This window comes from Pseudomonas lalkuanensis (genome assembly GCF_008807375.1).
Classification (GTDB): domain Bacteria; phylum Pseudomonadota; class Gammaproteobacteria; order Pseudomonadales; family Pseudomonadaceae; genus Metapseudomonas; species Metapseudomonas lalkuanensis.
In genome coordinates this window covers 1896109-1953779 of record NZ_CP043311.1, presented here as the reverse complement: position 1 = coordinate 1953779, position 57671 = coordinate 1896109, and the positions used below count along the sequence as shown (strand labels likewise).

Annotated in this window: 52 protein-coding genes and 1 tRNA gene (2 of these 53 only partly in view); 25 read left to right on the top strand and 28 right to left on the bottom strand. The window is 60.7% G+C overall.

Annotated features, from left to right (window positions below; translation table 11 throughout):
• Positions 1 to 693: the end of an MDR family MFS transporter gene (locus FXN65_RS09195; RefSeq protein WP_151132793.1), read on the top strand. 867 nt of this gene lie to the left of the window's left edge; 693 of the gene's 1560 nt are visible here — the last part of the coding sequence; the start codon falls outside the window, past its left edge; the stop codon is at positions 691 to 693.
• 41 nt (positions 694 to 734) lie between these two features.
• The gene (locus FXN65_RS09190; protein ID WP_151132792.1) at positions 735 to 1634 is read left to right on the top strand and encodes an EamA family transporter; all 900 of its coding nucleotides are present in this window, start codon (positions 735 to 737) and stop codon (positions 1632 to 1634) included.
• 36 nt (positions 1635 to 1670) lie between these two features.
• On the opposite strand, the gene uvrB is transcribed toward FXN65_RS09190, so the two are convergent.
• Entirely contained in the window at positions 1671 to 3686 is a 2016-nt protein-coding gene (gene uvrB / locus FXN65_RS09185; protein WP_151132790.1) for an excinuclease ABC subunit UvrB, read from the bottom strand.
• 183 nt (positions 3687 to 3869) lie between these two features.
• On the opposite strand from uvrB, the gene FXN65_RS09180 reads away from it, so the two are divergent.
• Together FXN65_RS09180 and FXN65_RS09175 are read left to right on the top strand one after the other, a co-directional pair.
• Positions 3870 to 5066, top strand: a complete 1197-nt coding sequence (locus FXN65_RS09180; RefSeq protein WP_151132788.1) for an amino acid aminotransferase — start codon at positions 3870 to 3872, stop codon at positions 5064 to 5066.
• 70 nt (positions 5067 to 5136) lie between these two features.
• Positions 5137 to 5212: transfer RNA gene (locus FXN65_RS09175), tRNA-Asn, on the top strand.
• A gap of 306 nt (positions 5213 to 5518) precedes the next feature.
• On the opposite strand, the gene FXN65_RS09170 is transcribed toward FXN65_RS09175, so the two are convergent.
• The 20 genes from FXN65_RS09170 to FXN65_RS09075 form a co-directional block, all read right to left on the bottom strand.
• Positions 5519 to 5845, bottom strand: coding sequence for a ComEA family DNA-binding protein (locus FXN65_RS09170; RefSeq protein ID WP_394351283.1), 327 nt, complete (start codon positions 5843 to 5845; stop codon positions 5519 to 5521).
• A gap of 59 nt (positions 5846 to 5904) precedes the next feature.
• Positions 5905 to 7917: a polysaccharide biosynthesis protein gene (locus FXN65_RS09165; protein ID WP_151132786.1), complete on the bottom strand. Its 2013-nt coding sequence runs from the start codon at positions 7915 to 7917 to the stop codon at positions 5905 to 5907.
• A 252-nt stretch (positions 7918 to 8169) separates the two neighbouring features.
• Positions 8170 to 9180 carry an MraY family glycosyltransferase gene (locus tag FXN65_RS09160; protein ID WP_151132785.1) on the bottom strand — a complete coding sequence of 337 codons (1011 nt, stop codon included), beginning with the start codon at positions 9178 to 9180 and terminating at the stop codon, positions 8170 to 8172.
• On the bottom strand, positions 9177 to 10139 hold the full coding sequence (locus FXN65_RS09155) for a UDP-glucose 4-epimerase family protein (protein ID WP_151132783.1): 963 nt from the start codon (positions 10137 to 10139) through the stop codon (positions 9177 to 9179). The genes FXN65_RS09160 and FXN65_RS09155 overlap by 4 nt, the downstream gene beginning before the upstream one ends.
• Before the next feature lie 19 nt (positions 10140 to 10158).
• Positions 10159 to 11286, bottom strand: a complete 1128-nt coding sequence (gene wecB, locus FXN65_RS09150) for a non-hydrolyzing UDP-N-acetylglucosamine 2-epimerase (RefSeq protein WP_151132781.1) — start codon at positions 11284 to 11286, stop codon at positions 10159 to 10161.
• Positions 11279 to 12289: a polysaccharide biosynthesis protein gene (locus tag FXN65_RS09145; protein ID WP_151132779.1), complete on the bottom strand. Its 1011-nt coding sequence runs from the start codon at positions 12287 to 12289 to the stop codon at positions 11279 to 11281. The genes wecB and FXN65_RS09145 overlap by 8 nt, the downstream gene beginning before the upstream one ends.
• Positions 12290 to 12304: 15 nt before the next feature.
• Positions 12305 to 13162: a dTDP-4-dehydrorhamnose reductase family protein gene (locus tag FXN65_RS09140; protein WP_151132778.1), complete on the bottom strand. Its 858-nt coding sequence runs from the start codon at positions 13160 to 13162 to the stop codon at positions 12305 to 12307.
• Between the two features lie 6 nt (positions 13163 to 13168).
• A complete protein-coding gene (locus FXN65_RS09135) occupies positions 13169 to 14398 on the bottom strand; it encodes a glycosyltransferase family 4 protein (RefSeq protein WP_151132777.1) in 1230 nt (409 codons plus the stop codon).
• 156 nt (positions 14399 to 14554) lie between these two features.
• Positions 14555 to 15682 carry a glycosyltransferase gene (locus FXN65_RS09130; protein WP_342212757.1) on the bottom strand — a complete coding sequence of 376 codons (1128 nt, stop codon included), beginning with the start codon at positions 15680 to 15682 and terminating at the stop codon, positions 14555 to 14557.
• Positions 15679 to 17175, bottom strand: a complete 1497-nt coding sequence (locus FXN65_RS09125; RefSeq protein ID WP_151132773.1) for an MATE family efflux transporter — start codon at positions 17173 to 17175, stop codon at positions 15679 to 15681. Before FXN65_RS09125 ends, FXN65_RS09130 begins: the two co-directional genes overlap by 4 nt.
• Positions 17172 to 18365, bottom strand: coding sequence for an O-antigen ligase family protein (locus FXN65_RS09120; RefSeq protein ID WP_151132771.1), 1194 nt, complete (start codon positions 18363 to 18365; stop codon positions 17172 to 17174). The genes FXN65_RS09125 and FXN65_RS09120 overlap by 4 nt, the downstream gene beginning before the upstream one ends.
• 8 nt (positions 18366 to 18373) lie before the next feature.
• Positions 18374 to 19549: a glycosyltransferase family 2 protein gene (locus FXN65_RS09115; protein WP_151132770.1), complete on the bottom strand. Its 1176-nt coding sequence runs from the start codon at positions 19547 to 19549 to the stop codon at positions 18374 to 18376.
• The gene (locus FXN65_RS09110; RefSeq protein WP_151132768.1) at positions 19549 to 20565 is read right to left on the bottom strand and encodes a Wzz/FepE/Etk N-terminal domain-containing protein; all 1017 of its coding nucleotides are present in this window, start codon (positions 20563 to 20565) and stop codon (positions 19549 to 19551) included. The genes FXN65_RS09115 and FXN65_RS09110 overlap by 1 nt, the downstream gene beginning before the upstream one ends.
• 249 nt (positions 20566 to 20814) lie before the next feature.
• A complete protein-coding gene (gene ihfB, locus FXN65_RS09105) occupies positions 20815 to 21099 on the bottom strand; it encodes an integration host factor subunit beta (protein ID WP_120651811.1) in 285 nt (94 codons plus the stop codon).
• Positions 21100 to 21247: 148 nt separating this feature from the next.
• A complete protein-coding gene (gene rpsA / locus FXN65_RS09100) occupies positions 21248 to 22927 on the bottom strand; it encodes a 30S ribosomal protein S1 (RefSeq protein ID WP_151132766.1) in 1680 nt (559 codons plus the stop codon).
• 279 nt (positions 22928 to 23206) lie between these two features.
• Positions 23207 to 24379, bottom strand: a complete 1173-nt coding sequence (argE, locus tag FXN65_RS09095) for an acetylornithine deacetylase (protein ID WP_151132764.1) — start codon at positions 24377 to 24379, stop codon at positions 23207 to 23209.
• Positions 24372 to 25049, bottom strand: a complete 678-nt coding sequence (locus FXN65_RS09090) for a DUF1028 domain-containing protein (RefSeq protein WP_151132763.1) — start codon at positions 25047 to 25049, stop codon at positions 24372 to 24374. Before FXN65_RS09090 ends, argE begins: the two co-directional genes overlap by 8 nt.
• An 11-nt stretch (positions 25050 to 25060) precedes the next feature.
• Positions 25061 to 25492, bottom strand: coding sequence for a RidA family protein (locus FXN65_RS09085; protein WP_151132762.1), 432 nt, complete (start codon positions 25490 to 25492; stop codon positions 25061 to 25063).
• Positions 25493 to 25561: 69 nt separating this feature from the next.
• Positions 25562 to 26881 carry a flavin-containing monooxygenase gene (locus tag FXN65_RS09080; RefSeq protein WP_151132760.1) on the bottom strand — a complete coding sequence of 440 codons (1320 nt, stop codon included), beginning with the start codon at positions 26879 to 26881 and terminating at the stop codon, positions 25562 to 25564.
• 257 nt (positions 26882 to 27138) lie between these two features.
• Complete coding sequence (locus FXN65_RS09075) at positions 27139 to 27633, bottom strand: DMT family transporter (protein ID WP_151132759.1); 495 nt, start codon at positions 27631 to 27633, stop codon at positions 27139 to 27141.
• 79 nt (positions 27634 to 27712) lie between these two features.
• On the opposite strand from FXN65_RS09075, the gene FXN65_RS09070 reads away from it, so the two are divergent.
• The 3 genes from FXN65_RS09070 (at position 27713) to FXN65_RS09060 (ending at position 32586) form a co-directional block, all read left to right on the top strand.
• On the top strand, positions 27713 to 28615 hold the full coding sequence (locus FXN65_RS09070) for a LysR family transcriptional regulator (RefSeq protein ID WP_151132757.1): 903 nt from the start codon (positions 27713 to 27715) through the stop codon (positions 28613 to 28615).
• A gap of 87 nt (positions 28616 to 28702) precedes the next feature.
• The gene (locus FXN65_RS09065; protein WP_151132755.1) at positions 28703 to 30334 is read left to right on the top strand and encodes a VRR-NUC domain-containing protein; all 1632 of its coding nucleotides are present in this window, start codon (positions 28703 to 28705) and stop codon (positions 30332 to 30334) included.
• A gap of 2 nt (positions 30335 to 30336) precedes the next feature.
• The gene (locus FXN65_RS09060) at positions 30337 to 32586 is read left to right on the top strand and encodes an ATP-dependent DNA helicase (protein WP_151132754.1); all 2250 of its coding nucleotides are present in this window, start codon (positions 30337 to 30339) and stop codon (positions 32584 to 32586) included.
• 239 nt (positions 32587 to 32825) lie between these two features.
• On the opposite strand, the gene FXN65_RS09055 is transcribed toward FXN65_RS09060, so the two are convergent.
• Positions 32826 to 33533 carry a TetR family transcriptional regulator gene (locus FXN65_RS09055; protein ID WP_151132752.1) on the bottom strand — a complete coding sequence of 236 codons (708 nt, stop codon included), beginning with the start codon at positions 33531 to 33533 and terminating at the stop codon, positions 32826 to 32828.
• 115 nt (positions 33534 to 33648) lie between these two features.
• Between FXN65_RS09055 and FXN65_RS09050 the strand changes: the two genes are divergently transcribed.
• The 10 genes from FXN65_RS09050 (at position 33649) to FXN65_RS09005 (ending at position 45329) form a co-directional block, all read left to right on the top strand.
• The gene (locus FXN65_RS09050; protein ID WP_151132751.1) at positions 33649 to 35193 is read left to right on the top strand and encodes a flavin-containing monooxygenase; all 1545 of its coding nucleotides are present in this window, start codon (positions 33649 to 33651) and stop codon (positions 35191 to 35193) included.
• Positions 35190 to 36074, top strand: a complete 885-nt coding sequence (locus tag FXN65_RS09045) for an SDR family NAD(P)-dependent oxidoreductase (protein WP_151132750.1) — start codon at positions 35190 to 35192, stop codon at positions 36072 to 36074. The genes FXN65_RS09050 and FXN65_RS09045 overlap by 4 nt, the downstream gene beginning before the upstream one ends.
• A gap of 342 nt (positions 36075 to 36416) precedes the next feature.
• Positions 36417 to 37325, top strand: coding sequence for a glutamate/aspartate ABC transporter substrate-binding protein (locus FXN65_RS09040; protein WP_151132749.1), 909 nt, complete (start codon positions 36417 to 36419; stop codon positions 37323 to 37325).
• Between the two features lie 165 nt (positions 37326 to 37490).
• Positions 37491 to 38237, top strand: coding sequence for an amino acid ABC transporter permease (locus FXN65_RS09035; RefSeq protein WP_151132748.1), 747 nt, complete (start codon positions 37491 to 37493; stop codon positions 38235 to 38237).
• Complete coding sequence (locus tag FXN65_RS09030; RefSeq protein ID WP_178119292.1) at positions 38234 to 38902, top strand: amino acid ABC transporter permease; 669 nt, start codon at positions 38234 to 38236, stop codon at positions 38900 to 38902. Before FXN65_RS09035 ends, FXN65_RS09030 begins: the two co-directional genes overlap by 4 nt.
• Entirely contained in the window at positions 38899 to 39633 is a 735-nt protein-coding gene (locus tag FXN65_RS09025) for an amino acid ABC transporter ATP-binding protein (RefSeq protein ID WP_151132746.1), read from the top strand. The genes FXN65_RS09030 and FXN65_RS09025 overlap by 4 nt, the downstream gene beginning before the upstream one ends.
• A gap of 63 nt (positions 39634 to 39696) precedes the next feature.
• Positions 39697 to 41607, top strand: a complete 1911-nt coding sequence (locus FXN65_RS09020; protein WP_151138713.1) for a sensor histidine kinase — start codon at positions 39697 to 39699, stop codon at positions 41605 to 41607.
• Positions 41604 to 42926: a two-component response regulator AauR gene (locus FXN65_RS09015; RefSeq protein ID WP_151132745.1), complete on the top strand. Its 1323-nt coding sequence runs from the start codon at positions 41604 to 41606 to the stop codon at positions 42924 to 42926. The genes FXN65_RS09020 and FXN65_RS09015 overlap by 4 nt, the downstream gene beginning before the upstream one ends.
• A gap of 190 nt (positions 42927 to 43116) precedes the next feature.
• A complete protein-coding gene (locus FXN65_RS09010; protein WP_151132744.1) occupies positions 43117 to 44409 on the top strand; it encodes an NTP/NDP exchange transporter in 1293 nt (430 codons plus the stop codon).
• The gene (locus FXN65_RS09005) at positions 44406 to 45329 is read left to right on the top strand and encodes an aldo/keto reductase (RefSeq protein WP_151132743.1); all 924 of its coding nucleotides are present in this window, start codon (positions 44406 to 44408) and stop codon (positions 45327 to 45329) included. Before FXN65_RS09010 ends, FXN65_RS09005 begins: the two co-directional genes overlap by 4 nt.
• A gap of 127 nt (positions 45330 to 45456) precedes the next feature.
• On the opposite strand, the gene FXN65_RS09000 is transcribed toward FXN65_RS09005, so the two are convergent.
• Positions 45457 to 46206 carry a 3-oxoacyl-ACP reductase family protein gene (locus tag FXN65_RS09000; RefSeq protein WP_151132742.1) on the bottom strand — a complete coding sequence of 250 codons (750 nt, stop codon included), beginning with the start codon at positions 46204 to 46206 and terminating at the stop codon, positions 45457 to 45459.
• Positions 46207 to 46325: 119 nt separating this feature from the next.
• Here FXN65_RS09000 and FXN65_RS08995 point away from each other — a divergent pair, with 119 nt between their 5' ends.
• Positions 46326 to 47258, top strand: coding sequence for a LysR family transcriptional regulator (locus FXN65_RS08995; protein ID WP_151132741.1), 933 nt, complete (start codon positions 46326 to 46328; stop codon positions 47256 to 47258).
• Positions 47259 to 47305: 47 nt separating this feature from the next.
• Here FXN65_RS08995 and FXN65_RS08990 read toward each other — a convergent pair whose 3' ends face one another.
• Together FXN65_RS08990 and FXN65_RS08985 are read right to left on the bottom strand one after the other, a co-directional pair.
• Positions 47306 to 48580 (bottom strand): CynX/NimT family MFS transporter, encoded by a 1275-nt coding sequence (locus FXN65_RS08990; RefSeq protein WP_151132740.1) that lies wholly within the window; start codon positions 48578 to 48580, stop codon positions 47306 to 47308.
• Positions 48581 to 48608: 28 nt separating this feature from the next.
• Entirely contained in the window at positions 48609 to 49259 is a 651-nt protein-coding gene (locus FXN65_RS08985; RefSeq protein ID WP_151132739.1) for a FadR/GntR family transcriptional regulator, read from the bottom strand.
• 179 nt (positions 49260 to 49438) lie between these two features.
• Between FXN65_RS08985 and FXN65_RS08980 the strand changes: the two genes are divergently transcribed.
• Entirely contained in the window at positions 49439 to 49681 is a 243-nt protein-coding gene (locus FXN65_RS08980) for a hypothetical protein (RefSeq protein WP_151132738.1), read from the top strand.
• Between the two features lie 99 nt (positions 49682 to 49780).
• Here FXN65_RS08980 and dmeF read toward each other — a convergent pair whose 3' ends face one another.
• Both dmeF and FXN65_RS08970 read right to left on the bottom strand, forming a co-directional pair.
• Positions 49781 to 50737, bottom strand: coding sequence for a CDF family Co(II)/Ni(II) efflux transporter DmeF (dmeF, locus tag FXN65_RS08975; RefSeq protein ID WP_151132737.1), 957 nt, complete (start codon positions 50735 to 50737; stop codon positions 49781 to 49783).
• Between the two features lie 191 nt (positions 50738 to 50928).
• A complete protein-coding gene (locus tag FXN65_RS08970; RefSeq protein ID WP_151132736.1) occupies positions 50929 to 51561 on the bottom strand; it encodes a class I SAM-dependent methyltransferase in 633 nt (210 codons plus the stop codon).
• A 113-nt stretch (positions 51562 to 51674) separates the two neighbouring features.
• Between FXN65_RS08970 and potE the strand changes: the two genes are divergently transcribed.
• From potE to FXN65_RS08945, 5 genes are all read left to right on the top strand, one after another.
• Positions 51675 to 53024 (top strand): putrescine-ornithine antiporter, encoded by a 1350-nt coding sequence (gene potE, locus FXN65_RS08965; RefSeq protein ID WP_151132735.1) that lies wholly within the window; start codon positions 51675 to 51677, stop codon positions 53022 to 53024.
• Complete coding sequence (locus FXN65_RS08960) at positions 53021 to 53917, top strand: amino acid ABC transporter substrate-binding protein (RefSeq protein ID WP_151132734.1); 897 nt, start codon at positions 53021 to 53023, stop codon at positions 53915 to 53917. The genes potE and FXN65_RS08960 overlap by 4 nt, the downstream gene beginning before the upstream one ends.
• 88 nt (positions 53918 to 54005) lie before the next feature.
• Complete coding sequence (locus FXN65_RS08955; RefSeq protein WP_151132733.1) at positions 54006 to 54704, top strand: 2OG-Fe(II) oxygenase; 699 nt, start codon at positions 54006 to 54008, stop codon at positions 54702 to 54704.
• An 85-nt stretch (positions 54705 to 54789) separates the two neighbouring features.
• Positions 54790 to 55854 (top strand): bifunctional DNA-binding transcriptional regulator/O6-methylguanine-DNA methyltransferase Ada, encoded by a 1065-nt coding sequence (ada, locus tag FXN65_RS08950; protein ID WP_151132732.1) that lies wholly within the window; start codon positions 54790 to 54792, stop codon positions 55852 to 55854.
• Positions 55851 to 56108 carry an Ada metal-binding domain-containing protein gene (locus FXN65_RS08945; RefSeq protein WP_151132731.1) on the top strand — a complete coding sequence of 86 codons (258 nt, stop codon included), beginning with the start codon at positions 55851 to 55853 and terminating at the stop codon, positions 56106 to 56108. Before ada ends, FXN65_RS08945 begins: the two co-directional genes overlap by 4 nt.
• Before the next feature lie 72 nt (positions 56109 to 56180).
• Here FXN65_RS08945 and FXN65_RS08940 read toward each other — a convergent pair whose 3' ends face one another.
• Positions 56181 to 57230 (bottom strand): Gfo/Idh/MocA family protein, encoded by a 1050-nt coding sequence (locus FXN65_RS08940; RefSeq protein WP_151132730.1) that lies wholly within the window; start codon positions 57228 to 57230, stop codon positions 56181 to 56183.
• 75 nt (positions 57231 to 57305) lie between these two features.
• Here FXN65_RS08940 and FXN65_RS08935 point away from each other — a divergent pair, with 75 nt between their 5' ends.
• On the top strand, positions 57306 to 57671 hold the beginning of the coding sequence (locus tag FXN65_RS08935; protein ID WP_151132729.1) for a LysR family transcriptional regulator. Its footprint extends 579 nt past the window's final position; 366 of the gene's 945 nt are visible here — the first part of the coding sequence; its start codon is at positions 57306 to 57308; its stop codon lies off the right edge, out of view.

Sequence of the window (57671 nt, the reverse complement as noted above, 5' to 3'; positions counted from 1 at the left end):
CTGTACGGCTCCATCTATGTGCTGCCGCTGTACCTGGCACAAATCCAGGGCTACAACGCGCTGCAGATCGGCGAAGTGATCATGTGGATGGGCGTTCCGCAGCTGTTCCTGATTCCGCTGGTACCCAAGCTGATGAAGGTGATTCCGCCCAAGTTCCTCTGTGCGCTGGGCTTCGGTCTGTTCGGCTATGCCAGTTTCGCCTCGGGCATTCTCAACCCGGACTTCGCCGGACCACAGTTCAACCAGATCCAGATCATCCGCGCTCTCGGCCAGCCGCTGGTGATGGTAACGGTGTCGCTGATCGCCACCGCCTACATCCAGCCCCAGGACGCAGGCTCGGCCTCCAGCCTGTTCAACATCCTGCGCAACCTCGGCGGCGCCATCGGCATCGCCCTGCTCGCCACCCTGCTGGATGCACGCGCCAAGGTCTACTTCGACTACCTGCGCGAATCCCTGGTCCCAAGCAACCCGCAAGTCGCCGAGCGCCTGGCTCTGCTGAGCGAGAAGCTTGGCAGCGAACAGGCAGCCCTCGGCAAGCTCAGCGAGATCGCCCACCAGCAGGCCAGCATCATGGCCTACAATGACGCCTTCCATTTCATCGGCATCGCCCTCGGCGTCAGCATGCTGGCCGTGCTGCTCACCCGCGCCCTGCCCGCCGGTTCTACCGGCGACACCAGCGCCGCCGCCCACTAATCCCGCGCCGGACAACCGGCGCGATTCGTTTCAGGCTGTACATGTCTTCCCACGCCTCGACCCGCCGCACCCTTCTGCTGATCGGTGCCTTCGCCATGATTTACATCGGCTGGGGCACCACCTACCTGGCCAACCATTTCCTCCTCCGCGAACTGCCGCCCTTCGTCATCGCCACCCTGCGCTTCCTGTTCGCCGGCATCCTGGCCCTGGGCTGGGTGCTCGCCAGCGGCAAGGCCCAGGTCCAGCGCAGTGACCTGGGCGGCGCGCTGATCGGCGGCGTAATGCTGATTGCCGTGGGACAGGGAGCGCTGATCTACGCCAACCAATTCCTGCCGACCGGCATGCTGGCCATGCTCTACACCACGCTGCCCCTCTGGAGCGTCGCCCTGGAATGGCTACTGGATCAACGCCCACCGCTGTGGATCCTCTGCGGCCTGGCCCTGGCGAGCGGCGGCATCGTGATGCTGATGGGAAATGGCCTTGGCAGCGACGCCGGCTTCGAGCAATGGTTCGCCGGCGGCCTGGTCGTGCTGGCCACCCTGCTCTGGGCGATCGGCGCCTGGCTGCTGCGCCAGCGCCCCCCCTTCCGCTCCAGTTGGATGGGCCTCAGCCTGCAGATGCTGACCGGCACAGTGATCCTGGCAATCTTCGGCCTCTGGCGCGGAGATTGGCACGGCGTTGAGCTCGCCAACGTAAGCTTCGACGCCTGGCTGTGGATGGCCTACCTGGTGATTCCCGTCAGCCTGGGCGTCTACCCCGCGTACTTCTGGCTGTTGCGCGAAGTGAAGCCGAGCCTGGTGTCCACTTTCGCCTTCGTGAACCCTGTCGTGGCACTTCTGCTGGGGTTCCTGATCCTGGGCGAACGGCTGGAGGTCGCCGCCCTGCTGGCCTGTCTGGCGACCCTCATAGGGGTGGTGATGATCATTTTCGGCAGACGCTGAAGCCCCATGAAAAAGGCGCCCTCCGGCGCCTTTTTCTTAGAGATTTATCAGCCGCTCGCGCAGCTTCTGGATCTCGTCGCGCATTTGCGCCGCGGCTTCGAACTCCAGGTCGCGAGCCAGTTGGAACATTTTCTCTTCCATCTGGCGAATGCGCTTGGTGATCTCGCTGGGCGAACGCAACTCGGCCTCGTAGCGCGCACTCTCCTCGGCCGCCTTGGCCATGGCCTTGCGCTTGTTGCTGCGCGAGCCGGGCACGGTGGCACCTTCGAGGATGTCCTGGATATCCTTCTTCACGCCCTTCGGCACGATGCCATGGGCTTCGTTGAAGGCCATCTGCTTGTTACGCCGCCGCTCGGTCTCACCCAGGGCACGCTGCATGGAGCCAGTGACGTTATCCGCGTAGAGGATCGCCTTGCCATTCAGGTTTCGCGCCGCCCGGCCAATGGTCTGGATCAGCGAGCGCTCGGAACGCAGGAAGCCTTCCTTGTCGGCGTCCAGAATGGCGACCAGCGACACCTCCGGCATGTCCAGGCCTTCACGGAGCAGGTTGATACCGACCAGCACGTCGAACGTGCCAATACGCAGGTCACGAATGATCTCCACGCGCTCCACGGTATCGATGTCCGAGTGCAGGTAACGCACCCTGACGTCGTGATCGGCCAGGTAGTCGGTGAGGTCCTCGGCCATGCGCTTGGTCAGGGTGGTGACCAGCACCCGCTCCTCGACTGCCACGCGCTTGCGGATTTCCGAGAGCAGATCATCGACCTGGGTAGTGGCCGGGCGCACTTCGACTTCCGGATCCACCAGGCCGGTGGGCCGCACCACCTGCTCGATCACCCGGCCAGAGTGCTCGCCTTCGTAAGGGCCGGGCGTTGCCGACACGAAGATGGTCTGCGGACTGATCGCCTCCCACTCGTCAAAACGCAACGGACGGTTATCCAGCGCCGACGGCAGGCGGAAGCCGTATTCCACCAGGGTTTCCTTGCGCGAGCGGTCCCCCTTGAACATGGCGCCAACCTGGGGAACGGTGACGTGGGATTCGTCGATGACCAGCAGGGCATTGGCCGGCAGGTAATCGTAGAGCGTCGGCGGTGCCTCGCCCGGCGCGCGACCAGAAAGATAGCGGGAATAGTTCTCGATGCCGTTGCAGTAACCCAGCTCGAGGATCATCTCCAGGTCGAAACGCGTGCGCTGCTCAAGGCGCTGCGCCTCCACCAGCTTGTTGGCGGATCGCAGCTGCTCCAGGCGCTCCTTCAGCTCCTCCTTGATCTGATCCACCGCACCCAGCAGGACCTCGCGGGGCGTCACGTAGTGGCTCTTCGGGTAGAAGGTGAAGCGCGGCAACTTGCGAATCACTTCGCCGGTCAGCGGATCGAAGGCCGCCAGGCTTTCCACCTCATCATCGAACAGCTCGACGCGAATGGCCTCCAGATCGGATTCCGCCGGAAAGATATCGATGACATCGCCCCGAACACGGAAAGTGGCACGGGCGAAATCCATGTCATTGCGGGTGTACTGCAGTTCAGCCAGGCGCCGCAGCAGGGTGCGTTGGTCGATGCGGTCGCCGCGATCGATGTGCAACACCATCTTCAGGTAGGACGCGGGATCGCCCAGGCCGTAGATGGAGGAAACGGTGGCAACGATGATGGCATCGGGCCGCTCCAGCAGGGCCTTGGTAGCCGACAAGCGCATCTGTTCGATGTGGTCGTTGATTGAGGCGTCCTTCTCGATATAGGTATCGGAGGACGGCACGTAGGCTTCCGGCTGGTAGTAGTCGTAGTACGAAACGAAATACTCGACCGAGTTGTTCGGGAAGAAGGCTCGGAACTCGCCGTAAAGCTGGGCAGCCAATGTCTTGTTGGGCGCCAGGACCAGCGTGGGACGCTGAACCTGGGAAATGACGTTGGCGATGCTGAAGGTCTTCCCCGACCCCGTCACACCCAGCAGGGTCTGGTGCGAAAGGCCAGCTTCCAGCCCTTCCACCATCTGGCGAATGGCCTCCGGCTGGTCGCCGGCGGGCTTGAAGCGGGTGACAAGCTGGAACTCCGACATGCTGACCTCGACTTTTGATGTGACACCTGCGCAGAACGGGCGTCATACCTGGCGGAAAGCTTGCGAGCGATGTCGCCGCAAGCCGTCTGGGCCGCTATAATACCGGCCCGATTGCGCAACCCCTAGCGCACATCGTTCGGGGTTACGTCCCATCCTCACCTTCCTCCTCCGAGCTGCCGCATCATGAGTCTGTTTTCTGCCGTCGAAATGGCTCCGCGCGACCCCATCCTGGGTCTCAACGAAGCGTTCAACGCCGACACCCGTGCCAACAAGGTCAATCTGGGCGTGGGCGTTTACTACAACGAGCAAGGTCGTATCCCGCTCCTGCGCGCTGTAGCTGAAGCGGAAAAGGCCCGCATCGAAGCGCACGCCCCGCGCGGTTACCTGCCGATCGAAGGCATCGCCGCCTACGATCAGGCCGTGCAGAAGCTGCTGTTCGGTGCCGATTCCGAACTGCTGGCCCAGGGCCGTGTGGTAACTACCCAGGCCGTAGGTGGCACCGGCGCCCTGAAGACCGGCGCCGACTTCCTCAAGCGCCTGCTGCCCAACGCAGTGGTCGCCATCAGCGACCCGAGCTGGGAAAACCATCGCGCCTTGTTCGAATCCGCCGGCTTCCCGGTGCAGAACTACCGTTACTACGATGCCGCCACCAATGGCGTGAATCGTGCCGGCCTGCTGGAAGACCTCAGAGCCCTGCCCACCCGCTCCATCGTGGTCCTGCACGCCTGCTGCCACAACCCCACCGGCGTAGACCTGGAGCTGGACGACTGGAAAGCCGTCCTGGAAGTCCTGCGTGAGCGCGAGCACGTGCCGTTCCTCGATATCGCCTACCAGGGCTTCGGCTCCGGTATCGATGAAGACGCCTTCGCAGTGCGCCTGTTCGCCCAGTCTGGCCTGCAGTTCTTCGTATCCAGCTCCTTCTCCAAGTCCTTCTCCCTGTACGGTGAGCGCGTTGGCGCCCTGTCCGTGGTGACCAGCTCGAAGGAAGAAGCCGGCCGCGTGCTCTCCCAGGTCAAGCGCGTAATCCGCACCAACTATTCCAACCCGCCGACCCACGGTGCCACCGTGGTGGCTTCGGTGCTGAACAGCCCGGAACTGCGTGCAATGTGGGAAGAGGAACTGGGCGAAATGCGCACCCGCATCCACAGCATGCGCCTGGCCATGGTCGAGCAACTGGCTGCCCAGGGCGCCAAGCGCGACTTCAGCTTTGTAGCTCGCCAGCGCGGCATGTTCTCCTACTCCGGCCTCACCGCCGAGCAGGTGGAGCGCCTGAAGAACGAGTTCGGTATCTACGCCGTCAGCACCGGCCGCATCTGCGTTGCCGCACTGAACAACAGCAACCTGGAAAGCGTGACCCGCGCCATCACCCAGGTCCTCTGAAAAGAATTGGGAGAAGCTCAGGCAAATGCTTGACTTCTCCTTTCTAATCAGTAAGATACGCCGCATCAGATCCGCGATAGCTCAGTCGGTAGAGCAAATGACTGTTAATCATTGGGTCCCTGGTTCGAGTCCAGGTCGCGGAGCCAAATTGAAAGTCCTCGGCAAATGCCGGGGGCTTTTTCTTTGGGCGCTGAACTCTCACCAGGGACTTCGTCCCAGGTTATTCGGTCCTACGTCCCTCACCCCTTCGGGGCCGCGCTGAAGCGCGTTCGGCATTCGCCGTCGAGTCCAGGTCGCGGAGCCAAATTGAAAGCCCTCGGCAAATGCCGGGGGCTTTTTCTTTGTACCCAAGAAATCCCGCTCTCAAAGCGTCGTAACGCCCAATCGCGTCAACCAGACAGCCACAAAAAAGCCGGCCTTGATAGGCCGGCTTTCCTGGTATCACTCGTCAATCACTCCGTTGTCAGTTTGTCGCGGCTCTTCTCCAGCGTCTTGACGCCGATACCCTTGACTTCCAGCAGGTCGTCCACCGAGGAGAATGGTCCGTTTTCCTCACGATACTGCACGATCGCCCGGGCCTTCGTCGCGCCAATACCAATCATCTGACCCTGCAACGCGGCCTCATCTGCCGTATTGATGTTCAGCTTGCCAGAGTCGGTGGAAGCACTTGCGACTGCCGCCGCCGGCTCGTTTTTCGCTGCGGTAGCAACTTGGGCATAGCCGATGCAGAGTGAACAGAGAACCAGAAGCAACGGGGCGAGTCGAACGCGAAACATCATGAACACTCCTTGTCATCAGTAAGGGGAAGGGCGGCTCTTCATAAACCGCCCGAACCAAACTAATTCCTGGAGCTGGAGGGCTCAATCCGACGTTGCTGATGAATCCAGTCAACAATTTCCTCTTCGGGGGTGTAACCGTTGACAGTTTCGCGTAGGAGCTGGCGCACACGGACGTAGTCGTCGCCCTCGACAGCGCTGAACAACTCGGAAAGCACTCGTCTGAAGGAATCCCAGGGCAGGTGCTCTTCATTGGCCCGCATGATCATCGGGTGCTCGGTAGGGCTTACGTTGTCGCCAATGAGGAGTTCTTCGTACAGCTTCTCGCCCGGCCGCAGCCCCGTGAACTCAATGGCAATATCGCCATTGGGGTTGCGCTCGGAGCGAACCGTCAGACCGGACAGATGGATCATCTTCTCGGCCAACTCGGCGATCTTCACTGGCTGCCCCATATCCAGCACGAACACGTCCCCGCCCTGCCCCATCGAGCCGGCCTGGATAACCAATTGGGCAGCCTCCGGAATCGTCATGAAGTAGCGGGTGATATTGGGATGGGTCACCGTAACCGGCCCCCCACGCCTGATCTGCTCGCGGAACAGCGGAATGACAGAGCCGGAGGAGCCAAGGACATTGCCGAATCGAACCATGGTGAAGCGGGTCTTGTTGACACGATGAACGGCCTCACTGTCGCCAAACAGTACTGGCGCGGATTCCTTGCTGAGAGCCTGCAGGACCATTTCGGACAGGCGCTTCGTGCTCCCCATGACGTTGGTCGGGCGAACAGCCTTGTCCGTGGAGATCAATACGAAGTTCTCGACACCGACCTGCACCGCAGCCTGGGCGGTGTACAAGGTTCCCATCACGTTGTTGAGCACACCCTCTGCCACGTTGTGCTCGACCATCGGCACGTGTTTGTAGGCAGCAGCGTGATAGACAGTATCCACCTTCCAGGTTCGCATGACGTCTATGAGGCGACCCAGATTGCGGACGGACCCCAGGATCGGAACCAACTTGATGCTCAGCGACTCGCGAAGGATTCGCCCCTCGAGTTCGATCTGGATGTTGTAGAGATTGAATTCGCTGTGCTCGAAGAGCAGGAGCGTTTTCGCGCCACACCCCATGATCTGCCGGCAAAGCTCGGAACCAATGGAACCCCCGGCACCAGTCACCATCACAACATTCCCGCGGATGCAGCGCTCGAAGAGCTCCTGTCGCGGCGGAACCGAATCACGCCCCAGCAGGTCTGCAATATCCACTTCCTGAATGTCATCGACTTTCACGCGCCCGCTGGCCAGGTCCATGAAACCCGGAACACTGCGCACATGCAGGGGGAAACTTTCGAGCTCCTCAAGAATCTCCCTACGCCGCCCACGCGACACGGACGGTATAGCCAGCAACACCTCTTCGGCCCCTGTCTGCTCGATCATCTGCTGGATATGCTTCGGCTTATACACCTGCAATCCCGCTATCACCCGCGTAGCAATGTCGCTGTCATCATCGATGAATGCGACCGGGCGCATGGCCCTACCCATCCGCAAAGCGGCAACCAGTTGATTCCCCGCTGCGCCGGCGCCATAAATCGCTACCTTTGGCAAAGAGTCAGACTTGTTGATGAAAGGCACCTGTTGGCTCGCCACATACCAGTCGCCCATGAAGTACTGACGAATAGCCAAGCGAAGGCCTCCAATCAGTATCATGCTGAGCCACCAGTAATTGAATACGATTGATCGCGGCACGACCGCAGTAGCATCCCGATACCAATATACGATCAATGAGAGTACCAGGGATGAGAGACTCACCGCTTTGAATATGGCGATGAGTGCGTCATTACCGAAATAGCGCATCACTGCGCGGTACATTCCAAACTTGATAAACACTGGGATTGCGACGAGTGGAGCAGCCAGAAATAGCCAAGCATGTCGAGTGAAAGCGTCCAACGGCTCGTCTATACCCAACCTAACAATGAATGCTAGCCATAAGGCCACAAACACCAAAACAATGTCGGTGGCCACCTGGAGCAACCGCTTGTATCGGCGCGGTAAACCTAATAGCCATACGCGCAGCATGTCCGTCATCCCTTCCAGCACTCCGGTTCTTTCTCAGAACACTTGAACAATAACAGATCCTTCAATTTAGTTCTCGCCTTTCGTTACGTCGAGAAGTTCATCTCTGAAGAATCGCAATCTCCAATGATTTGCTGATCACTCCCGACTGATTCTATCTGCCAAATACACTCACCATTCTTCATCTACTTAGATGGCACTACCTAGCCACCCCTAGAGGAAGACAGTTTTCAATTCGGGAAGGGTGACAAACTGCGACGACCTTCATTCCTTCTCCCCAGCTCGATAGCGAATAGCCAGCACATGGAGCGGGAGGTACGCCAGCACCACTCCCACAAGACCATCCAACGTTCCTACCGCAACCCACAGCGAAATAGGAAGCAACCAGAACAAATTGATTCCCGCTACAGCCAGAGTAACTGGAAGGTGTTTCCCTAGTTTGCGTGCAGCGTATTGATACGCGTGACTGCGGTGCGCTTCATAAACCTTATCCCCCCGCAGCAAGCGACGCATCAGGGTCCAGGTGGAGTCCACCACGAATACACCAAGCAGAATGATCCAACTCCAAAGCAGATCAGGAGAAACCCAAGCTGCCTGGATGGACAGCAGGCCCAGAGAAATTCCAAGGAATCCGCTACCCGCGTCGCCCATGAAGATCCGTGCTGGCGGGAAGTTCCAATACAGAAAACCCGCGGTTGCCAATCCGAGCAGCAGCGGGACAATTGCCAGGTCAGCTCGTCCCACCAGCCAATAGAGCATTGCGCCACCCAAGCAGGTACAGACGGCTTCGACGGAAGCTATGCCATCAATCCCATCCATGAAGTTATAGAGATTCAACAGCCACACAAGATAGATCGTTGCAACGACATTCCCGAACCAACCCGGATCAATCAAGGTACCGAAGATGACGAACTGCGGAAGCCCCCCGAACCACCACAGAGCCCAGACCGCGGCGGAAAAATGGCCTAACAGCCGCCAACGAGCAGGAACGTGGCCGTGATCGTCGAGAAATCCAACCATTGCCACCAGCAGTCCCGCTCCAAGCAGCGCAACAACTACAGGCCAAGTGAGAATTGACATCCATCCCAGAATAGGAAGTACCGCCAGAAACGCGAGCACGATAGCCACTCCTCCCCCGCGAGGAGTAGGCACTGCGTGGGAGCTACGGGAATTGGGTACGTCCAGCAGGCTACGGGATAGGGCGTACTTACGCAGCACGCCAGTCATGACGAGCGAAACACCAACGACTGCCAGCAATAACCACAAGATGATCATTTGAGTCGATTATCCAGAAAATGCTTAGCGGTCTGGTTCAGCGCCTGCTCGACGCTGACTGGAGGAGACCAACTGAGCAATTCACGAGTCTTACTGATATCCACTTGAAGGGATCCGCAAAGCCTCTGTGCCAATGCCTTACGACCGAGCAATCTGGCAGCGATGCTTAACAGATGTTCAGGTATCGGCAGCAAGCGCGCTGGCCTTCCCAGCGATGCTCCCATTCGCCGGAGTAGTTGGGTAGTGGAAAGATCCTCTCCATCGCTGACCAGAAACGTCTGGTTCGCCGCACCGGGATGCCGAACGCACGCGAGGATCAAGTCCACCAAATTGTCCAGTGCGACGAGGCTACGTCGATTATTGATAGCACCGAACGGCAGCGGAATGCCCTTGTATAGCCAGCGCATCATGCTCAGGAAATTGGCTCTTACCCCAGGGCCATACACCAAAGGCGGACGGATAATCACTATTTCCATACCGGTTTCAGAGGCTAGGTCTTTCAAGGCCTGCTCCGCTTCCATCTTTGAAACGCCATAGGGGTCGCTGGGTGCCGGCTTGGCATCCGCGATAAAGGGAGAGCCAGATGAAGTCCACTCACCATTTACCTTGATCGAACTTAAAAAGATGAAACGCCGCACACCAGCTGCCGCAGATTGGCGAGCCAGACACATGGTTCCGTCGACATTGACCTTGCGAAATTCAGCTAGCGGGTCATCCGAACGTTCGTTCATGACATGCACGCGCGCAGCTGCATGAATGACGACATCGACGCCGCTCAAGGCAGGCCGCCAATCAGCTTCGGCATCCAGAGACGGAACCAGTCTTGACTTCACCTCAGGCGAGAGATCTGATAGAGGCCTCCGAGTTGCGACTGTCAACTGGAAATCAGCCGCCATGGAGATACGCACCAATAGCGCAGAACCAATGAAGCCAGAGGCGCCAGTCAATAAGATACGCATAACGCTGCCCAATACACCATCAGGGTTTCGACCAAACAGTTCTATTAATGTAGTCAGTGTAACTGAGCAATATTCGCAGAACCTGTTTTGAGACCGCCCCCCCTTGATAATCAGGGACGATAGGAATAATTCGACGATCCCGGGTGTACTGCTTCGTGACGACGCTAACTGCTTCCAGTACCCGATCCGCTTTCAGACCGCTCATGATCAACGTACCCTCATCCATGCCCTCAGGCCTTTCGTGGGCATTTCGAATCGTTATCGCAGGCAAGTTCAGGAGTGATGCCTCCTCGGTAATAGTTCCGCTATCAGACAATACACAGAATGCAGACATCTGAAGCTTGATGTAGTCAAGGAATCCATAAGGCTTGACAAAGCGAACCAGAGGATGGTCGAACCCTTCTTCCATAGCCTCCAAGCGCTTGCGAGTCCGCGGATGAGTGGAAACCACCACTGGAAACTGATAAGTATCTGCTAGCACCCTCAATGTACACAACAAATCCTGAAGATTCTCAACCGAATCAACGTTCTCTTCTCGATGAGTGCTGACGAGAAAGAAGTTTCCATCTGCCAACTCTTCACGAACCAAAACATCGGAAGCAAGGATACTTTCCATATAGTAATCCAGCACTTCCTCCATGTGCGATCCAGTCTTTATGATCGTCTCAGGTCGAATACCTTCAGCAATTAAATAGCGGCGCGCGTGCTCAGTAAGCACCATATTAATATCGCTCAGGTGGTCCAGCACCTTGCGATTCAATTCTTCCGGGACTCGCTGATCAAAGCAGCGGTTTCCCGCCTCCATATGAAATACCGGGATCTTTCGCCGCTTGGCCGCAACCACTGCCAAGCACGTATTGGTATCACCATAAAGAAGCAGAGCATCAGGCTTCTCAAGAGCCAGAATATCGTCAGCTCTGGAAATTACGTCGCCGATTACCTTCGCAGCTGACCCACCTGTAACACCAAGAAAGTGATCAGGTCGCCTGATTGCCAGTTCATCAAAGAAGACTTGATTCAACTCATAATCATAATTCTGCCCAGAATGCACAAGCACATGATCAATATGTTCATCTAGCTCAGCGATTACCCGACTAAGCTTTATCAACTCAGGCCGTGTGCCAACCAATGTCATTACCTTAAGCATTGAGCTCATCCTGGATATAATCGAGCTTAAGAAGAACCTCGCAAATCTCTTCAACTGCCAATCGCTCAGTATTGTGAGAGGTATAATCATCCAATGCAGATATCTCCGCCTCCCCCTCAACAAAGTACTTTTTGTAGTTGAGGTCACGATTATCTGCAGGAATTCTATAATATCGCCCCATATCCTCAGCCTTTGCCATTTCCTCTCTGGAAATTAGCGACTCATACAGCTTTTCACCATGGCGAGTACCAATTACCTTGATAGCCGAATCGCTAGAGAAAAGCCTCTTGAGTGCGGCCGCAAGGTCGGCAACCGTTGCAGCCGGAGCTTTCTGGACAAAAATATCGCCTTGCTGCGCGTGCTCAAACGCATGCAAAACGAGATCGACCGAGTCCTCGAGAGACATGAGAAAGCGAGTCATATTCGGGTCGGTTACCGTCATGGGCTCGGATTTCTTTATCTGGGAAACGAACAACGGGATTACCGAACCACGAGACGCCATAACGTTACCGTAACGAGTCGAGCAAAGAACCGGCCCACCCGCTGGGATAATTCGAGATTTGGCAACCACCAACTTTTCCGCCATGGCCTTAGAAATCCCCATAGCATTGATAGGATATACAGCCTTGTCCGTACTTAGTATTACAACTCGTTTTACTCCAGAAGCAATTGCTGCATTCAGCACATTCTCAGTGCCAAGCACATTGGTCCTAACTGCCTCCATAGGATAAAACTCACAAGAGGGCACCTGCTTTAGTGCGGCGGCGTGAAATATGTAGTCCACCCCTATCATAGCTTGAGAGAGACTATCGTAATCCCTCACATCACCTATATAGAACTTGACCTTGTCGTTAGCGAGGTCAATTCGCATGTCCTCTTGCTTCTTTTCGTCCCGACTGAATACACGAATCTCTTTCACATTTGTATCGAGAAAACGCCTCAGGACGGTATTACCAAAAGAACCTGTACCACCAGTAATTAGTAGAACCTTGCCATCAAACATGATTACATATTCCGATCAATATCGTTCAAACATAATAGTGACGAGCTCACGCCAAGCCGGCGGCTTGAACCCTGTCGCAACTCTAAATCTAGAAGAATCCAGCGATCTATCAATTTTCAGCGTATCATCTGGAACGATGGTAATCTCCTTGCCATAAACTTCAGAAATAATATTAAGCAAGGAGTACTTATCGATAGCATCAGCCGAAACATGGTAGAGACCGTTCAGCCCCGGGTTAGGCAGTACATATTTCTCAATCAAATCCGCCAACACTACTGTAGGCAACCCTGAGAAGACAGCCTTTCTAAACCCCTTGACCTCACCATATTGACTAAGAAACCAGTCTACAAGCGAATAGTTAGAGTTCAGTTCATGTCCAATTATTGAAGTCCTGAGAGTAATGACCTCTGGGCGATCATGTATTTCCCCAATGTACTTTGACTTACCATAGAGGTCTTGTGCATCAGAAACATCGGACTCAAGATAGTTTCCGATCCTTCCGGAAAATACACAATCAGTACTAATATGCACCAACCTAGCACGAATCAGCGCGCATAGATTCGCCAGGCGATGCGGTAACATTGCATTGATCGGCAATGCAGATAGCGGGTCCTTCGCATCTGCCAGTTGCTTAATAAGCCCAACACAATTAACCACCACATCCGGCCTCACTACAGCCAGCACACGAACAAGAGATTCATGCTCTAGGACATCAACCCCATCGATCAGTCGCGCGTGACAATTAGCATCGAAATACCTCTTGCCAGCCGTCGAGCGCAGCGTGCCGTATACTTCGTGACGACCGCTTCCGGACAGCACATTAAACATCGCACTACCGAGCATGCCAGTAACACCGAGAATCAGGATCTTCATTTCGCTTCAGTCCTTACTGACCCGCGAAGCCAAGATGCTAATAAGGTTCTTGGCCTGATGGGTCATCTCAAAGTTTTCCAAAAAGTATTGCCGTCCATTTTTTCCCATTTCATCCAAGATATCGGCCGGCATTGAGTAGAGCTTTTCAATAGTCTCAGCCAGTTGGTTAGGATCTTCGGCAGCGCATGCCAGACCGGCCTGAGACTCCAGCACAACCCGGGCCCCTTCTCCATTCATACAAGCAATTATAGGCTTACCAGAAGCCAGATAGGCTTGCACTTTACCCGGAATTGTATAAGAAAGGATTTCCTCATAGCGCAACGATACGATCAAAGCTGAGGCGCGCGAAAATATGTGTTCCATCTGCGAGATCGGAAAACGTCCCGGAGCAACAACGTTGTTCAACCCCAAGCGCGCCACCTCCTCCGTTACAAAATCGGACATACTACCGCTACCGACTAGAACGAGCTTGAAGTTATCCAGATGCTGAAGCTGTGCTGCAGCTGCAATAAGTGTCTCGACTGCTTGGGCCTTACCTATATTTCCTGCGAACACTACGCAGAAATTTTCATCTAGATGCTTTATCAACTCCGAGGGCAATTCATTTTCCGCAGATGAATGAATTTCCCCATCATCAATGGAGTTTGGATAATAAACCACCTTCGAAAGCTCTGAATATTTTGAGACCGGGCCAATAAACGCCTTGGACTGTACCAACAGCGTATCAGCCTTGGAATATATCCATCTCACTCCCAGTGAGGCCCAAGCAAGAAGAAATCTATTTTTTATGAAGCCAGTGGCAGATAGGCTTTCCGGCCATAGATCCTGCACCCAGATTGCAAGATGGGACTTCGTGCGCGACTTAAGGAATATGGCGGGAATAGCCGAGGTCAAGGGCGAGGGCGCAAACACAATGGTCACATCGAAGCGACGATCACGTAGCAACCCTGGCAAATGCTTGATACCAGACAAGACGAAGGAAAAGTAATTAAGAAAAAGATTCACAGCTCCACCATGACGCCTAGCACGCAATGGGATTCTTATAATCTCAAGCCCTTTCCAATTTTCCCGCAACACCCCTTCTTCCGTATAACCTGGAAACACTTGACCATCCGGGTAGTTAGGCTTCCCAGTCGCAATAGTGACCTCGCAACCTTGCTCATGAAGATTCCGGCTCAATGCATTTATAATAAAAAACTCAGGCCAAAAGTACTGAGTTACAATGAGTATTTTCATCAAGCGCCCTGAGCTAAATTCGCTATCTTGGGTTCACAAAAACCATTTCCACTTTACTTTTATAAAATCCCAACAAACTGGCCACCGTGGTCACACTTCATATAAGCTAATATACATGTCAATACCACGGGACGGTAGAATGCCAAAAAGCAAGAATCAAAGATCAATAAAGTCCGGAGCATTCCCCTGATTCTTGGCCCATTCGTAAGCAGCTAAGTACTTCTCTCCTATATTTTTCCATGAGTACCGTGCCATGGCAAATTGGCTAGCAGCCTTCCCCATCTCCCGCTTGCGGGATGGGGACAGTTCCATCGCCTGCGATAATGCATTGGTCAACTGATTCACATCATTCTTAACTATCCAACCGTACCCCCGCTCGCGAAGATGTCCCCAAGGGGTAGCGTCGGTGGTAATTACTGGAAGCCCTGCCAGCATGGCTTCTGCCACTACGATACCGAAGTTCTCACTGTATGACGGCAAGACGAAAACATCAGCAGACCGATAGACCTGCCACTTACCATCACCATAAACCGGCCCTAGCACCCGAACGCTGGATTCCAGTGAGAGTTCACGAATACAGGCATTGACCTTCTCCTCGTACCCCGGCTCCGCATTCCCATACAAATGCAATTGATATCCATTAAGGTTAGGCACTTGAGCCCACGCCTCCAACAGATCCATGATGCCTTTCACGGGGGCCAAGCGTGAAAGAAAGAGGACGATCTTCTCACGAGTTCCATCTGCATAGCCCGGATCAAACCCTGCAGGAACATCAACTCCGTTCTCTATGACCGCGACAGGATTGGCTATCTCCAACCGCCTGATGCTTCCCAACTCCCGCTCAGAATTGACGATCAACAGCCTGGCCTTGGACAGGATTCGCCTCTGATAGAGGTGCCAAGCGAGGACTTTCTTCAGCCTCTTGTGGGCCATGGCCCAAGGTTCCAGCATCCCATGAGGACTCATGATCAACGGAACAGACCGGTCGAGAAAGAACTTGCTTGCACGCCACTCGAATGGCGTCCACAGGCCATGAATGTGGGCAAGTGCCGCTGCAGAAACAGAAACTTCCCGCCCCAGTAGTTCGGCCTTAACACCGATGCAAATGGTGTTTTCTGGCGGCAATTCAGGCATATATCCAACAAGCAAGCTCGAGTTGCCGTAGCTGCGGAGCAACTCGCGATGCAATGGCAGCACTGCTTGTGTCACTCCCCCACCGGTATTCCGAGCATCCCTAATTAAATTAAAAACCTGGACACCAGAGGCCCCATAAGCATTATTCAATTAAAACCTGCCAAGGTCTTTCTAAAAATGAAGAACTGGGAAAGCATGAGGAGTACTGCCGAAACGAAAAGTAATAGAAGCGACTCAACATTAGACAACATCGGTGATATTTTCTCGTACACCACATTAAAAAACAGAAACGCGACGACACAGCTTACGGTAGCCAGAAACATAGTTTTCGCTGCAGATTGAATATACTGCAATCGAGACACTACGTAGATACAAGTCACTATGAAAGACAGCACGTTATACCCAAGCCAAACCCAGGCAGCTCCGGCGACGCCATAGCGACCAACCAAATAAAAAAGAGCCATGGCCATTATGGGCGCCAGCACCAGATTCAGGTTAAGCGAAAAAGCTGTCAAGCCATGTGCCAACTGAAGTGCAAATGGAACTATCAACAGCGACTGAATGGCGGTACCCAGAAACAAAGGCGAGAGCAAGGGAGCAATATTCGATATTATTTCATCGGAAAAGAACAGCTCTAACACTGAGGCAGAGTAACAAAAAACAAAAAGAGAGGCCAATAAGAGAGTAATGATCAACGCACATGAACTGGCCGTGTAGATTCTAAGAATACGAACCTGCTCACCCGCACTGACCAAGGCGGAGAATTTCGGGTAGATAACCGGATACAACGCAGAGGAAAATATGTAGGGTAGACTTGCAAGGCTAGCGGCGAGCGTATAATAGCCATACCCAGTCAAATCAATCATCTTACTCAGATAAATTTTGTCGATCTGAACAACAACAATAGATGAAATAGAGACAAAAAAAACCCCCAACTGGAATCTACCATCACGAAATACGGAGCCAAATGAAGGTCTAAATATAAAAACCCTTTCGCTTGAGCGCAAGCAAACTACAACCAAAGCAACTACATAAAAGAGATGAACAAGGAATTGCGCCTCAAAGAACCGGTTCAGCTCACTGGAATCAATCTCAAAAGCATAAACAAATAAAACAACACCTAGAGTTCTAGAAATAGAATAAACTGAAAACAAAATACCATTTATAACAAGCATCTCGCGAGCCACCAGATAAGCTTGCAGTATTAGAGAGATGAATCCAAGAAATACCACCCCGCCCATCCACTCTACACAACGGACAACAAGATCAAATTCAAGCCCCTGAATAACCAACCACTCTTCTGAAATATCCCTTGCAAAAAAATAGACCCCACCACCGAAAAACATTCCTAAGATTCCAAATATCAGAAAATGAGCGGAGAGCGAAGCGCTTGATAGGGAGAGATAACGCACCGGCGCATATGAATGAAATCTTTTCATACTCGATAGCTTCCTGGTGAATGCGCTTGTCATTCCCCCATCCAAAGCCATTAATATCATTTGCAACATCACAAAAAAACCTATAAGACCAACCGATTCCATGCCAAGGAATTTTGTATATAGGGGAAGTGCCAGAAAGTTTGAGATTGCGTAAGAAAGCTTACTGACCAAGCTCGCAAAAAGAGACAGCCGCATTTGACTCATGTTGCAAGCCTATTTTCTACGATGTGTTGCTGATCAAGTCGTCGCAAGCTAAGCAGAACACAGATCGAGAACGCAAAGAGGGCTTCATAAGAAGATACTCCAGTGACATTCTCAAACAGACCATAGATCAAGGTCATTGCAACTCCAAGCTTAATTCTCTTGCCGATCAACCTATTCTCGACTGGAGTCTGCAAGAAAAAAAGCGAGATCAAAAACAAATACAACAAGAGCCCTGTAAATCCATACTCGATCCAAATAGACAGGATCCAGCTATGGTTCCCCCACTCAGACCTCGGCCACTGGACGACTTCAAGATAGGTGGTAAATCCTCCTGGCCCATCCCCGAGAACCGGCGAGCTTTGGACTATATTCCTACCTTGGTCCCACAACTCAACTCTTGCGAGGAGAGAGGGGAAAAATCCATCCTTCAGCAGCGCAAGCGCACCTTCCATGTTAAAAATGAACAGAAGGAAAACGGAAAAACAAATTACAGCCAGAGGCAGTACAAGTGCCGTAACCGTAAAACGGACAATCCCATATGCGAACAAAAATGTAAGCACAGAGAATACTGCACCAAACCGGGACATGGTCAATAAAACTGAAGAGAAAATAAACAAGGAACTCCAGAGCCGACTTTTTTCAACGGTAAAAGCCAGAAAGAACACCAAATAAACCGCAAGAAAGTTTGAATCCCCCAGTGGCAAACTCATATGAGATTTTAACTCATAGAACCCCCCTCCCTTGAGAAACACTTGGAGGATTCCATATAAAAACTTACACCAAACCAGCCCCCCAAGAAGTATTCCAGCATTCCGAATGGAGACTGAGAGTTTAGGACTATATGAAACGCCTTTGAAACACAGCAGCACTACCCCACCAACCCCAACAGGAATCAAGCTTGCAACATGCCTTCCCCAAGACGTTTGTGGGTTATAAGCTGAAGAAACTAAACCCAAGAAAAGCAAGAACCCGTAAACCAACAAGAACAAAGTCGATCGCGTATCACTTCGCCTGAAAACCTCAACGACCAGAACCGGTAAAACGACGAATAGGGCAAGCGGTAACGTAACCGAACTAGCACCTAACCAGATCTTGAGATTTCCGAGGACGAGAAAATAAGGAAAAAATAAAAACAAAGACTTCTGAAATGAAGTCTTTGTTGTTTTGTATTCCGCTATTGCTCCATGCACAAACGCACCTATTCCTTGAACACCGGATCATTACCCAATAGTTGTTCAGCCTTGAGCCTAGCATACCGAACATTCTCATACGGGCCGTACGCTTTCATCCCATTGTTCGGTAACGGATGAAGCATACGTTTAATTTTTCCTACCAGACGCTCAAAGAAAAATCCCAACCGAGCAAGTCTTACTGCTTCTGAGGAGTATCTTCTCCCCTCAACACCGAACAGGTATGTTTCAGCCTGCTCAATTGGCGCTCGAAAATCCGAGTGCCGCGCCTTGCATACTGCAATTAACCGACTCAAGTTGAAATCAACAAGTAACTCAGGAGCGCGAAAACTCAAAGTTTCCCAAGCTGCGTGCGCCCAAACGGTTTCAACACTGAAAAAGAATGGAAGTTCTTTTGGCCAAGTCAGATTTTTGAATGGCCGCATGTGCGGATCATTCTTGATGTCCCCTTTGTGCCTGTTAACGGCACTACGCCCTGTATTGCTACCCCCTGACGCCCCCGGGATCGTGAAAGGAAAATCAACTACATAAAAGTGCGTACTCACGAGCGCAAGCCCCAACGAGGCAGATATGTCAGGGCTCGTTCCATAGAACACCAAACCGGTGCTTTTCCTAAGTTCGTCCAGTAGCGTTTTTCTAACTAACCCATGATAGAGCTTAGGTAGACCTTCTGTCCCTTGACAAGCATTATCCAACGAGATCTTTAGTGCCTGAGCCGAATTTTTCTTTACTATTTTCCTACTGATTTTCCCAAGATAGAGTTTTCCAGCATGAGCGCGCCCATAGAATCGGGTCTTGAAGTCAGGCCATGAATACATCGCCTTTATTTCAGGAGTGAGAATATCAATTCCCATTCTATCTGCAAATTTTGCCGCCAAAATAATTTGACTGGAAACACTATCATCGTCGCCAATCAGACAAACAAACTCACCGGAAGCCAACGCAATCGCCTTCTCGTGATTCTGCGTCATCGACAGTGATTCTCCCCAATGAACGTAGCGTAGTCGATCATCAGAAACAGAAACTGCCCACGCTTTCAACTCACAGCTATCGTCACTGGTGTCATGAACAACAACTTCAAACTCGTTCGAATTAGTCTCGAGAATGCTCTTTACACACTCTATCGCATATTTCGATCTATTATGCGTAGGTATTACAATACTTAAAAGACGACGCTCGCCCATTACAAACGCCCACGCTTAATCAGAAAATGAGCCAACGCAAGGAAAGCGCCAAGCCCAACCCCAAAAATGAATCCACATAGCACTACAACAAACTTCCTAGGACCTGATGATATTTCGGAAGAAGCAACTCTACCATCCATATTGAAGATAGTTATATCTTCCACATTCACGTCTCTCACACTAAGAACCTCAAGTTCTTCCTGCAAGGTCCTCAGTGCCGGAATGTATGGATCGTCAGACACCCTGTTTTCCAAAACGTGCAGTTCGGCTTTCAAGACCTCAACGCCTTTCAAATACATCATGCTATCAACCATGGCGCCCGCTGCCTCGCTCGCAGAAAAAGATGCACCCTGCAGAACCGGCATCTTCACCAATTTTATTGATTCAGCAATACTCAGAGCCTCCTGCAACCGATGGATCTGATCAATTCGTCTCAGTTTCGCAATTTTGCGTAGCGCAGCCATCTCCAGCTTTATGCTTTTCCTTTTGACGTCAAACTCTTCATTGGAGTTTCCGACAACTTCCTTCTTGGCTAAAGAATCAACAACGTCCAAAAAACCTTTTGCGTGCTTAACTATCGACTCGGGGCTCTCGCCAGAAACAACCAGAACCAACCGCTCCGGCAGCGGTTCCACTGAAAATGAAACCCTATCAACGGAATCAACCACTCCGGTTTTCCGCCCAGTTTCAGATATTGTCTTATAATATTCCTGACGTGCGTAAGCCGACACTAGATTCTTCTTTAGTAAAGAAAAAACCTTATCACTAGTGTAAGGAGCAAACTCAGTACCCACTCCCCGACCCACATTAAGTGAGGAAATTTGGAGCTCTGTCGGTGGCAAAAGAGTGGCCCTGGCCTGATAAATCGGCTTCCCGCTAGAGGCATACAAAACAGAAACAATAGTGCACGTGGCAGTAACAAGGGCCACCCAAAGCTTTCGCTCCCAGAATGCACAGAAAATAGTCAATAGGCCAATTTCGTCCTGAACCATTTTCCCTTGGCAGTCGTTGCTCACAGAAACTCCTAAAAAGCAAAAAAACAAATAAAATGGTTAATTATCTTAGAATCAAATTACCCAGCCTCATACACTGGACTCTTGTAAACTCAGCTATCACTCATCTAGCGATGGTACAACTCGTGAAAACTAAAAAGAGAACACCGACACTATCAGTGTCCTGCTAAACTGTTAGATTGAAAACTCGAGATGCGGACATGCGGATGCTCGGCGCAACTCGCCTCTGCCCGCCTTACAAGAATCTAGCAACTATTCGGGTTCGTTGACCCTGTCTCGGAGTTCCTTCCCAGGCTTGAAATGCGGTACAAATTTACCGTCCAACCTGACTGACTCACCTGTCTTGGGATTACGTCCGACGCGCGGTGCGCGGAAATGAAGGGAAAAACTACCGAAGCCACGAATCTCGATCCGATCTCCTGTGGCCAATGCCTGGGACATCTGCTCGAGCATGGTCTTGATGGCAAGCTCGACATCCTTGGACGAAAGCTGGCCCTGATGAGTGACGATTCGTTCGATCAACTCCGACTTGGTCATGGTTTTCCCTTCTAATTCAAGCGGCTAGATCAGCTCATTGAGTTTTTAGCACGCCAGGAAGGCTTTGAACAGCCCAAAGCCGGAAGGGAAATCGCAGAAAACAAAAAGGGCGGCCTAGGCCGCCCTTTTTGCTGATGGAGCAGGGTAATTAACCCTGGTTCTCCATCTGAGCACGGATCAGGTCACCAATGGTGGTCGGGCCGGTGGACTCGACTTCCTGCTTGCGCAGTTCCTTCATGGCGTCCTTCTCGTCATCAACGTCCTTGGACTTGATGGAGAGGCTGATTACGCGGCTCTTGCGGTCGATGCTGATGATCTTGGCTTCGACTTCTTCGCCTTCCTTCAGCACGTTACGAGCGTCTTCAACGCGGTCACGGCTGATTTCGGAAGCCTTCAGAACACCTTCGATCTCGCCGCCGAGGCTGATTACAGCGCCCTTGGCGTCAACTTCTTTCACGGTGCCGCGAACGATGCTGCCCTTCTCGTGCATGGAGGCGTAGCTGGAGAACGGATCGTCTTCCAGTTGCTTGATGCCCAGGGAGATGCGCTCACGCTCCGGATCAACGGAGAGGATGACGGTTTCCAGCTCGTCGCCCTTCTTGAAGCGGCGTACGGCTTCTTCGCCAACTTCGTTCCAGGAGATGTCGGACAGGTGAACCAGACCATCGATACCGCCTTCCAGGCCGATGAAGATACCGAAATCGGTGATCGACTTGATGGTGCCGGAGATCTTGTCGCCCTTGTTGAAGCGGCTGGAGAAGTCTTCCCACGGGTTGGACTTGCACTGCTTGATGCCCAGGGAGATACGACGACGCTCTTCGTCGATGTCCAGAACCTGAACTTCCACTTCGTCGCCAACCTGAACGACTTTCGACGGGTGGATGTTCTTGTTGGTCCAGTCCATTTCGGAAACGTGCACCAGGCCTTCCACGCCCTCTTCCAGCTCGGCGAAGCAGCCGTAGTCGGTGAGGTTGGTTACACGGGCGGTCACGCGAGTGCCTTCCGGGTAACGAGCCTTGATGGCAACCCATGGGTCTTCGCCCAGTTGCTTCAGGCCCAGGGAAACGCGGTTGCGCTCGCGGTCGAACTTCAGGACCTTCACGTCGATCTCGTCACCAACGTTGACGATCTCGGACGGATGCTTGATGCGCTTCCAGGCCATGTCGGTGATGTGCAGCAGGCCGTCTACGCCGCCCAGGTCAACGAACGCACCGTAGTCGGTGAGGTTCTTGACGATACCTTTGACTTGCTGGCCTTCCTGCAGGGATTCCAGCAGAGCTTCGCGCTCGGCGCTGTTCTCGGCTTCCAGGACGCTGCGACGGGAAACGACAACGTTGTTGCGCTTCTGGTCCAGCTTGATGACCTTGAACTCGAGTTCCTTGCCTTCCAGGTGGGTGGTGTCGCGTACGGGACGCACGTCGACCAGGGAGCCCGGCAGGAACGCGCGGATGCCGCTGACGTCGACGGTGAAACCGCCCTTGACCTTGCCATTGATAACGCCCTTGACCACTTCTTCGGCGTTGAAGGCGGCTTCCAGAACCAGCCAGGACTCGGCGCGCTTGGCTTTCTCGCGGGACAGCTTGGTTTCACCGAAGCCGTCTTCCACTGCGTCAAGCGCTACGTGGACCTCGTCACCCACTTTGATGGTCAGTTCGCCTTGTTCGTTGAAGAACTGCTCGACCGGGATGACGCCCTCGGATTTCAGGCCAGCATGGACGGTGACCCAGTCACCATCAATGTCGACCACGATGCCGGTGATGATGGCACCGGGCTGCATGTCGAGGGATTTCAGGCTTTCTTCAAAAAGTTCTGCAAAGCTTTCGCTCATGTTCATACCTGTAGTCAAAGGCCAGGAAAGGCCCTATTCCGCACTCCAGCCAATGCGGTCAAGTCATCAATAGAAGCAACGAGGATCGAAGCTGGTATCCTGCGCCACCCCGGTTGCGACGCTTCCCACAAATGCGAAAAGCGACGCGAATCTCGGTGTTGACATTGGCATTTTCAACCTCCGGACGGAGGAATCGAGCCAACATAAGGGCTGGAATGGTAGCAATGGGGTAGACGCCCGTCAATCGCGCATCCCGCCCCATTCCAGAGGGTCGGCAGTCTACGCCGAACCGCCTTCACCCTGCAGATGAAGCGCCAGACGGCGCAGCATCGCATCGCATCCGGCCAGTTGCTCGCGGCTGATGAATTCGTCCGGCTTGTGCCCCTGCTCCATGCTTCCCGGACCACATACCACAGTGGGAATGCCCGCTTGCTCGAACAAACCGCCCTCGGTACCGAAGGCCACCGTGCCGAACTCCGTTGAACCGCTGAGCAGTGCGAGCAGTCGCGCGGCCTCGCTGTCCGGCGAAGTGGCCAGCCCCGGATAGGCGCTCAACGGCTTCAGGCTGATACCCGTTTCCGGCTGGACGGCGCGCATCCGCGGCGCCAGTTCGGTCTCCGCGTAAGCTTGCAGCTCATCCACCACCTGCCGGGCATCGAAGTCCGGCAGTGCACGCACCTCGAAATCGAACTCGCACTCCGCCGGTACGATGTTCAGGGCACGCCCGCCCTTGATGGTCCCGGTCTGGACTGTGGAAAACGGTGGATCGAAACGCTCGTCATGACGCTCGGGGCGCGCCAGTTCCGCGCCGATATCCCCCAGCTTGCCGATCAGCCGCGCCGCGTATTCGATGGCATTGACGCCATAGGGCGCATAGGCGGAATGACAGGCGGCGCCCTGGACCTGGCAGCGCACCGCCAGCTTGCCCTTGTGGCCCAGCACCGGTTTCAGCTCGGTAGGCTCACCGATCAGGCACAGGCGCGGCTTGTGGGGCCGCCGCTCCAGCTCCGCCAGCATAGGACGCACGCCCAGGCAGCCCACCTCCTCGTCATAGGAGAAGGCCAGATGAACCGGCAGCGTCAGCGGTCTCCCCAGAAAGGCAGGCACCGCGGCCAGCACTGATGCGATGAAGCCCTTCATATCCGCTGTACCGCGCCCATATAGCCGCCCTTCTCTCTCCGTCAGCTGGAAAGGCTCTACCGTCCATGACTGCCCATCCACCGGCACCACGTCCGTATGCCCGGAAAGCACGACGCCACCCCGGTCGCGAGGACCGATGGTGGCGAACAGGTTGGCCTTGGTGCGTTCCGGGTTATGAAAGAGCTCGCACTCCACCCCCAGCCCGGCGAGGTAGTCCCGGATGAACGCGATCAGCTCGAGGTTGGAGTCACGACTGACCGTCGCAAAGCCGATCAGCCGCTCGAGCAACTCGCGACTGGACGACTCACTCATCGCCCGGCACCCCGTAGCTGGGCGCGGCGGTCGGATTCAGCGCCCGGGTCAGGTAGTCCTGCATCTGCGGCCGATATGCCTGCCATAGGGTATCCAGTTGCCCGATGGGATCCTCTTCCGCCCAGTCGACGCGAAGGTCGATGATCGGCCAGGTGAGGTCCCCCATCACTTTCAGCGCCGCCGAATGCACGGGACCGGCTTCACCACCGGCCGCCATCGCGGCACGCATGGCCGCCAGCAGACGATCGGCCAGCACGCCGGGCGTTGCTTCGAAGGCCTGCACCATGACCTGGATCACCTGAGTGCCGGACAGCAGGTTCCCGGCAGCGACGCATTGCTCACCGGCTACCGCGTTGTGGACCCCCAGTGCCTCGCTGCCGCTGAACAGCGCAGTGCGACCCTGGGCGTCGATCACGGTCACCTGCCGGTACTGGCTCCAGCCGTTGGTGCTGAGTGCCCGGTCGAGAGCGGCCGCCGGTTCCAGTTGCTGCGAGTCGAGCAGGTCGAGGATCTGCGGCCCCAGGGCCGGCAGGGTGACGTTCTGGGTCGCGACCGCGCCGACCCCGGCCCGCACCCAGGGGCAACGGGCGCCAACGGCGATGCTGGAAGAACTGATGGCGATGCCGAGCTGCCCGGTTTCGGGGCAGCGACCGATAATGGAGAACGTCATGACCCTGCTCCTTATACCTGCTCCGGCTGCCAGTCGTCCGGAATCACCGCGATGACGTCGATCTCCATGAGCCACTGGGGCTGACCGAGTGCCGATACCACCAATCCGGTGGAGATGGGGAACACGCCCTTCAGCCACTTGCCGACTTCCTGGTAGACGGGCTCGCGATAGCGCGGATCGATCAGGTAGGTGGTGGTCTTGACGATGTGGGAAAGGTCGCTGCCAGCCTCTTCCAGCAGTTGCTTGACGTTCTTCATCGCCTGCTCGGTCTGGGCGCGCGGGTCGCCGAGGCCCACCAGCCGTCCCTCGAAATCGGTGCCGACCTGACCGCGAACATAGACCGTATTGCCGGCGCGCACTGCTTGGCACAGGTCGTTGTTCAGGGTCTGGTTCGGGTAGGTGTCTTTTGTATTGAACATGCGGATGCGGGTATGGGTAGGCATCTACTGGCTTCCTTTGAATAGTGCGTTGAGGGTGCGAATCGGGGCGCGCATGCGGGACTGATCCTTCAATCAGTCCTCGGCCTGGCGCTGCGCGGCGTCGCGATAGGCGAGGTATTTGCGCTGCGTGGCGATGTGGTCGGCGATGTGCTTGGCGTCGTGCCAGACCCCCCAGATGAAGGTGGAGCCGCGACGGGACAGCCAGGGCAGCCCGAGGAAATACACGCCAGGCTCGCTGGAAACACCGCGCTGATGCTTTGGCTTGCCGTTCGCGTCGAAGGCGTTGACCTGCAGCCAGCTGAAATCTACGGAATAGCCGGTGGCCCAGATGATCGAAGTGACGCCAGCCTCGGCGAGGTCGAGGTCCAGAATCGGATTGGCCACGCATTCCGGTTCCGGGAAGGTCTTGCGAGCTTCGGGTTCTTCCGGAAGGTCGAGACCATTGCGGGCGATGTAGGCATCCGCAGCATCCAGCAGCGACAGGTAGTTTTCGTCGCCGCGAGCGAGGTTTTCCGCAAGATCGGCCTGAAAGGTCACCACACCGTCATTGAAGGATTTCGTCAGGCCGACCAGCGTCATGCCCTCCTGGGCCAGTTCGCGGAAATCGACTGTCTTGCCGCCGCGGGCACCGCTCACCGCAATGGTGACGTGCTCCTTGCCCGGCCTGGCCGCCTCGGCATCCCACTCGCCAAGAACGCCCAGCCACCAGCAGAAATCACGGTTGCGGTAGGCGCGCGGAGGACGATCATGCGGCCCGACCGACAGGTAGACCTTCCGGCCGGCGCGCATCAGTTCATCTGCGATCTGCACCCCCGACGAGCCCGCACCCACTACCAGGACGGCGCCCTCAGGCATCTGCTCCGGATTGCGGTACTGGGCGGAGTGGATCTGCATGAGCCGATCATCCTTGGGCGCGATCGGCGGAATGACCGGACGCTGGAAGGGGCCGGTGGCAGATACCACGCGGCGGGCCTGGATCACACCTTCGGAGGTTTCGATCGTGAAGCCCGGGCGATCGGAATTGCGAACCACGCTCTTCACTTCCACCCCAGTGCGGATGGGGGCGTCGAATTTCTTCGCATAGGCCTCGAAGTACGCCGCAACCTGCTCCTTCGGGGCGAAGGCGTCAGGGTCGAGGCCTTCGAATTCCAGCCCGGGGAAGCGGTCGTGCCAGGCCGGGCCATTGGCCACCAGCGAATCCCAACGCCCCGTGCGCCAGGCTTCGGCAATGCGGTTGCGCTCGAGAACCAGGTGGGGCACGCCGAGCTTGCTAAGGTGCTCGCTCATGGCCACGCCGGCCTGGCCGGCACCGACAACAAGCGTATCTATTTCCATTTGTTCAACCGTCACGCCCATGTGCTTTTGAAAGGCGGCTTGGTTCAGGTCGGTCATGGCTTGCCTCCTCTGACTCTGATCTTTGTTGTTCTGCTGATGCGGCTATTTGTTGGGGTTGGCCGCATTCTGTTCAGAGGCAGGGATTCGCGAAATTATGATTTTTGTAGTCGCTGGCTAGGAAAAAGCTGCACGCGCGGAAAACCCCAGGGACCGCGCGGCACAAGGCTTCAGATATAGATTTTTTAGCGTCAGGCACGACATATTTGATGGCCCTGCGCGCGCCTGGCACCGGCTGGCTCGACTGATTCTCTCGACTAGGCCCCGGCGCGCTGCACCACTGGCGCCACCTCGCTGCTGAACACCTGCAACACCACGACACCCGCAACCAGCAACAGTGCACCCAGCGCCTTGCCCGGATTCAGCGGTCGCTCCGTCAGCCCCATCAGACCGAAGTGATCCAGGGCCAGGGACGCCAGCATCTGCCCTGCCACCGCCGCCGCTACGAAACCGCTCACCCCCAGCTTGGGCGCAAGGATCAACGCCAGGGAAATGAAGCAGACACCATAGGTGCCGCCGCTCCACACCCAGATCGGCGCCTTGGCGGCAAAGGCGAAGGACGGCATCGGCACACGCAGCGCCAGCAACAGCGGCAGCAACACAGCGATGCTCACCAGCAAAGACACCAGCGTCGCCCAGAGCGGATGCCCCAGACCCCGGCCCAACAGGGCATTGGTGCCGGCCTGAAGTGGCACTACGGCCCCGGCGCCCAGGGCCAGCAACAGCAGAAGAAGCGTTTGGATCGATGGCATGACAGGTACTCCAGGAAACTTTTCCTGGACTCTATGCAATCCATGAAACAGATTTAAATTCTGTTTTTATCTATAGAACATGCAGCAAATGAATGATCTTCGCCGCATCGACCTGAACCTGCTGGTCATCCTCGACGCCCTACTGGCCGAGCAGCACGTCACCCGCGCCGCCGAACGCCTGCACCTCAGCCAACCGGCGGTCAGCCACGCCCTGGGACGCTTGCGCGACCTGCTCGCCGATCCATTGCTGGTTCGCGTTGGCGGCGGTCTGACGCCCACCCCACGCGCCCTGGAATTGCAGCGCCCACTGGCCGAGGCCCTGGGAAGGGTCCAGGCGCTGCTGGCTCCCCAAGGCTTCGATCCCGGCACTGCCCAGCGCAGCTTTCGCCTGGCCATGTCCGATTACGGCGCCGCCAGCCTGCTGCCGACCCTGACCCGCGCCCTGCGCGAGCAGGCGCCCGGAATCGACCTGGAAATCAGCCAGGGCAGCCGCGAGACCATGCTGGAACAACTGCAGAATGGCGAGATCGACCTGGCCGCCGGGGTTTTCCCGGAACTGCCCGACAACCTGCGCAGCACCAGCCTGTTCGAGGAAGGCTTCGCCTGCCTGGTGGACCGCAACAGCCTGCCCGCGCAAGAGCTCGACCTCGCCAGCTACCTGGCGCGCCCCCATGTGCTGGTCGAGATGAGCGGCGGTGGCGCCGCCGAGATCGAGCGCGCACTGACCCGCATCCGCGAGCGCCGCCGCATTGCCGTGCGCCTGCCCCACTGGAGCGTGGCCCCGCAATTGATCGCCGGCACCGACCTCATCCTCACCGTTGCCAGTCGCGTCCTGCGCCGGATCGACATGGATCACCTGGCCGTGGTGCCGCCACCGTTCGAGCTGCCGGGGATCACCTTCGATCTGGCCTGGCACCAACGCACCCTTGGCGACCCGGCGCTGGACTGGCTGCGTGGCCAAGTGCAGGTCGCGGCCGCCTGACCCATTGATCGAAATCCATTTGCCGGTGCCCGGCCGCGCCTGATATCTGTATAAATCCACAGTAAAAGCCCAATCCGCCCTCCTCCCATGCCCGCAGCCCTCGAAGACCCTTTCTATTACCTGAACAACTTCCACACCCTGCTGGACTGGATTCGCGAACGTTACAGCGACCTGCTGGATGCCGAGGAGCAGGCCTTCATCGAGGATTTCCACGCCCTGCCCCGCGCCTCCCAGGCGCTGCTGGTACGCATGGTGATGCGCAAAGGCACGCTGTTTCGCGCCAGCAAGCTGAACTACGCCGAAATCGGCGAAACCCGCGCTGCGGCGGAACCCCTGGTGGCCCTGGGTTGGGTGGATGACGCGCCGGAACTCGAACTGCCGCAACTCTTCGGCCTGCTCACCCTGGGCGAAGTGGACGCCTGCTTCGGCAAGGCACCGGGACGCAAGGCCGAGCGGCTGGAAGCCCTGATGTGCGAACACGTCGAACCCCGTACCTTCGCCGCCTGGTACCCGGCAAGCGGCGACTGCGTGTACGCCCTCGGCCTGATGGATGTCTGCGACCGCCTGCGCCTGATGTTCTTCGGCAACCTCTATCAGGACTGGTCCGAATTCGTCCTCGCCGACCTCGGTATCTACCAGTACGAAAAAGTGGAGATCGACGCCTCGGCACGGGGCTTCCGCGAGCGCGCCGACCTGGACTACTACCTGCAACTGCACCGCTGGCGGGAGCGCTTCGAAGCCGGCGAAGCACTGGACCAATTGTTCCCCGAACTCCCCTTGCAACCCCACTCGAATCCCTGGCTGGATGCGCGTCGGCGCAAGCTGCTGTTCCAGGTCGGCCAGCAATGCGAGCGCAGCGAACTGCTGGAAGCCGCCCTGGGTCTGTACGGCCTGTGCGACTACCCGGGCGCACGGGTACGGCGAATCCGCGTTCTGGAGCGACTGGACGCCAATGCAGAAGCCTTCGACCTCGCGCAGCACGCCTGCGCAGGGCCCGAGAGCGAAGAGGAAGAGCAGCACCTTGGCCGTATCCTGCCGCGCCTGCGACGCAAGCTGGGCCTGCCCAAGGAGTCGCCAGCCACCAGGTCCCCCGTGCAGCGCATCGACCTGGTACTGCCGCAGCCACCGGAGCCGCTCTCGGTGGAGCACGCTGTGCTGCTGCACTTGCACGAAGACGGCGCGCCCGTGCACTACGTGGAGAACACCCTGTTCAATTCGCTGTTCGGCCTGCTCTGCTGGGACGCCATCTTCGCCGCGCTTCCCGGTGCCTTCTTCCACCCATTCCACAACGGCCCGGCGGACCTGCTCAGCCCCGACTTCCATGCACGCCGCGCCGAACTGTTCGACGCCTGCCTGGCGCAACTGGACAGCGGCGCCTACCAGGCCAGCATCCGTCGGACCTACGCCACCAAGCAGGGGCTGCTATCGCCCTTCGTCCATTGGGGCAACCTGGATGAAACCCTGCTCGAGCAGGCCCTTGCCTGCCTGCCGGCGGCACAGCTGAGAGCCTGCTTCCAGCGCATCCTCGCGGACATCAAGTCCAATCGCGCCGGCCTCCCGGACCTGATCCAGTTCTGGCCTGAAGAACGACGCTTTCGCCTGATCGAAGTGAAAGGCCCAGGCGACCGCCTGCAGGACAACCAGCTACGCTGGCTGGAGTTCTGCGCCCAGCACGGGATTCCCGTGGAAGTCTGCTACGTGCAATGGGCGGACGCCTGACCATGACGTATAGCGTCGCCGTGCGCGCGCTCTGCGAGTTCACCGCCAAGGGCGGCGACCTCGACCTGCGTTTCACCCCGGCCCCCACCGCACAGGAAGGCATCGTCGGTCACGCCCTGGTAGCCGCTCGCCGCGGCGAGGGCTACCAGACGGAAGTCGCCCTGAGCGGTGAGTACGGGCCGTTGCGTGTTCGCGGCCGCGCCGACGGCTATGACCCGGCGCTGACGCGCCTGGAAGAAGTGAAGACCTACCGTGGTGATCTCCAGCGCATGCCGGACAACCATCGGCAGCTTCACTGGGCACAGGTGAAGGTCTATGGCTGGCTGCTCTGTCAGCAGAACGGCCTGTCGGAGATCGAACTGGCACTGGTGTATTTCGACATCGGCAGCCAGAAAGAAACCCTGCTCACCGAGCGTCATCGAGCAGAAGACTTGCGCCAGTTCTTCGAAGAGCAGTGCCTGCGCTTCATTGCCTGGGCCGAACAGGAACTCGCCCACGCCGGTGCACGCAACACCGCCCTCGAAGCCCTCGGCTTCCCCCACGCGCAGTTCCGCCACGGCCAGCGCCAGCTCGCCGAAGCGGTGTACAAGGCCGTCAGCACCGGCTGCTGCCTGATGGCCCAGGCGCCCACCGGCATCGGCAAGACCCTGGGCACGTTGTTCCCCCTGCTCAAGGCCGTGCCGCGCCAGGGGCTGGACAAGGTCTTCTTCCTCGCCGCGAAAACACCCGGTCGGCAATTGGCCCTGGATGCTCTGGCGCAAACCCGTGCAGAGCCGCTGCGAGTGCTGGAACTGGTGGCCCGCGACAAGGCCTGCGAGCACCCGGAAAACGCCTGCCACGGCGAGTCCTGCCCACTGGCCCGAGGCTTCTACGAACGCCTGCCTGCCGCCCGCAAGGCGGCAGCGGAACGCCGCTGGCTGGACCGCGAAGCCATTCGCGAGGTCGCCCTCGCCCATCAGGTCTGCCCGTACTACCTGGCCCAGGAAATGGCACGCTGGAGCGACGTGGTGGTGGGTGACTACAACTACTACTTCGACTCCAGTGCCCTGCTCCACGGCCTGGCCAGCGCCAACCAGTGGCGCGTGGCGGTGCTGGTGGACGAAGCCCACAACCTCGTCGAACGGGCACGCAAGATGTACTCGGCCGAACTCGACCAACTCAGCCTCAAAGCCCTGCGCAAGGCTGCGCCGACGGTTCTGAAGAAGCCCCTGGAGCGGGTCGGTCGCGCCTGGAGCGAGCTGAACAAGGAGCAGGTCGAGGACTACCGCGCCTACGACGCCCCTCCACAGAAGCTGTTGAATGCGCTGCAGGGCGCGGTCGTGGCCATCACCGACTACCTCACCGACAACCCCACTGCCATGGACGTCGCGCTGCAGGACTTCTACTTCGGGGCCATGCAGTTCGGTCGCATGGCCGAGCAGTTCGACAGGCATTCCCTGTTCGATATAGGCAAACGCCCCGGCAAGGCGGGCAGCAGCCTGTCGCGCCTGTGCCTGCGCAACCTCGTGCCGGCCACCTTCCTCGCCCCACGCTTCGCCGCCAGCCGCTCCACCGTGCTGTTCTCCGCCACCCTCAACCCGAGCCGCTACTACAGCGACCTGCTGGGCCTGGCGCACAACACGCCCTGGCTGGAAGTGGACTCGCCCTTCCGCACCGATCAGCTTCAGGTACGGGTTGCGGCCAATGTATCCACGCGCTACCGGCACCGCAGCGCCTCGCTTGGTCCCATCGCCGAACTGATGGCCCGGCAATTCACGGAACGCCCGGGAAACTACCTGGCCTTCTTCAGCAGCTACGACTATTTGCAGCAGGCAGCCGAGCGCTTTGCCCGCGAGCACCCGCAGGTGCCCATCTGGTTACAGGGGCGGCAGATGGACGAAGCCGCGCGCCAGGCTTTCATCCAGCGCTTCGAGGCCGGTGGCCGGGGAATCGGTTTCGCCGTGCTCGGCGGCGCCTTCGGCGAAGGCATCGACCTGCCCGGAGAGCGCCTTATCGGTGCCTTTGTCGCCACCCTTGGCCTGCCGCAGCTGAATGCGGTGAACGAACAACTGAAGCTGCGCATGGGCACGCTGTTCGGCGCCGGCTACGACTACACCTACCTCTATCCCGGGATGCAGAAGGTGGTGCAGGCGGCTGGTCGGGTCATCCGCACCACCGAGGACCGGGGCGTGGTGCACCTGATCGACGACCGCTTCGCGCGGCCGGAGGTCCAGCGACTCCTGCCATCCTGGTGGAGCATCGATTCCCTGTAGGGGTGAAATCATTGGCCAGGTCTGCCGGTGGTACCCAATAGGGTGGGCTTCAACCCTCCATCTCGTGGTCAGCGTGGGCTAAAGCCAACCCCACAAGACTCCGAGCCCCGACCTGCCCCTCTTGGCAACGGCTAACAGAGACAGAGCCAATTCATTCGCCAAGCCGGCAGAAGGCCTGCCCTGATCCATTGAGGACGCTACGCGCCCCTTGGCAAATGAACTCGCCCCTACAGAACCCCCTACACCGCCCCCACCGCTTGCAGCACGCTGGCGCCGGTGAAGAGGAACAGCACCTGCTCCTCTGCCTCCGCGCGGATCGCCGCCCGGCGATCCGGCTCGCCGATGTAGTCCAGGGACATCTGGAACAGGTTGCGGCTGATCAGGCGCGCGACGCGCCGCACCACCGGTTCCGAGACCAGCGCCGGCAGCAGTTTGTATTCGCGCACGTCCTCGGCCATGTCGGCGGCGAAGCCCTCCATCACCTCCTGAAGCGCCTCGCGCAGTACCGGGGATGCGCCGTGCAATTCGCGCACGCCGATGATGAAGGCCTCGGTGTTGCCATCGACGAAGTCGAAGAACAGCTGCACCGTCTCATGGCAGACGCGCCGGCCGCGGCCCAGGTCGATGCCCATCAGCTTCGGCAACACACCGCCGTCGCCCTGCACGGCGCGCAGCGCCGCTTCCCGGCGCAGGTCACGCAAGGGCTGGCGCAACTGGGTGGAGATGCTGCGGATGATGGCCAGCCCCAGGTCATCCACATCCTTGAAGTGACGGTAGAAGGTATTGGGGTTCAGCCCGGCCTCCCGCGCCAGTTCGCGCAACCCCAGGCTGCCCAGGCTGCGACTCTGGGAACCCAGGCGCAGCGCGGCTTCCATGAGCAGGCGCTTGCCGGGGGCATCGGGAGCTCGTTCTGGCGACTGGAGCTCGTCGCCGCTGGCGGAATTCATCTCTGGCCCTACCTAAGGTTGGTTGTGACGACGCTGGATTGCCGGCGAGTATACAGATGTCTACCTTGGTATACAGCTGTATACGCCGAAACAAACAAGAACAGGAGCCCGGCCAATGACTGCGTCACCCCGACCCTCTGCCCGCCATTGCAAGATCGCCATCATAGGTTCCGGCTTCTCCGGCCTCGGCATGGCGATCCGCCTGAAGCAGAAAGGCGAGAACGATTTCCTCATGTTCGAGAAGGAGCCCGGCATCGGCGGCACCTGGCGAGTGAACAACTACCCGGGCTGTGGCTGCGACGTGCAATCCCATCTCTATTCCTTCTCCTTCGAGCCGAACCCGAACTGGACGCGGATGTTCGCCAAGCAGGAAGAGATCAAGGCCTACCTGGAAGGCTGCTGGGAAAAGTACCGCCTGCAGGACAAGACCCTGCTGGGCACCGAGATCACCCGCCTGGCCTGGAACGACGTGGACGAGCTGTGGCAGATCGAAGACGCCGCCGGCAACCGCTACAGCGCGCAGTTCGTGGTCTCCGGCATGGGCGCCCTGTCCACCCCGTCGATCCCGCCGCTGAACGGCCTGAGTAACTTCAAGGGCGAAACCTTCCATTCCCAGCAGTGGAATCACGACTACGACCTCACCGGCAAACGCGTCGCCGTGGTCGGTACCGGCGCTTCCAGCATCCAGTTCGTGCCGCAGATCCAGAAGCAGGTCGCCCAGCTCGACCTCTACCAGCGCACCGCGCCCTGGATCATGCCCAAGCCGGACCGCGCCATCAGCGAGGGCGAGCGCTCCCGCTTCAAGCGCTTCCCCTTCCTGCAGCAACTCTGGCGCGGCGCCATCTACACCGTCCTCGAAAGCCGCGTGATTGGCTTCGCCCTGACGCCGAAGGTGATGAAGCTCGCCGAATGGGTCGCCAGGGGTTACATCAAGCGCAAGATCAAGGACCCGGTCCTGCGCGCCAAGGTCACGCCCGACTACACCATGGGCTGCAAGCGTGTGCTGATCTCCAACGACTATTACCCGGCGCTGACCCAGCCCAACGTCGACGTGATCACCGACGGCATCCAGGAAATCCGCAAGAACAGCATCGTCACCGCCGACGGCAAGGAACGCGAGATCGACGCCATCATCTTCGGCACGGGCTTCACCCCCAGCGACCCGCTGCCCCGTGGCGTGGTCTTCGGCCGTAACGGTGTCGACCTGCTGGACACCTGGCCGCAAGGTCCGGAAGCCTACAAGGGCACCCTGACCGCGGGCTTCCCCAACCTGTTCTTCCTCATGGGACCGAACACGGGCCTGGGCCACAACTCCATGGTCTACATGATCGAATCGCAGATCCATTACGTGCTCGGCGCCCTGGACCTGCTCGATGCCCGCCGCCTGCGCAGCCTGGAGGTCAAGCGTGACGTGCAGGACAAGTTCAACGGCAAGCTCCAGGGCAGCCTGGGCAAGACCGTGTGGAATGCCGGCGGCTGCATGAGCTGGTACCTGCACCCGGTAAGCGGCCGTAACTGCACCGTCTGGCCCGGCTTCACCTGGCGCTTCCGCCTGCTGACCCGCAACTTCGACCCGGCGGCCTATCACTTCAGCCGCAGCGTGCCGGTGCACACCGCCCAGGGCCCGCTGCAAATGTCCACCCAGGAGGTGCCGGCATGAAATCCTTCGAGAACAAAGTCGCTGCAGTCACCGGTGCCGGCTCCGGCATCGGCCGCGCCCTGGCCTGTGCCCTCGCCCGCCAGGGCTGCCACCTGGCCCTGGCCGACGTGAACACCGACGGCCTGGCGGAAACCGCCGCCATGGCGCGCAAGCTGGGTGTGCAAGTCACCGAAACCCGCGTCGATGTCGCCAACCGCGACGCCGTTCACGCCTGGGCCGAACAGGTGGTGCTGGACCATGGCCGGGTCAACCTGGTCTTCAACAACGCCGGCGTCGCCCACGCCGGCACGGTGGATGGCAGCGACTACTCGGAATACGAGTGGATCATGAACATCAACTTCTGGGGCGTGGTGTACGGCACCAAGGCCTTCCTGCCCCACCTCAAGGCCAGCGGCGAAGGTCATGTGGTCAACGTTTCCAGCGTGTTCGGCCTGTTTGCCCAGCCGGGCATGAGCGCCTACAACGCCACCAAGTTCGCCGTACGCGGTTTCACCGAGTCGCTGCGCCAGGAACTGGACATGGAAGGCTGCGGCGTTTCCGCCAGCTGCGTGCACCCCGGCGGCATCCGCACCAACATCGCCAAGACCGCGCGGATGAACGACAGCCTGGCCAAGGTCACCGGCCAGGAATCCAGCCGTGCCCGCCAGCAGTTCAACGACCAGTTGCTGCGGACCAGCCCGGACAAGGCCGCCGCGGTGATCCTGCGTGGCGTGCTGCGCGACAGCCGCCGCATCCTCATCGGCGCCGATGCCTGGGCGCTGGATGGCATGCAGCGTCTGCTGCCCACCCTCTACCAGCGCCTGGTCACCACCTCCATGCGCCTGGCGGCGAAGTTCGCGCCCAAGCCGAGGGCGGTGGAAGTGTCCAAGGCAACTGATTGACCCGAGGGGCTGCTTCGCAGCCCTTTCGCGAAGCAGGACGCAGTACTGCCGTAGGTTGGGCAGAGGAACGAAGCCCAACGCTCACTAGCACGCCCCTCTCTCAAGATGACTACAAGGTCACTCGTTCGGAAATCCGAACGACAGTCGGAGCGCATATTCGGAAGCCCGGACACGGCGCCAATCAAGATAGCCTTCTATCGACATAAAATCCTTAAATATCAACAAGTTGAATAAATAATCAGGTCACCATACAGCTGGCACGCATTCTGCCAATACAGATCCCGACGGACGCGATCTCCTGCTCGCGCCGATAAGAACAAACAACATCGAGGACTGTCGTTCATGCGTATGCTCCCCAAGGTTCTGGCCACCGCTATCGCAGCAACCCTGATTTCCGCTCCGGCCTTCGCCGCCGAGCTGACCGGTACCCTGAAGAAGATCAAGGAGACCGGCACCATCACCCTCGGTCACCGTGACGCTTCCATCCCCTTCTCCTACCTCGGCACCGAGCCGGGCAAGCCCATCGGCTACTCCCATGACATCCAGCTGAAAGTGGTCGAGGCCATCAAGCAGGAGCTGGGTATGCCCGAGCTGAAGGTCCGCTACAACCTGGTGACCTCCCAGACCCGTATCCCGCTGGTGCAGAACGGCACCGTGGACCTGGAGTGCGGCTCCACCACCAACAACCTGGAGCGCCAGAAGCAGGTCGGCTTCTCCGTGGGCATCTTCGAAGTGGGCACCCGCCTGCTGTCCAAGAAGAGCGCCAGCATCAACGAGTTCGACGACCTGAAAGGCAAGAACGTGGTGACCACCGCCGGCACCACCTCCGAGCGCCTGCTCAAGTCCATGAACGCCGAGAAGCAGATGGGCATGAACATCATCTCGGCCAAGGACCACGGCGAGTCCTTCCTGATGCTGGAGTCGGGCCGCGCCGTGGCCTTCATGATGGACGACGCCCTGCTCTACGGCGAAATGGCCAAGGCCAAGAAGCCCGATGACTGGGTCGTGACCGGCAAGCCGCAGTCCTTCGAAATCTACGGCTGCATGGTTCGCAAGGACGACGAAGCCTTCAAGAAAGTGGTCGACAAGGCCATCGCCGACACCTTCGCCTCCGGCGAGATCAACGGCATCTACGACAAGTGGTTCACCCAGCCCATCCCGCCGAAGGGCCTGAACCTGAACTTCCCCATGAGCGAAGAGCTGAAGAAGCTGGTCGCCAGCCCCACCGACAAGTCGGCTGAAGAAATCTGACGCCTTGCTCCTCTCTCCTTCCGGGAGAGGGGCCGGGGGTGAGGGTGGTGGGCTCCGTGCAATGTCATGCAGCCTTCCCCCCAGCCCTCTCCCAGAAGGAGAGGGCGTTTCCCCCTTCCACTGCCTTCAACCGCAGACAGATCGACCTGATAGGGGACAACCCTGATGAATTACAACTGGGACTGGGGCGTGTTCTTCAAGTCCACCGGGATCGGCAGCGAAATCTACCTGGACTGGTTCGTCACCGGCCTGGGCTGGACCATCGCCATCGCCCTGGCGGGCTGGATCATCGCCTTACTGCTGGGCTCGCTGCTCGGCGTGATGCGCACCGTACCGAACCGCTGGGTTTCCGGCTTCGCTACCGTCTACGTGGAAGTGTTCCGCAACGTGCCGCTGCTGGTGCAGCTGTTCCTCTGGTATTTCCTGGTGCCGGACCTGCTGCCCGAACCGCTGGAAATCTGGTTCAAGCAGGACCTCAACCCGGCCACCTCGGCCTACCTGAGCGTGGTGGTGTGCCTCGGCCTGTTCACCGCCTCCCGCGTCTGCGAGCAAGTGCGCACCGGTATCCAGGCCCTGCCCAAGGGTCAGCTCGGCGCCGCCCGCGCCATGGGCTTCCGCCTGCCGCAGATCTACCGCTACGTGCTGCTGCCCCAGGCCTTCCGCATCATCATTCCGCCGCTCACCAGCGAGTTCCTGAACATCTTCAAGAACTCCTCCGTGGCGTCGCTGATCGGCCTGATGGAGCTGCTGGCGCAGACCAAGCAGACCGCCGAGTTCTCCGCGAACCTGTTCGAAGCCTTCACCCTGGCCACCCTGATCTACTTCACCCTGAACATGAGCCTGATGCTGTTCATGCGCCTGGTGGAGAAGAAGGTCGCGGTGCCCGGCCTGATCTCCGTAGGGGGTAAATGATGGATTTCTCCGCAATCATCCCCGCCCTGCCGGGCCTGGCCGACGGCCTGCTGATGACCTTCAAGCTGATGGTGCTCGGCGTGTTCGGCGGCGTGGCCCTGGGCACCGTCCTGGCCCTGATGCGCCTGTCGCACAACCCGCTGCTGTCGAAGATCGCCGGGCTGTACGTCAACTACTTCCGTTCCATCCCGCTGCTGCTGGTGATCACCTGGTTCTACTTCGCGGTGCCTTTCCTGCTGCGGGCCATCACAGGTGAAGACACGCCGGTGGGCGCTTTCACCTCGTGCCTGGTGGCCTTCATGATGTTCGAGGCGGCGTACTTCTGCGAAATCGTCCGCGCCGGCATCCAGGCCATACCGAAAGGCCAGATGGGGGCGGCCTCGGCGCTCGGCATGACCTACGGCCAGAGCATGCGCCTAATCATCCTGCCCCAGGCCTTCCGCAAGATGACCCCGCTGCTGCTGCAGCAGAGCATCATCCTGTTCCAGGACACCTCGCTGGTTTACACCGTGGGCCTGATGGACTTCCTCAACGCCGCCCGCTCCCGTGGCGACATCATCGGCCAGCCCCACGAGTTCCTCATCTTCGCCGGCCTGGTCTACTTCAGCGTCAGCTTCATCGCTTCCCAGCTGGTCAAACTCCTGCAGAAAAGGTTAGCCGTATGATTTCCATCAAGAACGTCAACAAGTGGTACGGGGACTTCCAGGTGCTGACCGACTGCAGCACCGAGGTGAAGAAAGGCGAAGTAGTGGTGGTGTGCGGCCCGTCCGGCTCCGGCAAGTCCACCCTGATCAAGTGCGTGAACGCCCTGGAACCCTTCCAGAAGGGCGACATCGTGGTCGACGGCACCTCCATCGCCGACAAGGCCACCAACCTGCCCAGGCTGCGTTCCCGCGTCGGCATGGTGTTCCAGCACTTCGAGCTGTTCCCGCACCTGTCCATCACCGAGAACCTGACCATCGCCCAGACCAGGGTGCTCGGCCGCAACAAGGACGAAGCCCTGGACAAAGGCCTGAAGCTGCTCGACCGCGTCGGCCTCAAGGCCCACGCCCACAAGCACCCCGGCCAGCTCTCCGGTGGCCAGCAGCAGCGCGTCGCCATCGCCCGCGCCCTGGCCATGGACCCGGTGGTGATGCTGTTCGACGAACCCACCTCAGCGCTGGACCCGGAAATGGTCAACGAAGTGCTGGATGTGATGGTCGAGCTGGCCCAGGAAGGCATGACCATGATGTGCGTGACCCACGAGATGGGCTTCGCACGCAAGGTGGCCGACCGCGTGATCTTCATGGACCGCGGGCAGATCGTCGAAGACTGCGCCAAGGACGAGTTCTTCGGTGACGTCAACGCCCGTTCCGACCGCGCCCAGCAGTTCCTCGCCAAGATCCTCCAGCACTGATCCACCTCCCCCGCCGCCCGGCTCCCGCGCTGGGCGGCGACTGGCACGGCCCGGATGTCTATGATGCAATGCCCCACCGCCAGCTTCCGCGCCATGCCGCCAGCCCTGACCGTGAAACCGCGTCTTTCCCGCCACCTGCTGCTGTTCCTGCTGCTGCTCCTGTGCATGGCGGGCTTCGGCTACATCGGCTTTCACCTGAGTGAGGAAGCCGGCATCCGCCAGTTGCGGGTCAACGGCGAGCGCCAGCTGGAACTCCACGCCCGCGCCGTGGAAAGCGAGATCAACCGCTATACCTACCTGCCCAGCCTGCTGGAGCTCGAATCCAGCGTCAGCCACCTGCTGCTCAACCCCACCCCCTACCGGCGCAACCTGGTCAACGACTACCTCGAAGGCCTTAACCGCCGCAGCGGAGCCCGCGCCATCTACCTGCTGGACACCAATGGTCGCGTGCTGGCCACCAGCAACTGGCGCGATGCCGACAGCTACCTGGGCGAAGACCTGGCCTTCCGCGCCTACTTCCAGGAGGCCGTGCAGGGCCGCCCCGGCCGCTTCTACGGCATCGGCAGCACCACCGGCGAGGCCGGTTACTACCTGGCCCACGGCCTGCGCTACCAGGGCCGGATCATTGGCGTCGCGGTGGTCAAGGTGAAGCTCGAAGCCCTGCAGGAACGCTGGGAAAAGGCCCGCCTGCAAGCCTTCGTCAGTGATGAGAACGGCATCATCATCCTCTCCAGCGATCCGGCCCTGCGCATGAAGGCGGTACGGCCGCTTTCCGCCGAAGACAAGGAACGCCTGGCCCGCAGCCTGCAGTACTACTGGTGGGCGCTGAACGAATGGGAGCCACGCAGCCGCGAGGTACTGGGCGAAGGCCTGGAAGCCATCAGCTTCGCCGCCAGTGGCCCGCAGGGCGAGGCGGAAGGCGACGTCGCCTACCTGGCGCAGACCCGCCCCCTGAACGACACGCCCTGGCACTTCACGCTGCTCTCACCGCTGGCCGACCTGCGCCGCGAAGCGGTAATCCAGGGCATGCTCGCCGCCGTCGGCTTCGCCCTGCTGGCCTTCCTGCTGATCGCCTGGAACGAGCGCCGCAAGGTTATCGCCACGCGCCTGGCCGCCCGTGAAGCGCTGCTGGCGGCCAACAACGAACTGGAACGCAAGATCGCCGAACGCACCCAGGACCTGCGCGCCAGCAACAGCCGCCTGCTGGCGGAAATCCGCGAGCGCAAACAGACCGAAGACAACCTGCGCAAGGCCCAGGACCGCCTGGTCCAGGCCGGCAAGCTGGCGGTAATCGGGCAGATGTCCACCAGCATCGCCCACGAACTCAACCAGCCCCTGGCCGCCCTGCGCACCCTGTCCGGCAACGCCATGCGCTTCCTCGAACGCGGCGCCCTGGACACCGCCACCACCAACCTTTCCGCCATCAACGAACTGGTGGACCGCATGGGTCGCATCACCGCCAGCCTGCGGGCCTTCGCGCGACGCTCCGACGACCACGGGCAAGCGCGCCTGGGCAAGGCGGTGGACGCAGCCCTGTTCCTCCTCAACGCCCGCCTGGAACGCTCGCCGCTGGGGCTGCACCGGGAAGTCGACGACGTGCTCCTGGCCATCGACCAGACCCGCCTGGAGCAGATCCTGGTCAACCTCATCACCAACGCACTGGACGCCATGAGCGGCCAGACCGACTGCCAGCTCTGGCTCAGCGGCCGGGCCGACGGCGGCGTCTATCGCCTGCAGGTGCGCGACAACGGCCCCGGCATCGACCCGGAGAACCGCGTGCACCTGTTCGAGCCCTTCTTCACCACCAAGCCCGGCGAGCACGGGCTCGGCCTGGGCCTGACCCTCTCCGCCAGCCTTGCCACCGCCGCCGGCGGCAGCCTCGCGGCGCACCACCCCGACAGCGGCGGTACCACCTTCGAGCTCAGCCTGCCACTGCTGGAAAGCCCCGATTCGAACGCGAGCCCCCGACCATGACCGAGCCGCTCAACGTCCTCATCGTCGAAGACGATCCCCATGTCCTGCTCGGCTGCCAGCAGGCCCTGGCCCTGGAAGACATCCCCAGCGTCGGCGTCGGCAGTGCCGAAGAAGCCCTGGACAAGGTGGGCGAGGACTTCGCCGGTATCGTCATCAGCGACATCCGCCTGCCGGGCATGGATGGCCTGACCCTGCTGGAGCGCCTCAAGGCCCGCGACCGCCAGTTGCCGGTGGTGCTGATCACCGGCCACGGCGACATCAGCATGGCGGTGGGCGCCATGCGCAGCGGCGCCTATGACTTCATGGAGAAGCCGTTCTCTCCCGAGCGACTGGTGGACGTCACCCGCCGCGCCCTGGAGAAGCGCCGCCTGGACCGCGAAGTCAGCAGCCTGCGCCGTCAGCTGGCCAGCCGCCAGTCCCTGGAGCAGCGCATCATCGGCCGCTCGCCGGCCATCCAGGCCCTGCGCGAACTCATCGCCAACGTCGCCGACACCTCGGCCAACGTGCTGATCGAAGGCGAGACCGGCACCGGCAAGGAACTGGTCGCCCGCTGCCTGCACGATTCCAGTCGGCGCCACACGCACGAGTTCGTTGCCCTCAACTGCGGCGGCCTGCCGGAGAACCTGTTCGACAGCGAGATCTTCGGCCATGAAGCCCATGCCTTCACCGGTGCCGGCAAGCGGCGCATCGGCAAGATCGAGCATGCCCACCAGGGCACCCTGTTCCTCGATGAGATCGAGAGCATGCCGATCAACCTGCAGATCAAGTTCCTCCGCGTGCTGCAGGAGCAGACCCTGGAGCGCCTGGGCTCCAACCAGCCGATTCCGGTGGACTGCCGGGTGATCGCCGCCACCAAGTTCGACCTGAACGAAGAAGGCAAGGCCGGGCGCTTCCGCAGCGACCTCTACTACCGCCTCAACGTGGTCACCCTGGAACTGCCACCGCTGCGCGACCGCCGCGAAGACATCCTGCTGCTGTTCGAGCACTTCCTGCAGCTGGCCTCCCTGCGCTTCGATCGCGCCGCGCCGGAGCTGGACAACGCCACCGTCTCCGCCCTGATGGCCCACGACTGGCCCGGTAACGTGCGCGAACTGCGCAACGTGGCCGAACGCTTCGCCCTCGGCCTGCCGGTATTCAAGAAAAGCGGCCAGACCCCGGACGGCAACGAACCGCGCTTCGCCGAGGCGGTGGAAGCCTTCGAAAAATCCCTCCTCAGCGCCGCCCTCGAACGCCACGGCGGCAACCTCAGCCAGGCCTGCATCGCCCTCGGCATGGCCAAGACCACGCTGTTCGACAAGGTGAAGAAGTACGGGCTGTGAGCGCCTGCCCCAAACCCTGTGGGAGCGAATTCATTCGCGATGCGGACCAACGGACCGCGGCGCGGCCCTTCGCGAATGAATTCGCTCCTAGAAGAAACACTGCCCTGCCAATTACCGTGCAACAGCTGACGCCAGCGCCCCGCTCTCCCATGGTCTAAAACCACCAGACCACCCCACACGAACCACCACCATGTCCCTCCTGCACCGCGCCATCCATGCCAGGCCCGGTGAACTGGCTCCGGCCCTGGCCGCCTTCGCCCTGCTGCTGTGCCTGTTCGGCGGCTACTTCATGCTGCGCCCGGTGCGCGAGTCCATGGGCATCGCCGGGGGTGTGGAGAACCTGCAGTGGCTGTTCAGCGCCACCTTCATCGCCATGCTGCTGGCCGTGCCGGCCTACGGCTGGCTGAACGCGCGGGTGCCACGGCGAATCTTCCTCGACTGCGTCTACCTGTTCTTCGTCGGCAACCTGCTGGGCTTCGCCTGGCTGCTCTGGCGCACACCTGACCCACTGTGGGCGGCGCGGGCCTTCTACGTCTGGCTGTCGGTCTACAACCTGTTCGTGGTGTCCCTGGCCTGGAGCCTGCTGGCCGACGTGTTCGACCGTCGCCAGGCCAAACGGTTGTTCCCTTCCATCGCCGCTGGCGCCAGCCTCGGCGGGCTGATCGGCCCGCTCGCGGGCGGCCTGCTGGTGAGCGATCTGGGAACCGTCGGACTGCTGATACTGGCCGCCATACTGCTGCTGCCCACCCTGGCCCTGCGCCGCGTGCTGATGGACTGGCGAGGAAGCGGCGGTGCCGGGCGGCCCGGCGCGGAAAGCGAGCCACCGGAACGACCAGTGCCCGGCAACCCCTTTGCCGGCATCAGCCAGGTGCTGGGCTCGCGCTACCTGCTGGGCATCTGTGCCTTCGTCCTGCTGCTGTCCTGCACCAGCACCTTTCTCTACTTCGAACAGGCGCGGCTGGTGGCGGCGCTGTTTCCGGACAGTCACCAGCAAGTGCGCGTCTTCGCCCTGATCGACTTCACCGTGCAGGCCCTGTCCCTCGCCTGCCAGTTGTTCATCGCGGGGCGCGTGGCGCAGCGCTTCGGCGTTGGCGCGCTGCTGGCGGTGGTGCCGCTGCTGGTGGCCCTGGGCTTTCTCGGCCTGGCGCTACTGCCGCAATTCGCCGTGCTGGCATCGGTGATGGTGCTGCGCCGGGTCGGCGAATACGCCTTCGTGCGGCCGGGTCGGGAAATGCTCTTCGTCCCCCTCGGCGCCCAGGAGAAGTACCGGGCGAAGAACTTCATCGATACCGTGGTCTATCGCGGTGGCGACGCCCTGAGCGCCTGGCTCAATGCACTGCTCACCGGCATTGGCCTGGCCTCCTTCGCAGTGGCGCTGGTGGGCGCGGGCGTGGCCCTGGCCTGGTCCGCACTGGGCTGGCGCCTCGGCCGCCGACACGAGCACACTGGGTCCTCGTCACCCGCACAGGAGACCGAGCCATGAGAACCGGCATCACCCGCGCCGAATTCCTTCGCCTGAGTGCTGGCACCGCGCTCCTGGCCATGAGCCCCTTCGGCCTCGGCGCCGACATGGGCCAGCAGCCCGTGCGCCGCCGCGCCATTCCCTCCAGCGGCGAGCAGCTGCCAGTGATCGGTGTCGGCACCTACCGCGGATTCGATATCTCCCGCGACGCCGGCGCGGCCTGGGAGGATTGTCGCAAGGTGCTGGACGCACTCTTCGCCGCCGGTGGTTCGGTGATCGACAGCTCGCCCATGTATGGCCAGGCAGAAGAAGTGGTGGGTGGCCTGCTGAACGAGCTCAAGGCCCAGGACCGGGCCTTCGTTGCCACCAAGGTCTGGACCCAGGGTCGCCAGAGCGGCGTCGAGCAGATGCGGCATTCCATGCGCCTGCTGCGGCGCCAGCGCGTCGACCTGATGCAGGTGCACAACCTGGTGGACTGGCAGGAACACCTCAGGACCCTGCGGCAGTGGAAGGAGGAAGGCCGCATCCGCTACCTGGGCGTCACCCATTACACCTCCAGTGCCTATGACGAACTGGAGCGGGTGCTGCGCGCCGAGAAGCTGGACTTCCTGCAGATCGACTACGCCCTCAACGACCGCGATGCCGAAGAACGCATCCTGCCCCTGGCACAGGAGCGCGGCGTGGCGGTGCTGATCAACCGACCTTTCGGCGGTGGCAACCTGCTGCGCAACCTGCTGCAGCAACCGCTGCCGGAGTGGGCCAGCGAGTACGGTTGCACAAGCTGGCCGCAACTCCTGCTGAAGTTCTGCCTGAGCCATCCGGCGGTGACCTGCGTGATCCCCGGAACGGGAAACCCCCGCCACATGCTGGACAACCTCCAGGCGGGACGGGGGAAAGAGCCAGATCAAGCGCTACGCAAGATGTTGATCCGTCTCTTGTAGGGTGGAAATCGCTCTTCATTTCCACCATCGGTGCCAACCCGGTCTATGCGTTTTCGTAGGAGCGAGCTCTGCTCACGAAGCCTCGCACTGAACGTTCGCGAGCAGAGCTCGCTCCTACAACCCTTCCTCAGGCCGAGAACCCGCCATCGATCATCAGGTTCGCCCCGGTGATGTAACCCGACTCCGGGCCGGCCAGGTAGGCCACGAAGCTGGCGATTTCCTCCGCCTTGCCATAGCGCGGCAGGGCCATGAGCTGCTTGAGGGAGTCGGCGAAATCGCCGTGATCCGGGTTCATGTCGGTATCCACCGGGCCGGGCTGCACGTTGTTGACCGTGATACCGCGCGGGCCGAGGTCGCGGGCCAGGCCCTTGGTGAAACCGGCCACCGCCGCCTTGCTCAAGGCATAGACCGAACCACCGGCGAAGGGCATGCGTTCGGCATTGGTACTGCCGATGGTGATGATGCGACCGCCCTCGCCCATCACGCGGGCGGCTTCCTGGCTGGCGATCACCACGCTGCGCACGTTCACGTCCAGCGTGCGATCGAGGTCCTCGATGCTGAATTCTTCGATGGGCGCCACGGCCAGTACGCCGGCGTTGTTCACCAGGATGTCGAGACGGCCGAAGGTATCCACGGTGTGGTGGATGGCGGCACGGATGGCCTGCTCGTCGCGGCTGTCGGCCTGGATGGCGATGGCGCGACCGCCCGCGGCTTCGATGGTCTGCACCACGTCCAGCGCGCCGGCGGCGGAAGCGACGTAGGTCAGGGCGACGGAGGCGCCGTCACGGGCCAGGCGCAGGGCGACGGCGGCACCGATGCCACGGGAACCGCCCTGGATGAATGCGACTTTGCCTTCGAGGGTTTTGCTGGTGCTCATTCGAGGTCTCCTGAAACGGGGAAGTGGGTGGAAGACGGCCCCAGTATTCACCTCGCATTCAAAACCGATAAGCTGGCAATCGCTATATTCAGTCGATACCAAAGGTTTACGGAGAGCCCATGGAAACCCTCAGCAGCATCGAGTCCTTCGTACGCGCCGCCGAGGCTGGCAGCTTCGCCGAAGCCGCGCGGCGCCTGGGCCTGACGCCCGCAGCGGTGGGCAAGAACGTGGCCAGGCTGGAGTCCAGCCTGGGTGTCCGCCTGTTCCTGCGCAGCACCCGGCGCCTGACCCTGACCGAAGCGGGAGAGCGCTTCCTGACGGAGGTGAGTGGTGGCCTGGCGACCATCCAGGGCGCCGTGGCCAATCTGGCCACCAGCCAGGGCCAGCCGGCGGGCACCCTCAAGGTGAGCATGGGCGTTGCCTTCGGCCGCGACTACATCCTGCCGCACCTTTCCGACTTCCTCGCCCGTTACCCGGCGATAGTCCCCGACTGGCACTTCGACAATCGCCCGGTGGACCTGATCGGCGAAGGTTTCGACGCGGCCATCGGCGGCGGTTTCGAGCTGCCGCCCGGGGTGATCGCCCGGCAACTGGCGCCGGGCCACCGAGTGCTGCTGGCGTCGAAGGACTACCTGGCCCGGCACCCGGCCATCGAATCACCGGACGACCTGGCGCGGCACGATGGCATCCTCATCCGCTCCCCCCAGACCGGCCGCGTGCGCAACTGGCCGCTGCGTTCCCGCGACGACCGCCAGGCCACCTTCGAACTTAAGCTGCGCATGGCCATGAGCGACCCGGAAGCGGCCTGCCATGCGGCGATGCAGGGGCTGGGCGTGACCCTGGTCAGCACCGTGCACGCCCTGCCCCACCTGCAACGCGGAGCGCTGCAGCGGGTGCTGCCGGACTGGTACGTGGAGACCGGCAGCCTGTCCCTCTACTTCAGCGCGCAGAAGCTGCTGCCGGCCAAGACCCGCGTATTCATCGACTTCATCGTCGAACGCTTCCGCGAGCAGAAGCTGGCGGAGAAATTCAGCGCCAACTGGCGGCCCTGATTGCACGGATGACCATCGTCGATGGGTTTCGCAAGTCGTAGGGACGGTCAGAGGTGTTCGCTCTTGGCCGCCACATGCAGGTTGCGCCCGGCACCGAGGCCAAACGCCGTGGCGGCCAGGCCGATCACCACGAAGATGATCCCCACCGCGCTCCAGCCCTCGGTCAGGTCATGCACCACGCCCACCATCAGCGGGCCCATGGCGGCCAGGGTGTAACCCACGCCCTGGGCCATGCCGGAAAGGTTGGCGGCCACCTGGGCATCCCGCGAGCGCAGCACGATCAGGGCCAGGGCGATGCTGAAGGTGCCGCCCTGCCCCAGGCCGAGCACCCCGGCCCAGCCCCAGATACCGGACAGCGGCGCATAGAGCATGCCCAGCAGGCCAGCCAGGGTCAGGCCCATCACCAGCACCACGGCGGCGCGCTGGTCGCGGCCACGGGTGGCCAGCCAGGGCGCGCCGAGGGCGCTGATCAGCTGAACCATTACCGACCCGGACAGCACCAGCCCCGCTTCCACCGCGGAGAGGCCACGGTCGATCAGGATCGACGGCAGCCAGCCGAACACGATGTAGGCCAGGGACGATTGCAGACCCATGTAGAGGGTCACCTGCCAGGCCAGCGGATCGCGCCACAGGCCGGTCACCTTGTAGGCCTGGCGGTGGGCGTGCTGGGCCTGGCGGGTCTGGGGCAGCCAGATCAGCGCGGCGAGGATGGCCGGCAATGCCCAGAAGGCCAACGCCGGCTGCCAGGCATGGTCCATCAATTCGGCCATCGGCACCGTGGCGCCGGCGGCCAGCGCCGCGCCCAGGCACAGGGCCATGGTGTAGACCCCGGTCATCAAGCCGGCGACATGGGGAAAGTCGCGTTTGACGATGCCGGGCAGCAGCACGCCGATGATGCCGATGCTCGCCCCCGCCACCAGGCTGCCGAAGAACAGCCCCGCTACCGGGAACAGGCTGCGCAGCACGATGCCGCCGGCCAGGGTGAGGAGAATCAGCAGCACCGTGCGCTCGCTGCCCAGGCGCCGCGCCAGGATGGGCGCCAGCGGCGCGAACAGGCCGAGGCAAAGCACCGGCAAGGTGGTCAGCAGGCCGGCGCCGGTAGCCGACAGGCCCGTGGCCTCGCGCACCATGTTCAGCATCGGCGCCAGGCTGGACAGCGCCGGGCGCAGGTTCAGCGCCACCATCACCAGCCCCGCCAGCAGCAGCCAGGAACTGCCACGCAGCACATGGGGTTGGGGTTCGTCGTCGGCTTCGGCGTCGATCAGCAGCTCTTCCGCCGTGCAGGCCGGCTTGGGGTCATCCATCGGGATCGGGGCGTTCATGCAAGGCAGCTCCAATGAGGGGGCAAAGTCAGATCAGCAACGCACGGTTGGCCGCTGCGGCGGCGTCCGCGTCTTGTCGTTCGATGGCATCGAGAAGGTCACGGTGCAGATCGAAACTCGGCTGCGGCCGTTCGGGGTCGGAGATGGTGCGTTCCAGGCCAACGCGAATCACCTGGGAGAAGTAGCGGTACAGCTGGCTCAACACCGGGTTATGGGCGCTGTCCACCACCCGCTGGTGGAAGGCCAGGTCGTGGACGATGTAGTCCTCCAGGTCCTCATGGCCGGAACGCGCGGCGGACGCGGCCAGGGCCACGCGCAGGTCCACGAGGTCATCCTCGGTACGACGCGAGGCCGCCAGACGCGAGGCCTCGATCTCGATCATCCCCCGTGCTTCCAGCGCCTGCTCCACCGAACTGCGCGCCAGCGCCTGCATGGCGGCCAGTGGGTCGGCACAGGCGCGCACATAAGTGCCGTCGCCCTGGCGCACGTCCAGCACGCCGGAGAAAGTCAGCACCCGCACCGCCTCGCGCACGGTGTTGCGGCTGATTCCGATGATCTCGGCCAGTTCGGGTTCCGGCGGTAGGCGCTGGCCCAGAGGCCAGGTGCCGTTGTCGATGCGCTGGCGAATCTGCTCCAGGGCAATATCCACCAGGGAGCGCTTGAGGGCGGGTGCGGACATGGCAAACATCCAATCATCCGATGAATTTTGAGAAGGCCAAGGTTAGCCTGCTCACTATCTCCCCGCAATCGCGGCATCCTTGCGGTTGAGGCAATAGTCATTATCTACGAGGATGATTTTTCGCCCTCCCGGTCGGTTGGTAGCCTGCACGCACTCACCCATGCACACCGGGGACACCCATGAAACACGCACACATCCTTGCGCTGTCCGTAATGGCGCTGATCCTCGCCGGCTGTGCCAGCCAACCGGAACCCGAGCAACGCCCCTACACGGACGCCGAAGTGAAGCAGTTCGCCCTCGAAATGCTCAGCCGCGCCGGCCTGCCCTACGACGACTACGAGAAAGTCCGCCAGGCCCTCATCCACCCCAAGGTTCCGGAGGCGGGGAAAGACCTGCCCAAGGAACTGCCGCGCAAGGGCTGACGCAAGTCCACGTTCCACGAACGTGGATGTTTACCCGCTGAGCGGATGCAAGAACGCCGCACTCACAAGGTGCGGCGTTTCTCCTTGCGACGAAGCGAATCAGACTGGCAGCGAAGCGCCCAGCCGATTGATTTCCACCGTCACGTGCGCCAGCTCCTCATGGATGGCGAGCGCCTGCCGCACGCAGTCGGCATCCACCGCCCCTGTCGTGGCCAGGGTGAGGACGCAGGCATAGCGGTCCTTGCCGACCCGCCACACATGCAGATCGGTAATGGTGGGTGCCGCCGGCAACGCAGCAATCACCTGGCGGACCTCTTCCACCACCGGCGCGTCCATCTCCGCGTCCAGCAGCACCCGGGCGCTGTCGCGCAGAAGCCCCTTGGCCCAACGTGCCACCAGCACGGCGCCCACCAGGCCCATAACCGGGTCGAGCCAGGCCGCACCCCAGAATTTGCCTGCCAGCAGGGCAACGATGGCGAGCACCGAGGTCGCGGCATCGGCGACCACGTGCAAATAGGCCGAACGCAGGTTGAGGTCTTGGTGATGGTGGGCGTGATGGTGATGAGCATGGCCGTGACCATGATCGTGGTGATGGTGGTCGTGGTCATCGCGCAGCAGCCAGGCACAGAGCAGGTTCACCAGCAACCCCAGAACCGCGATGGCGATGGCTTCGTCGTAGTGGATCGGCCCCGGCGACAGCAGGCGCTCCACCGACTGGAACACCATCAGCCCCGCCACCCCCAGCAGCAGGATGGCGCTGGAATAGCCGCCCAGTATCTCCACCTTCCAGGTCCCGAAGGCGAAGCGACGATCGTGGGCCAGGTTGCGCGCGGCGGCATAGGCGAACAGCGAAAGGCCAAGCGCCAGCGCGTGGGAGCTCATGTGCCAGCCATCGGCCAGCAGCGCCATGGAGTTGAAGAACCAGCCACCGGCGATCTCGGCCAGCATCATCACCGCGGTAATCCACATCACCAGGCGCGTCTTGCGCTCAGCCGACAGGTTGCTCTGGTGGAATTGGTGGGAGTGCACCCAGTGTTCCGGGTTGCGCGTGGTCATGCCAATCATGCTCCAGAAAATTTGAATTAGCCGAGACCGCACAGGATAGTGGCTGCGCTGCCATGCGGGGCATACCCCTTGCACCTGTCTGACCGTAGGGTGCACCACCTGTACCGACTCCAAGGTCAACCCACCGCCGCAAACCGCCGGTGCGCACGGCGCACCCTACCGGCCCGGCCTCGACAACACTCTTACGAGGCGCGCTTGCGCCACACGCTCGCCAGCCAGGGCTGCTGCTCCCGTGGCAGGCCAGCTGGGCGGTAGTAGTGTTCCAGGGCGTCGAAGCCCGCCTCTTCCAGCAGTGCCTTCCAGCTCTGGTAGTCGTGCCAGGAACCGTAGCGGCTGCCATTCCAGCCTTCGTCGTTCTCGCCACGGGGATTGGAGCTGAAGAGCACGCCGCCGGGCTTCAGGGTGCCACAGAGCTGGCGCAGGACGCGGGGCAGTTCCTGGCGCGGGACGTGGAACAGGCTGGCGTTGGCGAAGATGCCGTCGAAGCGCGCGGCGGGCAGGTCGAGGTTGAGGAAATCCTGGTGCCAGACCTCGCAAGCGGAATCGGCACGAGCCATGACGACGAAGCTTTCCGCACCGTCCAGGCCGATGGCCTGGTGGCCGAGCCGGGTGAAGGTGCGCAGGTCGCGGCCAGGGCCGCAGCCGAAGTCGAGGATGGTGAAAGGCGCTTCACCCCGGATATGCCGCAACAGCGCCTCGATGTTCTGGCTCACATCGTGGTCGCGGGTGCCTTCGCGGAATCCTTCGGCATTGCGATTGTAGTCGTCGAGGGTGGTGGCCGTGATGCTGGCGAGGTCTTCAGGCTGCAGGGGCATGGGCTGCTCTGTGCGGTGCGTTGCAGGAAGGTGAATTCTACTCCTCGCGTGCCGGCAACAACGCCGGACGCCGCCTATCTTTCTGGAAACGTTTTCCCAAGAAGGATTCGGCAATGGCGGCTTCCGGCAAGAAAATGGGCCTGACCGGGCTAACGACCCTGGTGGCGGTGAACATGATGGGCTCGGGCATCATCATGCTGCCCTCCAGCATGGCGCAGCTAGGGGCGATCTCCCTGTTGTCCTGGGTGATCACCGCGGTGGGTTCCATGGCCATCGCGTACTGCTTCGCCCAGTGCGGGATTTTCTGCGCACGTTCCGGCGGGATGTCCGCCTACACGGAAGAAGCCCACGGCAAGTCGGCCTTCTTCCTCTGCTCCTATCTCTACTTTCTCTCCCTGGCCATCGGCAATGTGGCCATCGCCATTTCCGCCGTGGGCTATCTCACGCCCTTCATCCCCTGGCTGGGCACCGGCGCCGTGCCGCTGTTCGTTGGCGCCGTCGTGCTGATCTGGCTGACCACCCTGGCTAATTTCGGCGGGCCGAAGATCACCGGGCACATCGGTTCGATCACGGTCTGGGGCGTGATCATCCCGGTAGCCGGGCTGTCGGTGATCGGCTGGTTCTGGTTCGATACCAACATCTTCGCCGCCGCCTGGAACCCCAACGGAATCGCCATGAGCGACGCCATTACCCAGAGCATTCCGCTCACCCTCTGGGCGTTCCTCGGCATGGAGTCGGCGGCGCAGAACTCCGACGCCGTGGAGAACCCCAAGCGCAACGTGCCCCTGGCCTGCCTGCTGGGCACCCTGGGCGCGGCGGTGATCTACGTGCTGTCTACCTCGGTGATCATGGGCATCGTGCCCAACCCCGAGCTGGCCAACTCCAGCGCGCCCTTCGCCTTCGTCTACGCGAAGATGTTCAATCCGCTGGTGGGCGATGTGATCATGGCGCTGGCGGTGATGGCCTGCGTCGGCTCGCTGCTGGGCTGGCAGTTCACCCTGGCGCAGACCGCCAAGGTCACCGCCGACCAGCATATGTTCCCGGCGCTGTTCGCCAGGGTCACCCTGCTGGGTGCGCCCATCGCCGGGCTGGTGGCCAATGCCATGCTGCAGAGTGCGATGGCGGTGTCGACCATTTCGCCCAATGCCTCGGAACAGTTCGGCAAGCTGGTGAACCTGGCGGCGGTGACCAACATCGTCCCCTACATCACTTCGCTGTCGGCGCTGCTGGTGATCATGCAGAAAGCCGGGGTGACGGGTTACCCGCACCACCGCAACGTCGTAGTGCTGATCATCGCCATGGCCTACAGCTTCTATGCGCTCTACGCCTCAGGGACCGAGGCGGTGTTCGGCGGCATGATCGTCACCGCGGTGGGTTACCTGATGTTCGGCTATATCGCCGACCGCTTCCTCGAAGAACGCGCCGCGCAGGTCCGCGCCCTCGGCCTGGAGGACAAAGCATGAGCCCGAAAGCGCTGGCCTCGCTGCCCCTGCTGCTGACCCTGCTGCTGCCGTCACTGGCCCCGGCCCAGACCCTGGACCGCATCCGCGCCAGCGGCACCTTCACCCTCGGCTACCTGCCGGACCAGCCGCCCTTCTCGTCCGCCGAGGGTGAAGGGGCATCCGGCTACACCATCGACCTCTGCCAGAAAGTCGCCGACCAGATCCGCGGCCAGCCGGGACTGGCCTCGGTCAAGGTGCGCTTCGTGCCCCTGGCGCCAGACAAGGCGCTGGACGTGGTGCATGACGGCGGCGTCGACCTGCTTTGCAGCCCCATGGTGGAAACCCTGAAACGCCGCCAGAACGTGTCCTTCTCCCTGCCTGTGTACACCGCCGGGATCGGCGTCGTGGTGCGCAAGGAAGCCCCCATTTCCCTGGTGAAGGTGCTCAACGGCGAGGTGGAGCAGACCGGCCCTACCTGGCGCGCCACCCTGAATCGCGGCCTGGCCGCCCACAGCTTCGCGGTGCAGGGCGGCACACTGGTGGAGACCTGGGCACGGGAGAAACTGCGCCTGCTGAAGGTGCTGGTGACCCTGGAAACCGTGACCAGCCCGGCCGAAGGCGTGGATCAGGTGGCCAGCGGCAAGGTGGATGCCTTCTTCGCCGACCAGATGATCCTGCGCAGCCTGGTGGCGCGGGATGCCGCCAACGCCGGCCTCGTCGTCCTGGAGCGACGTTTCGAGTTCGAGCCGGTGGCCCTGGCCATGGCCCGTGACGACGAGGACTTCCGCCTGGTGGTGGATACCGCGCTGAGCCAGGTCTATCGATCCGGCGCCATCGTGCCGCTCTACAGCCAGTACTTCGGCGCCCCCGGCGAACTGGACCAGACCCTGTTCAAGGTGTATTCGCGTCCCTGAGGGCAGAGAATTCGAGCGCAAGCGACGGAGTGCCCCGGCGCTTGCGCCTGCCTATGCTCGGCGCCCACCACAGAACAGGGGCACGGACATGAAAGCCATCGACAGCCTGGACTGGCCACGTATCGAGGCGGACCTCGACCGCGACGGCTGGGCCCTGGTCCGCCAACTGCTGGATCCGCGGGAATGCGCGGCGCTGGCCGACCTCTATGGCGAGCAGGCGCGTTTCCGCTCGCGCATCCGCATGGCCAACCACGGTTACGGCCAGGGCGAATACCAGTACTTCGACTACCCGCTGCCGCCGCTGGTGGCCACACTGCGCACCCGCCTTTACCCGCGTCTGGCGCCGCTGGCCAACCTCTGGCACGAGCGCCTGGGCCTGGAAGGCAGCTTTCCCGCCGAACACGCCGATTTCCTCGAGCACTGCCACGCCGCCGGCCAGCTGCGCCCTACCCCGCTGCTGCTGCGCTATGTCGAAGGCGATTACAACTGCCTGCACCAGGACCTCTATGGCGAGCAGGTCTTCCCGCTGCAACTGGCGGTGCTGCTGTCCGAGCCCGGCCGCGACTTCGAGGGCGGCGAGTTCGTCATCACCGAGCAGCGCCCGCGCATGCAATCGCGGGTGCAGGTGGTGCCCCTGGGCCTCGGCGATGGCGTGCTGTTCGCGGTGAACTTCCGCCCGGCGCAGGGCCTGCGCGGCTACCACAGGGTCCGCCTGCGCCACGGCGTCAGCCAGCTGCGGGGCGGCAGGCGACATACCCTGGGGGTGATCTTCCATGACGCGCTCTGAACGAATTCGACCGCAAGAGTCGGGATGCACGCCCCCGGCTGGCCGCATACTCTCTGCCATGACCGAACGGAAAGCGGAGAGCGCCATGAAGCCCGCAGCCACGACCACCATCGAACAGGACCCGCGCTGGGCCGCCGTGCAGGCACGGGACCCGGCCGCCGACCGGCAGTTCGTCTACGCGGTGAAGACCACCGGCATCTACTGCCGCCCCAGCAGCCCGACCCGCCTGCCGCGTCCGGAGAACGTGGAGTTCTTCGACAGCGCCGAGCAGGCCGAGGCAGCCGGCTATCGCCCCAGCCGTCGCGCCGCAGCCAGCATGACCCACGTGGCCGAGCAGCACGCGGCGCTGGTTGCAGCCGCCTGCCGGCAGATCGAAAGCGCCGAGGAACTACCCGGCCTGGAAGCCCTGGCCGAATCGGCGGGCATGAGTGCCTCGCATTTCCACCGGGTGTTCAAGGCGGTCACCGGATTGACCCCAAAGGCCTACACCCGCGCCCGCCGCGCCCGCAAGGTGCGTGACCAGTTGGGTCCGGGCGCCTCGGTGACCGAGGTGATCTACGACGCCGGCTTCAACTCCAACAGCCGCTTCTACGCCGACTCGGCCCAGGTGCTGGGCATGAAGCCGGCCGACTACCGCGCCGGCGGTGCCAACAACGAGATCCGCTTTGCCCTGGGCGAATGCTCCCTGGGCCACTTCCTGGTGGCGCAGAGCGGCGTCGGTGTTTGCGCCATCCTCCTGGGCGATGACCCGGATGCGCTGCTGCGAGACCTGCAGGACAAGTTTCCCCGCGCACGCCTGATCGGCGGCGACAGCTGCTTCGAGCAGTTGGTGGCCAAGGTCATCGGCTTCATCGAAGCACCCAGGCTGGGCCTGGACCTGCCGCTGGACGTACGCGGCACGGCCTTCCAGGAACGGGTCTGGCAGGCTCTGCGGGAGATTCCCCCAGGCAGTACCGCGAGCTATGCGGAAATCGCCGAGCGCATCGGCTCGCCCCGCGCGGTACGCGCCGTGGCGCAGGCCTGCGCAGCCAACAGCCTGGCAGTGGCCATCCCCTGCCATCGGGTGGTCCGCAGCGACGGCAACCTCTCCGGCTACCGCTGGGGTGTGGAACGCAAGCGCCGCCTGCTGGAGCTCGAGGCCGGGGGGTGAAAGCCTGGACCCTGCTGGGAGCAGACGGGAGGCCATACCCCAGCCCCGCTCCCGGAACCCTGGGTGGGCACCGCACGTCGCGCATCTACGGCCGCCTCGACTGCCCCACCGCCCTGCGCGCCATCGCACGGGGCGGCTATGTGAAGGAGCGGGTGTTCTTTCTCGATGCAGCGACCGCGCAAGCAGCGGGATATCGGCCTTGTGCGCGGTGCATGAAAGACGCATATCGGGAGTGGAAGGCTCATCGCGAATGAATTCGCTCCCACGATTTCAGAAAAGCGATCCCGTCCCGCGTCGCCTGATGGCAGGTTCTGAGCCCCCACAAGCTACTGCGCAACCACCACGGTTCCGCCTTCCCGCGCCGCTTGGGCGATGGCTTCCACGACCCGCAGGTTCTGCAGGCCATCGCGCACACTCACCAGCGGCTCGGCCTCGCCACGGATGACCTGGCAGAAATGCTCCAGCTGGCGCGCCAGCGGGTCTTCGCGCACCAGGTCGGCCACCTCGCAGTTGAAGGGCTTCCACCAGGAGCGGTCCTCCGGCTGGTCGTAGCACTTCAGCCGCATGGTGGGCACGGCCAGGGAACCGCCGGTGCCGGCGATGAGGTAGCAGTCTTCGTCGTCGTAGCTGGGGTAGTCGCGATTCTCCCGGGAGGTCTGCTCCCAGCTGCGGGCCGAAGCGGCGGTGTCCGAGAGCAGGAAGCTGCCCAGGGCGCCGCTGGCGAAGCGCAGGCTGATGGACACCGTGTCCTCCACCGGGAAACCCCGGGTGGCGCTGGAGGCCAGGGCCTGTACGGCGACTATCTCGCCGCACAGCGAGCGCAGGTTGCCGATTTCGTGGATCAGGTTGATCAGCACCGGCCCGCCGCCTGCCTGGCGGCGCCAGGGCGCGGCGTCGAAGTAATCGTCCGGTTTGTAGAACAGCGCACTGCCCATCACTGCCACCAGGTTACCGAGGCGCCCCTCGCGAATGATGGCCCGCGCCCGTTCGAGGATCGGGCTGTGGGCACGGTGGTGACCCACCAGCAGCGGCACCTTAGAGCCCTGCGCGGCCGCCAGCAGGCGCTCGCCTGCTTCCAGCGTATGGGCCACCGGCTTCTCTATCAGCGCCGGCACACCGGCTTGCAGGCAGGTCAGTGCCTGTTCCACATGCAACTGGTTGGGCGTGGCGAGGATGATGCCGTCGGGGCGTCCAGTTTCGAAAATCGCCTCAAGCGAGGGGAACAGCGGCAGGCCGGCGCGCTGCGCCACGGCTTCGGCGGCGGGAGCCGGGTCCACCAGGCCGACGGGGTCGCAGGGGGCGCTGGCCTGGAGGAGTTCGAGGTGGCGCTGGCCGATCAGGCCGGCGCCGGCAATGGCGATGCGGAGTCTGCTCATGTCGTTCGATCGATTCCGGTGGGGGAAGGTCGATCGAGAGACTAATATTCACTATCCAACCGATAATCAGCCCCAATGAAAAATCAGAATGCGCTTTTAGCGAATAATGACCCCTTCCTCCGCGACCTCCTGCTGTTCTGCACCGTGGCGCGGCGCTCCAGCTTCGTCGCCGGCGCGACCGAGCTGGGTATCTCGCCCGCCCATGTCAGCAAGCGCATCGCGATGCTGGAGGAAACCCTCGGGGTCAAGCTGTTCAATCGCACCACCCGGCGAGTGAACATCACCGCTGATGGCGAGGCGGCCTTCCTCTGGGCGCAGAAGATCCTCGAAGACGTGGAAGGCATGGTGGAGGCGCTCTCGGGCCTGAAGGGCGAACCGCGCGGCGTGCTGCGCCTGGCCACCAGCCTGCGCCTGGGGCGGGATTACGTGTCGCCGGTGCTG

Coding starts and splice junctions, on each gene's coding strand:
- FXN65_RS09190 (WP_151132792.1), top strand. CDS start 735: ATGTCTTCCCACGCCTCGACCCGCCGCACCCTTCTGCTGATCGGTGCC.
- uvrB (WP_151132790.1), bottom strand. CDS start 3,686: ATGTCGGAGTTCCAGCTTGTCACCCGCTTCAAGCCCGCCGGCGACCAG.
- FXN65_RS09180 (WP_151132788.1), top strand. CDS start 3,870: ATGAGTCTGTTTTCTGCCGTCGAAATGGCTCCGCGCGACCCCATCCTG.
- FXN65_RS09170 (WP_394351283.1), bottom strand. CDS start 5,845: ATGATGTTTCGCGTTCGACTCGCCCCGTTGCTTCTGGTTCTCTGTTCA.
- FXN65_RS09165 (WP_151132786.1), bottom strand. CDS start 7,917: ATGACGGACATGCTGCGCGTATGGCTATTAGGTTTACCGCGCCGATAC.
- FXN65_RS09160 (WP_151132785.1), bottom strand. CDS start 9,180: ATGATCATCTTGTGGTTATTGCTGGCAGTCGTTGGTGTTTCGCTCGTC.
- FXN65_RS09155 (WP_151132783.1), bottom strand. CDS start 10,139: ATGCGTATCTTATTGACTGGCGCCTCTGGCTTCATTGGTTCTGCGCTA.
- wecB (WP_151132781.1), bottom strand. CDS start 11,286: ATGCTTAAGGTAATGACATTGGTTGGCACACGGCCTGAGTTGATAAAG.
- FXN65_RS09145 (WP_151132779.1), bottom strand. CDS start 12,289: ATGTTTGATGGCAAGGTTCTACTAATTACTGGTGGTACAGGTTCTTTT.
- FXN65_RS09140 (WP_151132778.1), bottom strand. CDS start 13,162: ATGAAGATCCTGATTCTCGGTGTTACTGGCATGCTCGGTAGTGCGATG.
- FXN65_RS09135 (WP_151132777.1), bottom strand. CDS start 14,398: ATGAAAATACTCATTGTAACTCAGTACTTTTGGCCTGAGTTTTTTATT.
- FXN65_RS09125 (WP_151132773.1), bottom strand. CDS start 17,175: ATGAGTCAAATGCGGCTGTCTCTTTTTGCGAGCTTGGTCAGTAAGCTT.
- FXN65_RS09115 (WP_151132770.1), bottom strand. CDS start 19,549: ATGGGCGAGCGTCGTCTTTTAAGTATTGTAATACCTACGCATAATAGA.
- ihfB (WP_120651811.1), bottom strand. CDS start 21,099: ATGACCAAGTCGGAGTTGATCGAACGAATCGTCACTCATCAGGGCCAG.
- rpsA (WP_151132766.1), bottom strand. CDS start 22,927: ATGAGCGAAAGCTTTGCAGAACTTTTTGAAGAAAGCCTGAAATCCCTC.
- argE (WP_151132764.1), bottom strand. CDS start 24,379: ATGAGTGAGTCGTCCAGTCGCGAGTTGCTCGAGCGGCTGATCGGCTTT.
- FXN65_RS09090 (WP_151132763.1), bottom strand. CDS start 25,049: ATGACGTTCTCCATTATCGGTCGCTGCCCCGAAACCGGGCAGCTCGGC.
- FXN65_RS09085 (WP_151132762.1), bottom strand. CDS start 25,492: ATGCCTACCCATACCCGCATCCGCATGTTCAATACAAAAGACACCTAC.
- FXN65_RS09080 (WP_151132760.1), bottom strand. CDS start 26,881: ATGACCGACCTGAACCAAGCCGCCTTTCAAAAGCACATGGGCGTGACG.
- FXN65_RS09075 (WP_151132759.1), bottom strand. CDS start 27,633: ATGCCATCGATCCAAACGCTTCTTCTGCTGTTGCTGGCCCTGGGCGCC.
- FXN65_RS09070 (WP_151132757.1), top strand. CDS start 27,713: ATGCAGCAAATGAATGATCTTCGCCGCATCGACCTGAACCTGCTGGTC.
- FXN65_RS09065 (WP_151132755.1), top strand. CDS start 28,703: ATGCCCGCAGCCCTCGAAGACCCTTTCTATTACCTGAACAACTTCCAC.
- FXN65_RS09060 (WP_151132754.1), top strand. CDS start 30,337: ATGACGTATAGCGTCGCCGTGCGCGCGCTCTGCGAGTTCACCGCCAAG.
- FXN65_RS09055 (WP_151132752.1), bottom strand. CDS start 33,533: ATGAATTCCGCCAGCGGCGACGAGCTCCAGTCGCCAGAACGAGCTCCC.
- FXN65_RS09050 (WP_151132751.1), top strand. CDS start 33,649: ATGACTGCGTCACCCCGACCCTCTGCCCGCCATTGCAAGATCGCCATC.
- FXN65_RS09045 (WP_151132750.1), top strand. CDS start 35,190: ATGAAATCCTTCGAGAACAAAGTCGCTGCAGTCACCGGTGCCGGCTCC.
- FXN65_RS09040 (WP_151132749.1), top strand. CDS start 36,417: ATGCGTATGCTCCCCAAGGTTCTGGCCACCGCTATCGCAGCAACCCTG.
- FXN65_RS09035 (WP_151132748.1), top strand. CDS start 37,491: ATGAATTACAACTGGGACTGGGGCGTGTTCTTCAAGTCCACCGGGATC.
- FXN65_RS09030 (WP_178119292.1), top strand. CDS start 38,234: ATGATGGATTTCTCCGCAATCATCCCCGCCCTGCCGGGCCTGGCCGAC.
- FXN65_RS09025 (WP_151132746.1), top strand. CDS start 38,899: ATGATTTCCATCAAGAACGTCAACAAGTGGTACGGGGACTTCCAGGTG.
- FXN65_RS09020 (WP_151138713.1), top strand. CDS start 39,697: ATGCAATGCCCCACCGCCAGCTTCCGCGCCATGCCGCCAGCCCTGACC.
- FXN65_RS09015 (WP_151132745.1), top strand. CDS start 41,604: ATGACCGAGCCGCTCAACGTCCTCATCGTCGAAGACGATCCCCATGTC.
- FXN65_RS09010 (WP_151132744.1), top strand. CDS start 43,117: ATGTCCCTCCTGCACCGCGCCATCCATGCCAGGCCCGGTGAACTGGCT.
- FXN65_RS09005 (WP_151132743.1), top strand. CDS start 44,406: ATGAGAACCGGCATCACCCGCGCCGAATTCCTTCGCCTGAGTGCTGGC.
- FXN65_RS09000 (WP_151132742.1), bottom strand. CDS start 46,206: ATGAGCACCAGCAAAACCCTCGAAGGCAAAGTCGCATTCATCCAGGGC.
- FXN65_RS08995 (WP_151132741.1), top strand. CDS start 46,326: ATGGAAACCCTCAGCAGCATCGAGTCCTTCGTACGCGCCGCCGAGGCT.
- FXN65_RS08990 (WP_151132740.1), bottom strand. CDS start 48,580: ATGAACGCCCCGATCCCGATGGATGACCCCAAGCCGGCCTGCACGGCG.
- FXN65_RS08985 (WP_151132739.1), bottom strand. CDS start 49,259: ATGTCCGCACCCGCCCTCAAGCGCTCCCTGGTGGATATTGCCCTGGAG.
- FXN65_RS08980 (WP_151132738.1), top strand. CDS start 49,439: ATGAAACACGCACACATCCTTGCGCTGTCCGTAATGGCGCTGATCCTC.
- dmeF (WP_151132737.1), bottom strand. CDS start 50,737: ATGACCACGCGCAACCCGGAACACTGGGTGCACTCCCACCAATTCCAC.
- FXN65_RS08970 (WP_151132736.1), bottom strand. CDS start 51,561: ATGCCCCTGCAGCCTGAAGACCTCGCCAGCATCACGGCCACCACCCTC.
- potE (WP_151132735.1), top strand. CDS start 51,675: ATGGCGGCTTCCGGCAAGAAAATGGGCCTGACCGGGCTAACGACCCTG.
- FXN65_RS08960 (WP_151132734.1), top strand. CDS start 53,021: ATGAGCCCGAAAGCGCTGGCCTCGCTGCCCCTGCTGCTGACCCTGCTG.
- FXN65_RS08955 (WP_151132733.1), top strand. CDS start 54,006: ATGAAAGCCATCGACAGCCTGGACTGGCCACGTATCGAGGCGGACCTC.
- ada (WP_151132732.1), top strand. CDS start 54,790: ATGAAGCCCGCAGCCACGACCACCATCGAACAGGACCCGCGCTGGGCC.
- FXN65_RS08940 (WP_151132730.1), bottom strand. CDS start 57,230: ATGAGCAGACTCCGCATCGCCATTGCCGGCGCCGGCCTGATCGGCCAG.